Source organism: Pseudomonas cichorii, assembly GCF_015471405.1.
GTDB classification, from domain to species: domain Bacteria; phylum Pseudomonadota; class Gammaproteobacteria; order Pseudomonadales; family Pseudomonadaceae; genus Aquipseudomonas; species Aquipseudomonas serbiensis.
This window is the reverse complement of record NZ_BLVZ01000010.1, coordinates 56,460-114,130: the sequence shown is the minus strand read 5'-3', so window position 1 is coordinate 114,130 and position 57,671 is coordinate 56,460. Positions and strand designations below refer to the sequence as shown.

Genomic DNA, 57,671 nt, shown 5'->3' with positions numbered 1-57,671 from the left:
CAGCGTCTTGAGGTCTGTGTCCGCTGCCATGGCCGAGGTGCTCAAGGCAATGGCGGAACCGAGGAGTGATGCCAACAATAGGTGTTTCATTCAAATCTCCTTTTGCACTTCCTTTCGGAAGCGTTCTTTGCGGATAGTTTGGTCTAGATCAGCAATACCTGAGCCAAGTTAGGCTTCTTGCATGACATTTTTGTGTCGAGAGTTGTTTTCTGTTCTATGGTCAGAGCATGTGTGCTGCGTTGCGAGCTAAGCGTAGACCATCTTGAATAGCTTGCTTCCCAAGGGATTTCAGGGTGTTCAAGCGACCATTGGCATGGATCGTGATGCGATTTGTCACATGATGGTCATATAGGCGACCTAGGCTTGAAAACACTTTCAATGGGGGGCTCAAGTCTTGAATCGTGCCCTTTAATGGAGCTGGTCTAGTCCAGGCAGGTATCTCAATGCGCGAAGATGTACCACGAGCGGTAACAACTATTTGCAACGCCTTGCAGGAGCAGATCGAGCACGGTTTGTTACCGTCCGGTAGCAAGCTGCCTGCCGAGCGCAAGCTCAGTGAGGTATTTGATACGACTCGTATCACCCTGCGTGAAGCCCTGGTGCAACTGGAGGCTCAGGGGCTGATCTATCGCGAGGAGCGACGCGGCTGGTTTGTCTCGCCTCCGCGTCTGGCCTATGACCTGATCCGTCGCAGCCACTTTCATGCGATGGTCCAGGCACAAGGGCGCGTGGCTGAAACCCAGATCATTTCAGCGCGATTGCAACCGGCTTCAGCGAAAATCTGTGAAAAACTCCAGTTGCCAGCGCTTTCCAGCGTGATCCAGATCTGCCGGGCGCGGCGCATCGACCAGCGTCTGGTGCTGTATGTCGAGCATTACCTGAACCCTGAGTATTTCCCCGGCATCCTCGATTGCGATCTCAGCCAGTCGCTTACCGAGTTGTACGCCAGCCGTTATGACCTGTGCTATGGCCAGGTGCATTTCGAGATTGTGCCTACGGCGCTGCATGCCGATGCCTGCGCGGCGCTCAAGGTTTCAGTGGGCAGCCCGGGTTTGTGCATTGCGCGGGTCAACTACGATCAGCGCGGTCGCCTGATCGATTGCGACCTGGAATATTGGCGGCACGACGCGATTCATGTCAGTGCGGTGGCGGGGGATTTTCTGTCAAGCCTGCCCACTCTCGGCGAGGCTCAAGTGAGTGCCTAGCCTCATGATCAGGTCAGCTTTTCGAGAATCTTGAAGCCGACCGTGCCGATCACGAAGACCATGCCGATCCAGATCATGAACACGCCAGCACCCCGATCCCGGTAACTGAAGCCGACGCTGAGCAACAGCATCCCGATCACGGTAATCATCAGCATTGAATGGAACGGATCCATGGCCCTGTACCTCACTGACTCGGCACCTATGAGTCTAGATGGGTTTGGGGCTGGCGTTTTGATGTAGCGCAATGCGCGAGTGAACGGGCCGGGCTGCGAACCGCTCACTCGCGAAGACGGGGAGTTACGGCAACTCGTGGCTGGCGTAAAACGCACTGAGCACTTTCACCAGATGCGACAGGTCATGACTGCCGGCCAGTTCGCGGATCGAATGCATGGCAAAGGTCGGCAAACCGATATCCACGGTGCGAATGCCCAGATGGCTGGCTGTGATCGGGCCGATGGTCGAGCCGCAGGCCATGTCGCTGCGCACCACAAAGCTTTGCACCGGTACTTCTTCGGCCATGCACAGGTGGCGGAAGAACCCTGCGGTTTCGCTGTTGGTGGCGTAGCGCTGGTTGCTGTTGACCTTGATGACCGGCCCGGCATTGAGTTTCGGGCCATGGTTGGCGTCGTGCTTTTCGGCGTAGTTGGGGTGAACGCCATGGGCGTTGTCCGCCGAGATCAGCAGCGACTTCTGGATGGTGCGCACATAGTCTTCGCCGTTGGGCAGCAGACGCTGGATGATCTGCTCCAGCATCGGGCCGTCTGCGCCGCAGGTCGATGAAGAACCGACTTCTTCGTGATCGGTACACACCAGCAGAGCGGTTTCATCGGTGTCGCTGTTGAGCAGCGCTTGCAAGCCTGCGAAGCAGGACAGCAGATTGTCCAGACGGGCACCGGCAATGAAGTCGCCATTGAGGCCGACCACGGCTGCGCTCTGGGTGTCGTAGAAACTCAACTCGTAATCGAGCACCACATCGGCGTTCAGGTCGTGCTCGCGGGCCAGTTGCTCGGTGAGCAGGGCGCGGAAGTCGGCGCGTTCGTCACCGGCTACTTGGGCCAGGATCGGCGGCAGTTCGTTCTGGGCATTGATCGCCCAGCCTTCATTGGCCGTACGATTGAGGTGGATGGCCAGGTTGGGAATGATCGCGATGGGCAACTTGAAATCGATCAACTGGCTTTCGACCTTGCCGTCGCGACGGAAGGTGACACGCCCGGCCAGCGACAGGTCACGGTCGAACCAGGGCGCCAGCAGCGCGCCGCCGTAGACTTCCACGCCCAGTTGCCAGAAACCCTGACGCTGTAGTTCCGGCTGCGGTTTGACCCGCAGGCACGGGCTGTCGGTATGGGCGCCGACCATGCGAATCCCGCCGGTCAGTGGCGAATGACGGCCCATTCTGAAGGCGACGATAGAGGAGTCGTTGCGGGTGACGTAATAACGCCCGCCGGTTTCGACAGCCCAGGTTTCACGCTCGTCCAGACGCTGGAAACCGGCCGCTTCGAGGTGATTTACAAGGGTTGCAGTGGCGTGGAACGGGGTGGGGGAGGCCTTGAGAAAGTCGATCAGGCCTTTGTTCAGCTCTTCGCGCATAAGTAGCTCCAGACAGCAGTGGCGCGAGTTTACCGTATTGGCCTCAGTCGTGCTTTTTCGCGAATGCATTCGCTACGCGGGCGTAGCAGCGAATTCATTCGCGAACACATCAAAACGGTGCCGCACACTCGAACTTCAACCGCTCACCACTGACCGGATGGGTGAAGCTCAGCATGCTGGCGTGCAGGCACAGGCGTGGATAGGCCGCCAATGCCTCGGGATGGGCATACAAGCCATCACCCAGCAGTGGATGCCCGATGGACAGCATATGCACCCGCAATTGATGCGAGCGTCCGGTGATCGGGGTGAGTTCCACGCGGCAGTGAGTGTCGTAGCGCTCCACGATCTTCCAGAAGGTCAGCGCATGCTTCCCGGACTCATGATCCACCACATGCCGGGGTTTGGTCGGCGGGTCGTAGCGCAGAGGCAGGTCAATGCTGCCGCTGTCCAGCGTCGGCTGACCCCAGCACAGGGCGGTGTAGGCCTTTTCTGTTTCGCGGTCATGGAACTGGCGAGACAGTTCGCGATGGGTATCGGCGTCGCGGGCAAGCAGGATGATGCCGGAGGTTTCCCAGTCCAGTCGGTGAACGATACGGGCTTCGGGATAGCCGTTTTCCTGCAGGCGGGTAATCAGGCAGTCCTTGTTGTCGTCGGCGCGACCTGGGACTGAAAGCAGCAATGTGGGTTTATCGATGACCAGAACGGCGGCGTCCTGATGGATGATGCGGATGTTCGACAACGGCATGCAACGGCCTCGAAACGCTGTAAACGCCAACGGCGGCATGGACGGCACTCCGAGGAAAGTGTCGCTCATGCCGCCGTGGGCAACCGCCGGATCAGCGATCTGGCAGGGTGATGTTGAGTTCCAGAATCGAACAGCTGCCCTGGTTTTCCAGAGCGACCTGTACCTGATCGGACTCGATGTTGACGTATTTGCGGATCACTTCCACCAGTTCTTTCTGCAGGGCAGGAAGATAGTCAGGCGTAGGAGTGCTTCGCTGGCCGCGTTCGTGCGCCACGATGATCTGTAGACGCTCTTTCGCTACCGAGGCCGTGCTTTCTTTTTTGCGGTCACGAAAGAAGTCAAAAATATTCATTTAGCGGCCTCCAAAAAGACGCTCAAACCATCCTTTCTTCTGCACATCGACGAAACGATGAGCAACGTCCTTGCCCAGCAAACGATCGACCGCATCGCTGTACGCCTGACCGGCGTCGCTCTGGTCGTCGAGAATGACCGGGATACCCTGGTTGGAAGCCTTCAGGACTGCCTGAGACTCTGGAATCACGCCCAGCAGGCGGATCGAGAGGATTTCCTCGACGTCTTCGACGCCCAGCATTTCACCCTTGGTGACGCGCTCCGGATTGTAGCGGGTCAGCAGCAGGTGTTCCTTGATCGGGTCTTCGTTGCGCTCTGCGCGACGGGACTTGCTGGCCAGCAGGCCCAGCATGCGGTCCGAGTCACGTACCGAAGACACTTCCGGGTTGGTCACGACAATCGCTTCATCAGCGAAGTACATGGCCAGGTGAGCACCTTTTTCGATACCGGCCGGGGAGTCGCAGATCACGAACTCGAAGTTTTCCTTGAGTTCGTCGAGGATCTTCTCGACGCCTTCGACGGTCAGCGCATCCTTGTCGCGGGTCTGGCTTGCCGCAAGCACGTAGAGGTTTTCAAGGCGCTTGTCTTTGATCAGGGCCTGGGTGAGTGTCGCTTCGTTGTTGACGACGTTGACGAAGTCGTACACCACGCGGCGCTCGCAACCCATGATCAGGTCCAGGTTACGCAAGCCGACGTCGAAATCGACGATCACTGTTTTATGGCCACGCAGAGCGAGGCCTGTGCCGATGGCGGCGCTGGTGGTGGTCTTGCCCACACCACCCTTGCCGGATGTAACCACGAGAATCTTGGCCAAGGTGTATCACCCCTAGAGGAAAAGGACAGTTAGTCCCTGAAGAGCATCCCTTGAAGCGACGTTAATCGAAGAATGATGGAAATCACGGAAGCTCGGCCATGAAAGATAGCTCTACGCTACTGCTTTCGGTTGATGCAACAGTCGAGAAACAGGTGTTTCTCAGGATTTCCTACAACCTTTACTACGTTTTCGCGACGAGTCAGAGATGCTTTGAAAATTGCGGCAGTATCCGTTAAAGACGAATGATGTTCAACACGTCGCCGGACAGGCTGACTTGTACCGGAGCCCCCCAGAGAGGGTCCCTGCGCAAGTCCTCGGAAACCTTGTATTGCCCGGCGATTGAAATCAGTTCGGCGCCCAGTTGCTGGCAAAAGATCCGTGCCTTGGTGTCGCCCTTGATGCCTGCCAGTGCCCTGCCGCGCATCGGGCCGTAAACATGGATGTTGCCATCGGCCAGAAGTTCCGCACCGGGGCTGACCGGAGCCACGACAACCAGATCGCCACCCTGGGCATAAATCTGCTGTCCGCCGCGCACTGGAGCGGTTATCACGCGCGTTGGCTTGACGGTTGGCTCGGGCGGTTTCTCGGGAATCTTTTTCGGTGCCTCTGCTTCGACAGGCTCCAGCACACGTTCCCGGGCGCCGGATGGCGGCAGCACGGGAAGATCGACGGCGATGGCGGCGGCAATGTCTTCGATGCGGTTGGCCCGTATCGCCAGGGTGCGCAGGCCATGCTGACGGCAGACGCGCATCAGACCGGGCAGATCCACGTTCCCTTCATTGGGCGAGAGTTTGTCCAGTGCCAGGATCAGCGGTGTATTGCTGAAAAAGTTGGGGGCCTGGGCAACCTTGGCCGCCAATTGACGGTCCAGGGCGTCGAGGTTGTTCCGGGCCAGCTCCATGACGGTGATGGCAAGCATGCTGCCTTTGAGCTGAAACACTGGGTCCGGGTTTTGCGATTCGATCTGGCTCATGGTCGGGATACACAACAGCTTGTCGCTAAAAGTGCCGAGACTTATAACGAGAACGCCCTCGGGCCGCAAGCCGGGTCGAACCGATGTAGAATGCGCAGCCTTTGTCCTGACGGAAGCTTAAATGGATCGCCCGCGTTTTAAAGCCAGTTTTCTTCACCCCCGTTTCTGGCCGTTATGGCTGGGGTTGGGGCTCTTGTGGCTGATTGTCCAGTTACCGTTTCGAGTACTGCTGGTGATCGGTCGGCTGCTGGGCGCGGCGATGTATTGCGTGGCCACTGATCGAAAATATATCGCCTCGCGTAATCTGGAGCTGTGTTTCCCGCATTTGTCTGCTGCCCAGCGCAAGCAGTTGCTCAAGGAAAACTTCGCTTCGACCGGCATTGCCTTCTTCGAGATGGCCATGAGCTGGTGGTGGTCCAGGCGTCGCCTGGCCGGGCTTGCCCGCATCGAAGGGCTGGAGCATTTGCAGCGTGCGCAACAGCAGGGGGAAGGGGTGATTCTCATGGCCCTGCACTTCACCACCCTGGAGGTTGGTGCAGCGTTATTGGGCCAGCAGCACACCATCGATGGCATGTACCGCGAGCACAAGAACCCGTTGTTCGATTTCGTCCAGCGTCGCGGTCGTGAGCGGCATAACCTCGACTCCCTGGCTGTCGAGCGCGAAGACGTGCGTGGCATGCTCAAGCTGCTGCGTGCCGGCCGTGCGATCTGGTATGCACCGGATCAGGATTATGGCGCCAAGCAGAGCGTATTCGTGCCGCTGTTCGGCATTCAGGCTGCGACAGTGACGGCGACCAGCAAGTTTGCCAAGCTGGGCCGTGCTCAGGTCGTGCCCTTCACCCAGCAGCGGCTGGCGGACGGTAGCGGTTACAGGCTGGTGATTCATCCGCCGCTGCAGGATTTCCCCGGTCAGAGCGATGAAGAGGATTGCCTGCGAATAAATCAGTGGATTGAAATTGCCATCACTGAATGTCCGGAGCAATATCTCTGGGCGCACCGACGTTTTAAAAGTCGACCGGAGGGCGAACCGAAGCTATACAAAAAAACATAAATAAAAAGAATGGTTGTTCACTGAGGTTCGTTGTAGATGCCAGAACGTGCAGTAGTGACAAATGCAGTGAACGAGAAAGAGTCGGTTACCGGTTTGATTCTGTCTGGAGGTGGCGCCCGTGCCGCCTATCAGGTCGGTGTACTGGCGGGGATTGCCGACCTCCTGCCCGCAGGGGCGGCCAACCCGTTTCCCGTGATTGTCGGCACCTCGGCCGGCGCTATCAATGCGGTGAAACTGGCCAGTGGCGCGCTGCACTTTCGCATCGCCATCCGCCAGTTGACCGAGTTCTGGCAGGCGTTTCGCAGCCATCAGGTACTGCGCAGCGACTGGCCCGGCGTCATTCGTCAGGCGGGGCGTTTTTTCGGACGCAGCCTGACCGGGCTGGGCCGCGACATTCCTGTCGCGCTGCTCAACAGTTCTCCCTTGCGTGACTTGCTCAGTGACCGGCTGGACCTGTCAGGTATCGATGCGGCCATCGACAGCAATCATCTGCGGGCTGTGGCGGTCACGGCCTTTGGCTACGAGTCCGGGCAAGCGGTGACCTTCTATCAGGGCGGAGGCACCATCGAGCCCTGGTTGCGCCATCGGCGCATTGGCCTGCCGACTCAATTGACCGTGGATCATTTGCTGGCAAGCTCGGCGATTCCGCTGCTGTTCGAGCCCGTAAAGATCGATCATGAATATTTCGGCGATGGCGCGGTGCGGCAGTCGGCACCCATCAGCCCGGCATTGCATCTGGGGGCCAACCGGGTGCTGGTGGTGGGCGTCAGTGGCAATCCTCGCGGTGTACAGCCCAATAAACAGATCCATCGGGCTACCAGTGGTATTCAGCCGAGTCTGGCGCAAATCAGTGGCCATATGCTCAACAGCACCTTCATCGACAATCTGGAAAGCGATATTGAATTGCTTGAACGTTTGAACCTGATGAGTTCGTTGCTGGCCGATGAACAGGCCAGACGGCAACCTGGCATGGCTCCCGTGGAGGTGCTGGTGATTTCCCCGAGCCAGCCACTGGATGAAATCGCTGCCCGCCACCGCCACGAACTGCCACCGGCCCTGCGCACTTTCCTGCGCGGCCCTGGTGCGACCAAGACCAGCGGTGCCAGCGTATTGAGCTATCTGCTGTTCGAGGCGGGGTATTGCAGCGAACTGATCGACCTCGGTCGTCGCGATGCCATGGCCCAGCGGGACGAGTTGAAACGGTTCTTGCGGTTGGAGTAATCGTTTTTAAGGCATACCAGTCACTTGTGGGAGGGGCCTTGGCCGCGACGACTTGCTTACAGGCAACACATTTTCAGCGCCTGAATGAAGTCGCGGCCAAGGCCCCTCCCACGGAGCATGACCTGACTGATCGGAATTACCATCTAAGCGAATTCATTCGCGATGCTTCTTGCTGTCAGGCCGTCAAGCCGTCAAGCGGTCATCCCTGAAATCCCGCAAGGCCTGTTCGATCTCTTCGCGGGTATTCATCACGAATGGCCCGTATTGCACCACAGGCTCACGCAACGGCTTGCCGGCAATCAACAGCACTCGCGCACCGCTTGAGCTGTTGATCTGCAACTCACCTTCATCGGCCAGCCGCACCAGACGGCTTGCACCAACGGCCTGCGGGCAACCTTCAACTTCGATACTGCCTTCATACACATAGAGCAACGCCCGATGTCCTTCGGGAATGCGCGGGCTGATGCTGCTGCCTGCGGGCAGATGAAAGTCGAAGTACTGCGGCTCGGTATCCGGCCGCTGTACGGCGCCATCCTGTTGAACCTGCCCATCGTCAAACCGGCCTGCAATGACCACCACCTCAACACCGGCTTCGGTGGTCAGGCGGGGAATGTCTTGCGGCTGGATGTCCTGATAACTGGCGTCCATCAACTTGTTCTTGCCCGGCAGATTCAGCCACAACTGAAAGCCGCGCATCACACCTTCTTCCTGCTCCGGCATCTCACTGTGAATGATGCCGCGTGCCGCCGTCATCCACTGCACGCCGCCGCTCTGCAACAGGCCGACATTGCCCATGTGATCTTCATGGCGCATGCGGCCTTCGAGCATATAAGTCACGGTTTCAAAGCCGCGATGCGGATGAGGCGGAAACCCGGCGATATAGTCGTCCGGCTTGTCCGAACCAAACTCATCGAGCATCAGGAACGGATCGAACTGCTCGACACCCTGGCCGCCAAACACCCGCGTCAGGCGCACACCGGCCCCGTCTGAAGTCGGCTGGCCAGCTTGGATCGACAGCACTTTACGAAATTGAGCCATGAAAAGGGCACTCCTGGTCAGTTGGCAATGGCGACCATGGTATGCCTGTTTGATCGATGGATGGGTTTGAATTTCCCAGCTTAACTATCGGTTTTGTTGATTGGTCTGACGAATATTTGTATCGGCTATTTTAAAGCTTTGTATCAAACCGCCGACAACGCCGCGTAGGACTCTGACTCGCCAAACGATCGGAGTGCGACACGCATTCACGGTGGAATGCAAGCTGAGCAGGGCTGCTGCTGAAGTAAATCGACGGACCACAGGCTTTGAACCGGAATTTTCAGAAAACGCTATTGGCACTGATCGTGAGTGCCTGTGCTTGCCAGACTTTTGCGCTGGATTACGACGTCAGTCAGGGGCGTAATGCGCTGAACAATCAGACCTTGAGTGGCGGGTTCAACCTGATTGGTCAGGTTTCGCTGCAATCGTCCGCGAATGAAAGCGTCTTTCAGTTCAGGCGCTCTGCACTGAGCGGTTCGTTCATCAACGCCGCGGACATTACCATCGATACAGGTGGTTTTGCTGTCAGGGCGCTGGAGTTCGGCGCAATGTTCGATCCTGTCACCGCTGGCGTCAATAACGGTCCCGGTGGCGGCGGTTCGATTGACGGTGATCTGCGCAACGAGGGCTCTATCACGCTCCAGCGAGCCGATAGGGGCGCAGGCATCGATATCAGTAACATCAGTGTCACAGGTTCTGTCGTCAATGCCGGCAAGGTCCTGGTCGTTGAAGACAGCGCATCAAGCCTGTTCCGCGGAGCAGAAGGCATTTACCTGCATGGCTCACAAATCGCCGGTGACTTTATCAACTCGGGCTCCATTGAAATGCACGGTGAGGATGCTATTGGCCTGATCTTTGATTGGCATGGTTCTGCAATGTTGAGCGTGGGAGGGAAACTGCTTAACTCGGGTTCCATCCTGGCCGTGGGTGACAACTCCATCGGTATGGATCTAGAGGCCCCATCAACGCCGCTGCACGTCGAAAACAGCGGTTCGATCATTGCTCGGGGTAATGCTTCCGAAGGTGTCGCCTTGTGGGATGGCACGCTCGATGTCCTGCACAACAGCGGTCGTATCAGCGCCTCCGGGGACAATAATGCACACGCCATCATGGTCCAAGGTACCGATTTCACGACCACCAATGCTTCCGGTTCAAGAGGCATCGTAAACACCGGAACCATTACCTCCCAAGGTGATGCGATTGTGGTGACGAGAGATGCCTTGCCCGTCGGTTTTGAAATCAATCAGAAAGCAGGGCTGATCGCCAGTGATTCCGGTGCTGCTATCCGTGGGCGTAACCTGGCCACGCTGAACTGGAGCGGCGGCGAGATTCGCGGTGACCTGCTTAGAATGGCGGCGGTGAATGTTCAGGGCCAGGCGGCTTTCACGGGGACGACCATCGACAGCGATGTTGTTGTCCAGCGGGGCGGCTCCCTGAACCTGGATCGTGCCGGCAGCGCCATTACCGGCAATCTGCAACTTGCCAATCAGGGCGCGCTGGATATGCGGCTGTCCGATAGCACTGTAAATACCACGCCTTATCTGAGCGTTGCAGGTGCCGCGAGTTTTGCATCGGGTTCGCGTATCACCCTGAGTGCCAACCCCGGTGATTTCAACCCGACCGCTGAGGGCAAGACTTACGCCTTGCTGTCCGCGGCCAGTGTGCAGAACAGCGGTTTGACCGTGAGTAGCGTATCCACCTTGCTCGATGTTGCCAGCTATAGCGTTGATGCCGATTCGGTTGAGGCCGTGGTCAGGCTCAAGTCCGACCAGCAAGTGAGTCAGGAGTTGGGCAGCGCAGGCAGCGATCAACGTACACAAGGCCTGATCAACCGCTTCAAGAACAACGTGATTGGCCAGCTCGACAGTAATGACCGGGTATTCCAGTCGTTCGCCAACGCCAGCACCGCTCAAGAACTGGATGAGCTTGGCAAGCGGTTATCACCCGATGTCAGTCGTGGTGGAGTGGACGCAGCTTTGGCCGGGCAGGGAGCCAGCAGTTCGGCAATCGATACCCGTATGACGGGCTTGCGCAGTGGGCTTTCCTCAGGCGATGAAGTGGCTGAGAACGGCGTGTGGATGCAGGTGTTGAACAGCAATATGGATCAGGACAGCCGTGGCGGTGTGGAAGGCTACTCGGCCAATGCCAGCGGTGTGGCTGTGGGGATTGATGGTCGTCTTGCTTCCGGTGCTACTCTGGGTTTTGCCTATTCCTATGTGAATGCCAACTCGACCTCCGACATTGGTTACAAGACCGATGTGCAGGGCAATGCGCTGTCGCTGTACGGAAGCTGGGAGAAGGGCAACTGGTTTACTCAAGGCAGCGTTTCCTATGGCCGCAATGATAACGACAGCCGCCGCAATGTGGCGGGCACGCTGGCCAAAGGCAACTTCGACAGTGACGTACTGAGCATCAATACGCTTGTTGGCTATGGCTTGCGGTTCAGCGACCAACTGTTGATCGAACCGCGTGTGGCGGCTCGTTATTCCAAGGTGCAGGTCGACGGGTACACCGAGCGAGGCTCATCCGCAGCGTTGCGCAACAGTGACCAGCGCTTTGAAACCGGAGAGATCGGGGCCGGTTTACGGGTTGCCAGCGAAGCACCTTTGCTTGGTGGCACGCTCACGCCTGAACTGACACTGATGACCTATCACAACCTGATCGGTGACCGTATCAGCCAGACGTCGGCATTTGCTCAGGGCGGTTCGAGTTTCGTGGTCACGGGGGCAAAATCGGCTCGCGACAGTTACGAAGGTTCTGTTGGCGTGAGTTATGCCATCAGCGCACTGACTCTGGGTACCAGCTACACCTATCAGGGCCGCTCGGGCTACGACGCTGAAACCCTGATGTTCAAGGCGCGCTATGCATTCTGATATTCGCGTTCGGGTAGGAGCAGAGCAGCCTTTGCGGTGTGTTGAAGGCTGCTCTGCTCAATCCGGTCTTACGGACTAATGCTGGTCAGTCAGGCCATAAATCACTTTGTTGGAGTCAGCTTGCTGGCGAATTCAGCGTACAAACGCAGAATATCTGCCGTTTTTCAGGCCTTTGTCGCCAGCAAGCTGCCTCCCACAAGTTTTGTTGTGCCTTGACTGATCGGCATCAGCCTTACTGACACTGAATCGGGCGGGAAAGCATTTGTCCATCAACGGCCTCCATGAGCGTTGCATGGGAACCTGGCAGGCTGATGACTTCACTGCAATCAGGCCGGGTTCTGGCGAGAAAGCCTGTCAGCAGTACGGGCGGCACAACGGTATCGGTTGTTCCAGTGAAGTGCCGTTGCGCAATCTTTTTGAGTCGCAGGCTGTTTTCCAGCGGATCCAGCGAGCCCTTCAAAGGCGAAAGCTGATGCAGTGCGACCCAGGCGTGAGGATCGACATTTCCGGCGATGGTCTGGATCTGCGAAATGTCGTCTCGCTCCTCAGCGATCAGCAACGCGACCGCAGCCCCTCCCGAATAGCCTATCAACTCGATTGACGAGGCGTTGTAGCGAGTTTTCAGGCGGTCGATCACATCGTTGAACGCTTCAATGACGCGACGGCTGAACCTTGCATCTGTCCACACCTCACTGACACACGCCTTGGACATCACGAACTGGCAGGGCCTGGCAACGTAGACGCCGGCGTGATCCGGGTCCAGAGCCAGGCGAGCCATGTCCGGTTGCCGTGGCGAAGGGTCAAGGCTTGGCTGGCTGCCCGTTGCCCAGGCGCGGCCATCCCCTTCAATGAAAATGCTCAATCGGCCACCTTTGGGTAGAGATCGAGGTGTAACGATTTGCAGCGCAAAGGTGCGGGTTTCAACCACGCTGGCTTCTGCGTCCTTGGCTTGAGCCCATGAATAGAGGTTTTCCTGTTGGCTGGCGCAGCCTGACAAGGTCAAGCTGATTGCCAGAGCCGTTACCCTGATTAACTGCTGCATGGCGCTTCAACGCAAAAGAAAAGGAAGCGATCCTGCGCCTGAATGGAGGCGAAGTCGAGGGCGGTTCTTGCCTGGCTTTTGACCCGCAATTTTCAACCCGGACAGGTTGAACTGGTGGGAGCTGGCTATGGAACATTGCTTATGACCGCACGCTGTCGGGGCTTAACCCCCTGATCTTCTTCCTGCTCCGGCACCGTCCGAAGAATGGAGCATCTTGGTTCTGTTGATTTTTCCTACGGATGTTTCGGAGGGTGACTGCATCCCTATTTTTTTAAATCGCTAGATTGGTCGCCGCCAGGAAGGGGCGTGCTCAGTCATTGACTGGGTATGCCAATACAGCCATCAAGAAGAGAAGCAGGAATGAATCATCTGTATAACGTGTTTGCAAAAACATTCGATTTCAGTGGCCGGGCGTCAAGGATGGAGTTATTCGTCTTCGCCCTGCTTTGTAGCGTGCTGCTCGCGGTGGCATTGGTGATTGATCACAGTACCGACTGGCTTTATCCGGAGACAGGTATAGGGGGCACGACCGTTCTCCTGTCATTGGCCATGTTCATGACCAATCTCTCTTTGACCGTCAGAAGGCTGCACGACATCAATCTCAGCGGCTGGTGCGTGCTGGTTGGCCTTATTCCAATCCTGGGCCCGCTGGCCCAGATATCCTTGCTGTTTTTGCCAGGCACCGACGGTGCGAACGACTACGGTCCGGCACCTCGTTGAAGTTTGACGGTGTCATGAAAAACGCCCGACCCGGTAACCCGGGCCGGGCGTTTTTGATTGCCGCATTCGTTACTCGGCAATCTGCAACTTGCGCGATTCGGTGTAGACGTAACGCACCTTTTCGTACTCGAACGGTGAGTTCAGCTGTCCGTAACGGAAACTGGTGACATAGCGGCGGTCAATGGCGCGCAGCAGGGTGATTTCCGGGTGGTCGCTGCTGACTTCGGCCACGTTCAGGAAGTTGATCTGGGTTTCTGCGGCGTAGTCGAATACCAGGCCGCCGGTGTCACGCAGGTTCGACGGGCCGAACAGCGGCAGCACCAGATAAGGACCAGAAGGCACACCATAGAAGCCCAGTGTCTGGCCGAAGTCTTCGGTCTGGCGCGGCAGGCCCATCATGGTGGCCGGGTCCCACAGGCCGGCGATGCCGATTGTGGTATTGAGCAGCAGACGCCCCGTGGTTTGCATGGAACGCTGGCCCTTGAACTGCAACAGGCTGTTCAGCAGGTTGGACACATCGCCCAGGTTGCTGAAGAAGTTACTTACGCCGCTGCGCACGAAGCCCGGTGTGATGTAGCGGTAACCGTTGACCGTCGGCAGGAAGACCCACTCATCGAAACGGTAGTTGAAGTGGTAGACCCTGCGGTTCCAGGATTCCAGCGGGTCGTAGACTTCCAGGGCATTGATGGAGGCGCGCTCGAATTCGCGCTGGTCCAGGCCGGGGTTGAACTGCAGCGATTTCAACGGCTGGGTAAAACCATCGGCATCGAGCTGGCGTGTCACGGTGGCCGGATGCTGTGCTTTATTGCTGGTGCCCACGTCAGCGGCCTGGGCAGTACCTGCACACAACACGGCAGCAAGGAGTAAAAGACGTTTAGCCACGGAAGAACTCCAGCATGGCGTCACTGTTGACGCGGTAATTGATGTTGCCGCAATGGCCGCCGTATGGATAAACGGTCAGGCGATCACCGAAAGTCTTGCGCAGGAAGCCCAGGTCACCCGAGCCCAGAATCACGTCGTCGGCGTTATGCATGACCGATATCTTGGTGCTGCTGTGCAGGTAATCCTTGAGTGCATACAGGCTGACTTGATCCACGAGCTGCAACAGGCTGCCACCATCGGTACGGGCACGCCACATGGGGATGACCTGTTCGGTGAGGTAGCAGTCGAAGTCGCATTGCATGGCGCGCTTGAGGAATGGCGTCAGGCTGGTGCCTTCGGTAATCGGAAACTTGGGCGGTGTGATCAGACCGCGACGGTTGATCAGGTCGGAGGTGAATGCAATGTCGGCCGACGAAAAGCGGAACGAGGTGCCGATCAGCATTGCCATCTGTTCATTGGTCAGGTGCTGCTTGGACTGCTGGAAGTCATAGAGCAGTGCATCGTTGAGATCGATATAGCCTTTCTGCCGGAAGTAGCGCGTCAGTTTGGCCAGCACCAGCTCATAGAACGTGGTGGTGTCGTTGATGCCCTTGACGTTGGTCTGTACCAGCTTGTCCAGATTGGTGATGGACGTATAAAGGTTGACTGGCGGGTTGAGCAGCAGGACTTTCTTGAAGTTGAAGCTGCGGCGGGTTTCGTCCAGTTGGCTGACGAAAGCGGCATTGAGTGCTCCAAGGCTGTAACCGGTCAGGTAATACTCGGTCACCGGCAGTTGCGCCTGTTGGGCGCGGATGGCTTGCATCACCCGGTACAGGTCTTCGGCATCCTCTTTGGATATCCCCGGCGTGGCAAAACGCGAAGCGGAACTCATGAAGTCGTAGCTGGTAGGCGAGGACAACTGTACGACGTGATAGCCCGCGCCGTAATACAGCTTTTTCAGGAACTCATTGAGCGTGCTGTTATAGGGCGCGCCGGTACCGGCAATCAGGAAGATCAACGGTGCTGCATGGTCTTGCCTGGCCAGGCGATAGCTCAGCTTTTTTACGGCCCAGAAATTGTCCGGCAGCGTGAACTCGCGTTCCGGGTGCAGATTGAGCGTGTAGACGTCCTGATCGATATCTTCGTCGTCAGGCAGGTCGGGACGCATGTCCGGTGGCGTGGTCGCAATCGTTGCTTCAAACGGATTAGTCAGCGGGTAGCCATAGGTGGCGGGATCAATGTTGGTCGCCAGAGCGGACGCACTCAAACATAAGCCACCAAGAACGGTAGCAAAGCGCAGAAAACGGAGCATGACTAAATCCCTTGGGAAAGAAGTGCTGGTGAGATACGCAGGCTATGACCACCGGTGTAGTGCCAAAGTGCCGTATAAACATGCGAACCTTTGTAAACCCTGCGAAACAATACACGTTCTATGGAGCCTGGAATGTGCGTCCGTGCTTTTTTGTTATTTTTATGTCGGAAAGGGGGGAATGGCGTGTGTCTGTCTTGCAGCTTGCAGCTGAGAAGCCAAAAACACGAAAGGAGAGCCTAAGCTCTCCTCCAATGTATTTTTGCCTGCTCTTTTTATTTTTATAGGGCGGCCTGTTCTTGTTTTTGGCGACCTGTCCCTTTACTGCGTTCTTGTGTGATCCCCATCCGGGATCAAGAGCAAACGTATTTTTTTGAGCGCTGATTTGCTTTAACCATGGGTCTGCACAACGTCATGGTCCATCCGGTACGGGAAGCTACCTGAAGGTAGTTTTATTGTTCTCTGTCCGGTTGCGAGGCCTCTCGTTCAAGAGGTCCCTGTAAAGCCGATCCACTCCAAAAAAATCTGTTAGCTGCGCCTCTGTCCGTGTTGTTCTTGTTATGTCAGAGCCGTTTCGTCTTGTTCTTGTTGGTTTGCTACTTGTTTTTATTCTTGTTGTACCGAAGAGATAGCAGAAGCTGTGCCAACTTTTTAAAATCCTTTAAAAACAAAGGCTTGAAAAAATCAGTCACGAGGGGAAGGCGAGAAGGGCAGTGCGGTTGTTTCCGTGTTACCCGTCTTGAGCAATGTGCGGTAACACATCCTGTTTCCTTGTTCGCAGTGAACCAGAACAGGGCAGTGGCAGGTTGATGGCTTGCGGTCCTGCAACAGGACGATGGGCGTTGCATTTTCTGTTTCATGCAAAAACCGGACGGCTTTTCAGGTTTTTTTCGTGGGCATTGTCGCTGATGGCTGGGTGATGTCGTTTCCCGGTTCCTCCGTGTCGCTGACAGAGCATGTCTGATCATTGAGCCGGTTGATTATCGAGAGGTCGATGTGATGCCTGTCATGGCGGGCGAGCACGACTTAAACGTGTAGGGCGCAGCTTGCCCCAAAGCCGGGCATGAAGGGCGATCCTGAAAAACAACGTTAATGCAGCCCGACACCCGTCGGTGCGCAACTTCCGGGGAAGTGATGATGAATATGCGAAAAATTCTGGGGGCAGGTGCCGCTCTGGTACTGGCCGTCAGCTCCACGCTGGCCATTGCTGAAACCAAGACATTGACCATCGGCTACGTCGAAGGCTGGTCCGACAGTGTCGCTACGACTCATGTAGCCGCCGAAGTGCTCAAGGCAAAACTGGGGTATGACGTCAAGTTGCAATCCGTTGCGGCCGGGATCATGTGGCAGGCGGTTGCCACCGACAAACTGGACATGATGCTGTCGGCCTGGTTGCCTGGCACCCATGGTGAGTACTACACCAAATACAAGGATCAGGTCGTGAACTACGGCCCGAACTTCAAGGACGCCAAGATCGGCCTGATCGTGCCGGAGTACGTCAAGGCCAAGACCATCGAAGACCTCAAGACCGATGAGTCCTTCAAGAAAAAGATCACCGGTATCGATGCTGGCTCAGGTGTGATGCTCAAGACCGATCAAGCCATCAAGGACTATGGCCTGGAGGGTTACAAGCTGCAGGCCAGTTCGGGAGCCGGGATGATTGCCGAACTGACCCGTGCCGAGAAACGCAAGGATTCTATCGCCGTGACCGGTTGGGTACCGCACTGGATGTTTGCCAAATGGAAGCTGCGCTTTCTTGAAGACCCTAAAGGCGTATACGGCGCGGCAGAAACGGTCGACAACGTTGCCAGCCTGAACCTGGAGAAGAAAGCACCTGACGTCGTTGCCTTCCTGAAAAAATTCCAGTGGGAATCCAAGGATGAGATCGGTGAAGTGATGCTGGCGATTCAGGATGGTGCCAAACCTGATGCTGCGGCGAAGGAGTGGGTGGCCAAGCACCCTGAGCGTGTGGCTGCATGGACCGCTAAATAACGCCAAAGCGTCTGTATCAGGTCTATCAAGGCCATCTGTCGTTCTCGGCAGATGGCCTTTTGTTTGTCCGGGGTTGATTGGCTCCTGCGAAAGTCTCTTGAAGTGCTTCAATGATTAATGTCGTTCTAATACTAAGGTCGTCTGGAGTACGTGCCGGACCTGACTAAAGTTGATGGCGTGACAACTCATCTGTGCTGCGAGGACAAAAACAATGAACGACAGCATTTACCTCTCGATTCAAAACAGCCCGCGCTTCAAGGAGCTGGTTTCCAAAAGAGAGCGTTTCGCCTGGATTCTCTCGGCGATCATGCTCGGGCTCTATGCCGCATTCATTCTCATGATTGCGTATGGGCCTCATATTCTGGGAGCCAAGATCAGCGCGACTTCGACCATTACGTGGGGCATGCCGATAGGGGTCGGCCTGATCATCTCGGCTTTCATTCTGACGGGAATCTACGTACGCCGCGCCAACGGTGAGTTCGACGAACTGAACAATGCAATTCTCAAGGAGATTCAGCAATGATCCGTCGTCTCTCCGCGGCTCTAGGCCTTGCAGCATTCGCACCCGCTCTCATGGCAGCAGACGCCCTTACCGGGGCGGTGCAGAAGCAGCCTTTGAACGTACCGGCGATCATCATGTTCGTCATGTTCGTGGCGTTCACCCTCTACATCACCTACTGGGCATCCAAGAAAAACAACTCGGCGTCCGACTACTACGCGGCAGGCGGCAAGATCACCGGTTTCCAGAACGGTCTTGCGATTGCAGGCGACTACATGTCGGCGGCGTCCTTCCTGGGTATTTCCGCACTGGTTTACACCTCCGGCTACGATGGCCTGATCTACTCGATCGGCTTCCTGGTGGGCTGGCCGATCATTCTGTTCCTGATCGCCGAACGCCTGCGTAACCTGGGCAAGTACACCTTCGCCGACGTAGCGTCCTATCGCCTGAAGCAAAAAGAGATTCGCACCCTGTCCGCCTGCGGTTCGCTGGTGGTGGTGGCGTTCTACCTGATTGCCCAGATGGTGGGTGCCGGTAAACTGATCCAGCTGTTGTTCGGTCTGGATTACACCGTGGCGGTGATTCTGGTCGGTATCCTGATGTGCCTGTATGTGCTGTTCGGCGGCATGCTGGCGACCACCTGGGTACAGATCATCAAGGCAGTGATGCTGCTGTCGGGTGCCTCGTTCATGGCGCTGATGGTCATGAAGCACGTCAACTTCGACTTCAACCAACTGTTCGCCCAGGCGGTCGCCGTTCACCCTAAAGGTGAAGCGATCATGAGCCCTGGCGGTCTGGTGAAAGACCCGATCTCGGCGTTCTCCCTCGGTCTGGCACTGATGTTCGGTACTGCTGGTCTGCCACACATCCTGATGCGCTTCTTCACCGTGAGCGATGCCAAGGAAGCCCGCAAGTCGGTGTTCTACGCCACCGGTTTCATCGGCTACTTCTACATCCTGACTTTCATCATCGGTTTCGGCGCTATCTTGCTGGTCAGCACCAACCCTGCGTTCAAGGATGCAGCAGGTGCCTTGATCGGTGGTAACAACATGGCGGCGGTGCATCTGTCCAACGCGGTAGGTGGCAGTCTGTTCCTGGGCTTCATCTCGGCGGTGGCGTTCGCCACAATCCTGGCTGTGGTTGCAGGCTTGACCCTGGCCGGTGCGTCGGCAGTGTCCCATGACCTGTATGCCAGCGTGATCAAGAAAGGCAAGGCCAACGAGAAGGATGAGATCCGCGTTTCCAAGATGACGACTATCGCCCTGGCGGTCGTGGCCATCCTGTTGGGTATCGCCTTTGAAAGCCAGAACATCGCGTTCATGGTAGGCCTGGCGTTCTCCATCGCCGCAAGCTGCAACTTCCCGGTCCTGCTGCTCTCCATGTACTGGAAGAACCTGACCACCCGTGGCGCTATGATTGGCGGCTGGATGGGCCTTGTCAGCGCTGTGGTGCTGATGGTGCTGGGTCCGACCATCTGGGTGCAGATCCTGCACAACCCGAAAGCCATTTTCCCGTACGAGTACCCGGCGCTGTTCTCCATCATCATCGCCTTCGTCGGTATCTGGTTCTTCTCCATCACCGACAAGTCCAAGGCAGCAGACGACGAACGTGCCCTGTTCTATCCGCAATTCGTCCGCTCGCAGACTGGCCTGGGCGCCAGCGGTGCGTCGTCACACTAAGCCCACGTTTCATCGGCAATAAAAAAAGCAGCCCGTTCGGGCTGCTTTTTCATTGGGTGACCGATAAGGTCATATCCTGCCAAGCAATACCAGAACCAGCAGAATGATCAGGATCGTACCGACAACACCCGACGGGCCATAACCCCAGTTACGGGAGTGCGGGAAGACCGGCAGACCACCGATCAGTATCAGAATCAGAACGATGATAAGAATCGTGCTTATGCCCATGATGAGTTCCTTCTTTCCGTGAGTGTTGAATGACGTGTGCAGTTAAAACGCTTACCAGTCGGTATGAAATTTTCACTGCTTGAATTATCCGACTGTTGCGATTCTTGAAAGGTTCTGAATATTTCAAGGAATTTTGAATTATTAAAAAATGCTATGTATTTCAATGTCTTGAGTGTTTTTATCGAAGGTGTTTTACCCTGTTTAAAGGGGTGATTATTATTGAACTTTTCAGGTTTTATATGACGCACGTCCTGTTTTATGGATAAATGGTCAGCCTGAAAATAATTGAACTTTTATACGGTACGATTCTCATGCTTTATCGATTCGCGGCCGATGCCGTTGTCGTTTTTCATCTGTTGTTCATTGTCTTCGTTCTGTTTGGCGGCCTGCTCGTATTGCGCAGGCCCTGGATAGGGTTTCTTCATGTCCCGGCCATGGTGTGGGGAGCTTCGGTGGAGTTCTTTCACCTGTATTGCCCGTTGACGCCTCTGGAAAACGCCCTGCGTCAAAAGGCCGGTATGCAGGGGTATGACGGCGGCTTTATCGAGCATTATCTGATTCCTCTCATCTACCCGGCGGCGCTGACGCCGCAGATCCAGTTGTGGCTGGGCGCCGTTGTGGTGTCGATCAATGCCGCGATCTATGGCTGGCTGCTGATCCGCTTCGTGCGTCGTAGCAGGCAGACATAAGCCCCGGGTTTGCCTTGGGCATTCAGCACCTTGATGGTGGCATTACCGACTGTCAGCTGTGATTACACTCCAGCCAACGTCCTGCAAACCACAAGGCACTCTTTATGCAAAATCGCATCATGATTACTGGCGCAGGCTCAGGCCTGGGCCGTGAAATTGCACTGCGCTGGGCTCGCGAAGGCTGGCGTCTGGCATTGTCCGACGTCAACGACAGCGGTTTGCAGGAAACCCTGGCGTTGGTACGCGAAGCCGGTGGCAATGGATTTACCCAGCGCTGCGATGTGCGCGACTACAGCCAGCTCATGGCGTTGGCGCAAGCCTGCGAAGAACGCTTCGACGGCATCGATATCATCGTCAACAACGCCGGTGTCGCGTCGGGCGGTTTCTTCAGTGAGTTGTCCCTGGAGGACTGGGACTGGCAGATCGCGATCAACCTCATGGGCGTGGTCAAGGGCTGCAAGGCCTTCCTGCCGATGCTGGAGGCCAGCAAGGGCAAGATCATCAATATCGCCTCCATGGCGGCCTTGATGCAGGGGCCGGCCATGAGCAATTACAACGTCGCCAAGGCGGGCGTGGTGGCGCTGTCGGAAAGCCTGCTGGTGGAATTGAAGGAACAGGAAGTCGGCGTGCATGTGGTGTGCCCGTCGTTCTTTCAGACCAACCTGCTGGACTCCTTCCGTGGCCCGACACCTGCGATGAAAGCCCAGGTTGGCAAACTGCTGGAAAGCTCGCCGATCACCGCCAGCGATATTGCCGATTACATCTTCGAGGAAGTGGCCAAGGGCGAGTTCATGATCCTGCCCCATGAACAGGGCCGTGATGCCTGGACACTGAAGCGCAAGCATCCCCAGGCGCTCTATGACGAGATGACGACCATGTGCGCCAAGATGCGCGCCAAGGCCCGACAGACGAAAGCCTGATTCGTTGTCAGGCAGGGCTTCATGGCCGATCAGGAATGCCTTTTTCTGATAGGGTGCCGCCATTCAAGCCCTGACTGACGAGACTTCACGTGCTCAATTACTTCTGGTTTTTCCTTGCGGCCCTGTTCGAGATCTTCGGTTGTTATGCGTTCTGGATGTGGTTGCGCCAGGGCAAGACGGCCTTGTGGGTGATACCGGCCCTGATCAGCCTGACGGTGTTCGCGCTGTTGCTGACCCGGATTGAAGCGGCCTATGCCGGACGTGCCTATGCGGCTTATGGCGGGATCTACATCATTGCTTCCATAGCGTGGCTGGGAGTGGTCGAGCGGATTCGGCCCTTGAGTACCGACTGGTTTGGTGCTGCGTTGTGCGTCATCGGTGCGACGATCATCCTGCTGGGGCCACGCTGGTCGGCGTCCTGAGCGTCTGCAACCAGCATTTTTCCTACTCGTCAGGTCTGCAAGTAAGACGTTTCCGACAGCGTGATCTGTTGGCATTGAAGGACGTTACTGATTTACCGCAGCCTCATTGAAGCGGCCTTTTCAGGGGCGCACTCTGCACTCTTTGCAATAACAAGAGAGTCGGAAAAATGCTGGTATTGACGCGGGAAATTGGCGAGTCATTCTCCATCGGTGACAACATCACCGTGCAAATCCTCGGTGTGAACGGCAATCAGGTCAGGCTCGGAATCGACGCCCCCAAAGACATCAAGATCCACCGTGCCGAAGTGTTTCGACGCATAGCCAGAAAGCTCTCGCAGCAGGAGGCCGCTCCCGAGTCGCCAGCGGCCTGAGCCTCAGTCGAAGTAGTCTTTGGGCACATCATGCCTGGGCATTAGCTGGCACTGCTGGCTTTCGAGGTCGAAGAAAATCACCGCCTGACCTTTGCTCAAGGCATGACGTACGCGCAGCACGCGGGTTTGCAGAGGCGTTTCATCGCCATTGTCCGTGCCGTCGCGGGTCACGAAGTCTTCTATCAGGCGGGTGAGGGTGTCGGGTTCAAGTTGGTCGTAAGGGATCAGCATGCTGGTTCTCGTATCGGTAGCCCGCGATGATAGGCCTCTTCGCGACAGAAGTCGCTCCTACGCATACCGTGGTAGGAGCGACTTCAGTCGCGAAAGGCCAGAACCTCAAACCTCTTCGCGATTCTGCCCGATCAGGCTATCCACCGGTGGCACACGGGTGTCGGATTCCATCTGTGCGTCGTGTTCGATCTGATGACTGAAACGCTCCAGTGAAGTCTGTGCCGGTTTGGCGTCGCTGGCGAATACCGGTGGGCTGAGCATGTAGGCACCCAGCAGTTTGCTCAGGGCCGCGAGGCTGTCGATATGCGTGCGCTCGTAACCGTGGGTGGCATCGCAGCCAAAAGCCAGCAACGCGGTACGAATGTCATGCCCCGAAGTCACGGCCGAATGGGCATCGCTGTAGTAATAGCGAAACAGGTCGCGGCGCACAGGCAATTCGTTCTCCACGCCCAGATGCAGCAGATGCCGCGACAGGTGATAGTCGTAAGGCCCGCCCGAATCCTGCATCGCCACGCTCACGGCATGTTCGCTGGAGTGCTGGCCGGGTGCGACCGGCGCGATATCGATGCCGACAAACTCGCTGACATCCCAGGGCAGGACGCCCGCTGCACCGGTACCGGTTTCCTCGGTAATGGTGAACAGTGGGTGGCAATCGATCAGTGGTTCCTCACCGCTGTCGACAATCGACTTGAGTGCCGCCAGCAATGCGGCCACGCCTGCCTTGTCGTCCAGGTGGCGGGCACTGATATGGCCGCTTTCGGTGAATTCCGGCAGCGGATCGAAGGCCACGAAGTCACCGATATTGATCCCCAGCGATTCGCAGTCGGCGCGGGTCGTGCAATAGGCATCCAGGCGCAGCTCGATATGTTCCCAACTGATGGGCATTTCATCCACGGCGGTATTGAACGCATGACCGGACGCCATCAGCGGCAATACGCTGCCACGGATCACGCCGGTATCGGTGAACACGCTGACCCGGCTGCCTTCGGCAAAGCGGCTTGACCAGCAGCCGACCGCCGCCAGTGCCAGACGTCCGTTGTCCTTGACCTCGCGAACGGTCGCACCAATGGTGTCCAGATGCGCAGAAACCGCGCGGTCGGGGCTGTTCTGCTTACCTTTGAGCGTGGCGCGGATGGTGCCGCGCCGTGTCAGTTCAAACGGGATGCCCAGTTCTTCCAGGCGTTCGGCGACATAGCGCACGATAGTGTCGGTAAAACCCGTAGGGCTCGGAATGGCGAGCATTTCCAGCAGTACTTTCTGCAGGTAGTTCAGATCCGGATCGGGGATTTTCTCAACAGGCATGGAGGGAGCTCCTTAAAGCAGTTGCAAGCTTCAAGATGCAAGCTGCAAGTGGGGTAGCTGCCCTTACTTGTAGCTTGACGCTTGAAACTTGCAGCTATGGTTCAACCATGCACAGGCAGGCTGTGCGGAAACAATAGGTCGACAAAACGTTCGGCGGTGGGTTGTGGTTCGTGGTTGGCGAGTCCGACGCGCTCGTTGGCTTCAATGAAAACGTATTCGGGCTGGTCGGCGGCAGGCACCATCAGGTCCAGGCCCACTACCGGGATGTCCAGCGCCCGTGCGGCACGCACTGCGGCGTCGCTCAGCACCGGATGCAGGATTGCAGTGACATCCTCAAGGCAGCCGCCGGTGTGAAGGTTGGCGGTGCGCCGTACGGCCAGGCGCTGGTCCATTGGCAGGATGCTGGAGTAGTCATGGCCTGCGTCGCGTACCGTGCGTTCGGTTTCTTCATCCATCGGGATCTTGCTTTCGCCACTGGTTGCGGCAGAGCGACGGCGGCTTTGAGCTTCGATCAATTGCTTGATGGTGTCGCGACCGTTGCCAATGATTTCCGCAGGACGGCGAATCGCAGCGGCCACCACTTCAAAACCGATGACCACGATGCGCAAGTCCAGACCTTCATGGAAGCTTTCCAGAATCACGCGGGTGTCGAACTGACGGGCGCGCTCGATGGCTTCCTGCACTTCATCGAAGGTGCGCAGGTCCACGGCAACCCCTTGACCTTGCTCGCCATCCAGCGGCTTGACCACGATCCGCCCGTGTTCTTCAAGGAACGCCAGATTGTCATCGGCGCTGTCTGCCCGCTGTTGAGCAGGCAGGCGCAGGCCGGCTGCCTTGAGGGCCCGGTGGGTCAGGCTCTTGTCCTGACACAGCGTCATGCTGACCGCGCTGGTCAGATCGCTCAGCGATTCACGGCATCGAATGCGGCGTCCGCCGTAACTCAAGGTAAACAGCCCGGCATCGGCATCATCGACCTGCACATCGATACCGCGCCGGTGCGCCTCTTCGACGATGATCCGTGCGTAGGGATTGAAATCCGCCTGAGGGCCAGGGCCCAGGAACAGCGATTCGTTGATGCCGTTCTTGCGCTTGATGGCAAAGGTCGGCAGGTTGCGAAACCCCAGCTTGGCATACAGCGCCTTGGCCTGATTGTTGTCGTGCAGTACCGACAGATCGAGATAGCTCAAGCCACGGCTCATGAAATGCTCGATCAGATGACGCACCAGCACTTCGCCCACGCCGGGACGTGTGCATTGCGGATCGACTGCCAGGCACCACAGGCTGCTGCCGTTTTCCGGGTCGTTGAATGCCTTCTGATGATTCAGGCCCATGACACTGCCGATCACCGAGTTGCTGCTTTCATCCTCGGCCAGCCAGTAGACGGGGCCGCCCAGGTGGCGTGGCGTCAGCAGGGCAGGATCGATGGGCAGCATGCCGCGCGCGATGTACAGGTTATTGATGGCCTGCCAGTCGGCCTCGTTCTGCGCCCGACGGATGCGAAAGCCCCGAAAGACACGCTGCGCCGGGCGATAGTCACTGAACCACAGCCGCAATGTATCGGACGGGTCGAGGAACAACTGCTGCGGCGACTGTGCCAGCACTTGCTGGGGCGCCGCCACGTACAGCGCGATATCGCGTTCGCCGGGTTTTTCGTTGAGCAGTTCCTGGGCCAGCGCGGTCGCGTCGGGGTAGGTATGGCCAATCAACAAGCGGCCCCAGCCGCAGTGCAGCGCCAGTGGTTCGTTATCCGGCTGGCTGCCGTCTTCGGCGAAGCGTGCTTGCAGGCGTTCATAGGAGGGCGACTGTGTGCGCAACAATCGTTGGCTGTAAGCCGTCGCATTGTGTTTCATCGATCAGAGTCCTTGTTCGCTGAGCCACAGATTCAGCGCAGCCAATTGCCACAGCTTGGAGCCGCGTAACGGCGTGAGTTGGCCCTGAGGGTTGGTCAACAGCGTGTCGATCATCGCCGGGTTGAACAGGCCTCGATCCTGGCTGGAGTCCAGCAGCAGCTCGCGCACCCAGTTGAGGGTGTCGCCCTGCAAATGCTTGAGGCCCGGCACCGGGAAGTAACCTTTCTTGCGATCGATCACCTCGGAAGGGATGACCAGTCGCGCCGCTTCCTTCAGGACATGTTTGCCGCCATCCGGCAGTTTGAACTTGCCGGGGATGCGTGCAGACAGCTCAACCAGACGATAGTCGAGAAACGGTGTCCGTGCTTCCAGGCCCCAGGCCATGGTCATGTTGTCCACCCGTTTGACCGGGTCTTCAACCAGCATCACGGTGCTGTCCAGACGCAGAGCCTTGTCCACGGCAGCCGTTGCGCCAGGCTGGGCAAAGTGATCGCGTACGAAATCACCTGCCGCGTCAGTGGCGGTCAGCCATTTGGCTTGTACGGTGGCGGTGTATTCGTCGTAGCTGCGGTCCACGAACGCTGCACGATAAGCGGCCACCGGGTCGCTCGCGCCATCGACCTGCGGATACCAGTGATAACCGGCAAACAGCTCGTCCGCGCCCTGACCGCTCTGCACAACCTTGCAGTGCTTGGCCACTTCCCGTGACAACAGATAGAACGCGATGCAGTCGTGACTCACCATCGGCTCGCTCATGGCCCGGAAGGCCGCAGGCAATTGCTCGATGATCTCGCTTTCCTGAATACGCAACTGATGGTGACGAGTGCCATAGTGTCTGGCGATCAGGTCCGAATACTGGAACTCATCCCCGCGCTCGCCACCGGCATCCTGGAAACCGATGGAAAAGGTCGACAGGTCTTCGACGCCGACTTCACGCAACAGACCCACCAGCATGCTTGAATCGACGCCGCCGGAAAGCAGCACGCCCACATCCACCGCCGCACGCTGACGAATCGCTACCGCTTCGCGGGTGCTGTCCAGTACGCGGTCGCGCCAGTCTTCCAGGGTCAGATTCTGCTCGTCGTCATGGGGGCCGTAAGGCAGACGCCACCAGGTTTGCTGCTCGATCTTGCCGTTGGCCTGAATGCGCATCCAGCTGGCTGGGGGCAGTTTCTCGACGCCGGCCAGCAGCGTGCGTGGTGCAGGCACCACGGCATGGAAATTCAGATAGTGATTGAGGGCGATCGGGTCGAGCATCGGGCTGATATCGCCACCCTTGAGCAGGGCCGGCAGCGTCGATGCAAAACGCAGGCGCTTGTCGGTATGCGACAGATACAGCGGCTTGACGCCCAGACGGTCGCGGGCAATGAACAACTGCTGGGTGTCGCGCTCCCAAATGGCGAACGCAAACATGCCATTGAGCTTGGGCAGCATATCAACGCCCCAGGCGTGATAGCCCTTGAGCAACACCTCGGTGTCGCCACCGGAATGGAACTGATAACCCAGCCCTTCCAGCTCGTCCCGCAGTTCGGGGAAGTTGTAGATGGCGCCGTTGAAGGCCATGGACAGGCCCAACTGACTATCGATCATGGGCTGTGCCGAACCGTCGGACAGGTCCATGATCTTCAGCCGCCGATGGCCCAGGGCAATCGGCCCCTGACTATGAAAGCCCCAGGCATCCGGGCCGCGTGGCGCCAGATCATGGGTAATGCGTTCAACAGCGGCAAGATCCGCTGGTTGTTGGTCGAAACGTAATTCACCTGCTAATCCGCACATAATTCCTTACCGGGTTTCCGTTGGGGAGGTGACCGAAAAGTGCAGTCACCCAGAAACTGACCCGTAGGCGTTGTGGGAGTTTTAGATCAATAGGTTATAAGCAGGCCGTGTAGGAGCGGATTTATCCGCGAGACATCATTGAAGTCGATGCATTTCCTCAATGGGTTTCTCGCGAAGAAATTCGCTTCGGCAAAAAGAAAACGCCTAATACCCCGTCATCTCCAGATAGCCGACCCCGCTCTGACTCCCGCTGACTTTCACCGGCCCTTCCCAGTAAGGAATGCTCAACCCCATCCATGACCCGGGGTTCAGGGCATCGGTGGTGATATCCAGATTCCTGCCGGGGATCCTGATCGACCAGCGAGTCGGCAAGCGTCGCCCGGCGACTTCGGTTTCGTTCAGGGGCTTCATGTCGATGTCTCGGGCATGCAGGCTTTGGGTCTTGCCGTCTGCGCTGATCCAGGTGCCGCTCAGGTAAGGCTCGCCGTTTTTGTGGCGCATGCGATACAGCATTACGTGTTCGTCGCCGTCCAGATGCAGGGATAGCCAGTCCCAGCCGGACTGGTTGGCGGTCAAGGGCTGGCTGCTCCATTCCCGGTCAAGCCAGGCGTGACCGCTGACCTGATAGGTCTTGCCATCCATCGTCAGGCTGCCGCTGGCCTCGAAAAAGGGCTGGCTGTAATAGTACGAGCCCTGGCCCTGATCGGACTTCTGGCTATATCCCTGTTCCCCCTGCAGCACCAGGGGTTTGCTGGAGGTGAGTTGCAGGTCGTATTGAAAGTCCTTCCCGGCTGCCTGCAATTGCATCTTCGCCAGCGGGTCTTGCGCCTGCGATTCGCTGTTCAGCGACCAGTCGTCGATCCAGGCCGAGAAGGGCGTGAGCTTGACGCCTGCCTGCCCGACGCCGCCGCGGGCGTAGCGCTCGGCCACATGATGCTGGCTGGCAGAGGTTGCGGCGGCATGGCCCAGCCAGATCGTGTTGTCATTCCAGCCGGTGCCGGTTGGTTCAGGGCGCAGGGCGTTGCGGAACAGCGTCCATTGCACGCCGAAGTCCTGGCCCTTTTCGTCCTTGAGGGTGGCGGTGATGTACCACCACTCGATACGAAATCCGGGATGCGGGCCGTGATCTTCAGGGAATGAAAACACCCGGCCTGGCTTGACCTGAGCATATTCGTCGGCCTGGTTGCCCATCCCGGCGAAGCCGGTTTCTGGAGGTGGTTGCTGGTCGCATGCGGTGAGCAACAGCGTTAAGCATGCCAGCCGCAGCCAGTCAGTTTTCATTGGCGAATGTCCTGAGCAGGTCGGCTGGCCGGGTGAGGTGCAGCTTCAGCAGTGGCCAGGCCGATGCCAGCAAGGTGGCCAGTAACGCCAGCCCCATCAATTGCAGCAGTTGCAGGGGGAAAACCTGTAAAGGCAAGCGCCAGCCGAATGCCTGGACATTGATCACGGTATTCAGGCACCAGGTCAGCATGAGCCCAAGAGGGAGGGCGAGCAGGAGTGTCAGCACAGCCAATAACCAGGTTTGGCCCAGATTGAGCAACATCAACTGGCGACGGGTAACGCCCAGCGCCCAGAGCGGGGCCAGTTGTCCGAGTCGGCTTTGGCTTTGCGTCAGCAGACCAATGAACAGCGCCACACCCGCCACAGCCAGCGTCAGGCTGTTGAGTGCGGCAGTGGCGGCGAAAGTGCGCTCGAACACCTGATTCGACCAGTACTTGAGCTGGCTTTGATCGATGATGCGATTGTCGTCGAGTGCAAACCGGGTTTGCAGTTCACTCACCAGTGGCGGTGTGGCAGCATGATCGATTCGCAGGTTGAAACGAATGGGCGCCAGGTGCGGCCAGTGCTCAAGCAGGTGCCTGGCATTGACCAGCAGGTGGCCTTTGGGATTACCGTAGTCGGCGTAGATAGCCACGATACGTGGCGACCACTTACCGGCAGGGACAGGAATGTTCAGGGTATCGCCCAGCCCGAGCTTGAGCCGCCTGGCCAGTTGCTCGCTGAGCATCAGGGTGTCCTGATGGGCGAGTTGGTTCCAGGGATCTTCTGTCGTCGACTCCAGTAATACCCAGTGCTGGCGATAAGTCTCATGCTCGATGATGCCGAACAGGTCCGCAGGCCAGCCTTGCAACTGGATCGGCACCTGCCAGTTGGGCAGCACTGCCGTGATGGCGGGCTGCTTGCCCAGCCAGGCCTGCATCTCTCTGGATTGATCCGGGGTTTGCGGCGTGACGTAAAGCTCTGCGCTCAGGCGTTGCTCCAGCCAGTGACTGAAGGTCTGGCGAAAGCCTGAAGTCATGCTGCCGGCCCCGACATTGGCTGCCATTGCCAGAAGCAGGGCCATCAACGCCAGGCTCAAGGCGGGCAGTTGCTGTCTGCAATCGGCCAGAAACCACTGCCCCAGGACCGAACGGCTGCGCTTCAGCAATCCGTTCAGCAGCGCATCCAGCAATACCGGCAACCCCAGCGCCGCACTCAACAGCAAGGCAGATATCAATACAAAGCCCCAGCCCAGGCTGTTGCCGAAAAGCCAGGCCGCCAGAGCCCCGCTTGCACTGGCAGCGGCAACCCAGGCCTGACGCCGCAACCAGCGTGCATGGGCCTGTTGCCAGGCTTGTGCATTGGCCAAAGCCAGCAGTGGCAGGCGTGCGGCGCGCAACAAACTGTTGGCCCCGGCCAGAAATGCGCCGAGCAGGCTCAAGGCAATGCCGCTGAGCCACCACCCGATATTCAGGTTCAACTGTCCGTCCACCTCGGCCCCGTACAGGCCACGCAGGCTGGCCGCGACATCCGGTAACAACAGACTGGCCAGCCAGTAACCACTGACGACGCCCAGCAGCCCGCCGAGCAAAGCCATTGCCCCAAGCTCCAGAGCCAGCGCAGCGATCAGCAGGCGAGCACTGACGCCTGACGCCCGCAGGTTGCGCAGCAGACCCCGACGTTGTTCCAGTGCCAGACCAATCGCGGCATGAACAATAAACAGCCCGACCACAAAGGACAGCACCCCCAGCGCATTCAGGTTCAGGTGAAAGCTTTCGGTCAGGCGTTGCAGATTATTTTCTTCGCCGCTCTTTTTGATCACCAATTGTTCGCTGAGGGCTGGCGGCAGAGCCGGATTGTCAGCGGCAAACTCCTTGGGCAGCAGCAGGCGGGTCAATTGATCGGGCAGGTGCAGCAGCGGTTGAGCAAAGCCGATATCGGTCAGCAAGACTCCCGGTGCCATATCTTTCTTGATGTGCAGAGGCGGCAGGGCCAGACCGTCATGGGTTTCCGGGCGCTGCCCCTCTTGCAGGCCAAGTGCCTGAAGGGTCTGAGGAGCAATCCAGGTCGCGCCCGGCGGAGCGAGAAAGTCGAGGACTTGCCGGGTATCCAGCGTCTGCCCGGCCACTGCTGAACCACTGGGCAACGTCACCGGTTCGATCCCGATCAGTTGCAGGCGTTGATCCTCCAGCCCCTTCAGTGTGATGCGACTCTGCACCATCGGCGATACCGGCCAACCGGCTCGCCGCAGCTCGATGAATAGATCCTGCGAGAAAGCCGCGCCGTTTGGCGCTGTCAGGCTGGTTTGCGGTTCGCCACCAATCATCTGACTGGCCCGCTGATAGCTTTCCCGTGCCTGGCTGTTCAAGGCCTGAACACCGGTCAACAGGCTGGTAGCCAGCCATAGCCCGGTGAGCAGACTGAAAAACTGCACCGGATGGCGACGCCAATGGCTGAGCAGGGCGCGCACTGTCCAATAAAACACTCGCATATCAGCCTTCGCCCGTTACGACCAGGCGCCCCCTGTGCAATGTGACCTTGTGTGCCAGTCGTTCTGCGACACGGGAGCTGTGAGTGACCATCAGCAGGCTGGTGCTGCTGTCATTCAGCAGGTCCAGCAGCAATTGCAGCACTTCATCGCTGGTGGCTTCGTCGAGGTTGCCGGTGGGCTCGTCGGCCAGCAGCAGGGCAGGGCGCGAAGCGAGTGCGCGTCCGATGGCAACCCGCTGCTGTTGACCGCCGGACAATTGCTCTGGATAGCGATGGAGCAGATCACCCAGGCCGAGGCGTTCAATCAGTTGCGCCTGCCAGAGCGGGTCATGGCGTCCGGCCAGGCGTGCCTGGAACGCCAGATTGTCTTCGGTCTTGAGGCTTTCGATCAGGTTGAACTGCTGGAACACCAGACCGATTTCGGTTCGCCGCCAGTTGGCCAGCCGGGCTTCGCTCATGCTGTTCAGTTGTTGATTGGCGACGGTGATGGTGCCGCTGTCGATCTGATCCAGCCCCGCCACCAGATGCAGCAAGGTGCTTTTGCCACTGCCCGACTCGCCCATCAGCGCCAGACTGCTACCACGTTCCAGATGCAAATCGACGCCACGCAAGACCTCTACCGGGCCTTGGGCCGAGGGATAGCTCTTGAACACGTTTTGCACATTCAACATCGGGGTGCCCGGTTGGAAGTGGTCATACCTTGAGGATAACGGCTATCGCCTATGGGTGTGTGAATGAATTCATTCGTGAAGGCGGCGTTTCATACGATGCATTTCTATTGGGTGTAGCAGAAACTTGTGTGAGGCAGCTTGCTGGCGAAAAGGGTCTGAAAACTGGCAGATATTCTGCGTCTGTACGAGAAGTCGCCAGCAAGCTGCCTCCCAAAAAGTGAAAAACCAGGTCATTTCCCCTGTCTGCGAATCAACCCCCGCAAGGCAAACCGGTTGGGATGGCAGGCCTCTGCCACGCTGCGGGGCAGCGGCAGCGGTTCGTTATCCAGCCAGGCGGCGATCAGCTCGGCGGACAAGGGCGCAGTAATCAGGCCGCGTGAACCATGGCCACTGTTGACGTACAGCCCGTCCAGCCAAGGGCAGGCAATGTCCGGCACCTGTCGGGCATCTTTGCCAAGCGCCGCATAAGCCTGAATAAACGATTCCCTGTCTGCCAGCGGCCCGACGATTGGCAGGTAATCCGGGCTGGTGCAACGGAAGGCGGCACGTCCCTGTAACTGCTCCGGCAACAACTCCGACGCGCCGAGACGCTCGGTCAGGTCTTCGGATATTTCCTGCAACAATTGCAGATTGCTCAGGTGATCGGCGGTATTGGTATTCAGGTCGTCACTGTTGAAATCGAAGCTGGCACCCAAGGTGTGCTCACCCAGTCGTGTCGGCGCGACATAACCTTCCGCGCAGACCACCGTGCGCAATACCTGGCTGTTGTCGGTCTGCGGCAGGCGGGTGATCTGCCCGCGAATGCGTTTGAGCGGCAGGTCGGCGCTTTGCGCAAAGTGTTTGATATCCGCAGCACCTGCGAGCACCACCACCGGCGCACTGTCGATCAGTTGCTCCTGATTCCAGGCCTGCCATTGCCCATCGACGCGACGCAATTCCAGTGCTTCGTGATGCGCAATCAGTTTGATATTCGGGTGCGCAACCTGCGAATGACACAGCGCTGGCGGATGAACCCAGCCGCCTTCAGGGAAAAACAGCCCGCCCCAACGCAGGTTTATACCGCTGCGCGCCTCGGCAGAAGGCTGATCCAGCCGATGCAGCAGCTCTTCGGGGAAGGCGTCGGCCAGTTGCTGCTGGCGCTGGGCTTCCTTGTCGTCGAAAGCCAGTTGCAGTACGCCGCAGTTGTCCCAGTCGACCCCCCTTTGCAGGCGCTCAAGCAGCCGTCGCGTGTGGCCGAAACCACTGAGGATCAACTGCGACAAGGCCGTGCCGTGTGCCGACAGCTTCAAATAAAGCACGCCCTGCGGATTGCCCGAGGCCTCTTGCGCCGGTTGGGCGTGACGCTCCAGCAGGCTTACCTGCCAGCCGCGCTTCGCCAGGCTGTCTGCCGTGGCACAACCCGCCAGCCCGGCACCGATCACCAGCGCCTTGCGTTCACCCTGAAGGGCAGCGGGTCGGGCAAACCATGGCTTGATGGGCGAGGGCAGTGGAGCCTCTTCAGGCCAGGCGATGAACTTGCCGCGCAGCACTTCCCATTTATGGCCGATGCCCGGTACACGCTTCATCTTGAAGCCCGCCGCGTTCAGGGCGCGTCGAACCCAGCCGGTGCTGGTAAAGGTGCCAATACTCGCCTCGGGCGCCGACAGTCGCGCCAGTTCGGCGAACAGCTCCGGTGTCCACATTTCCGGATTCTTGGCCGGTGCAAAACCGTCGAGAAACCAGGCATCGATCTGCCCGTCCAGTTGCGGCAGCATCTCCAGAGCATCGCCGATCAGCAGCGTCAGGGTGATTCGCCCGTCGTCGAAGACCAGCCGCTGAAAGCCTTCATGCACAGCGATGTATTGATCGAGCAATGGCTCGGCAAAAGCTGCCAGTTCCGGCCACAAGGCCAGGGCGCGTTGCAGGTCTACGCGGTTGAGAGGGAATTTCTCGACGCTGACAAAATGCAGCCGTGCCTCGGGGTGAGCGCACTCCTGAAACAACTGCCAGGCGCAGAGAAAGTTCAGACCGGTGCCGAAACCTGTTTCACCGATGACCAGCCGTTCACCCGCAGGCAAGGCCGTGAAACGCACGCGCAGATCGTTCTGTACCAGAAACACATGGCGGGTTTCTTCCAGGCCGGATTCGGTGGAGAAATAGACATCGGAAAAGGCGCGGGAATGAGGATTGCCTTGTTCATCCCAGTCGATCTGGGCGTGGCGGGTAATGGTCATGTTCGGCTCGGCGGTGGCAGAGGCGGCATTTTACCCGTGTATGCAGACAAAAGCGGTTCAGATTGACCCACGGTGAGGATTACAGCCGGACAAGCCCTGTGCAGGACCTGTCCGGCAGGTTTTTCAGTGCTGGGCGACCGGGCTGCTCACATTGTCCGGTTGCTTGCGTGGCCACAGAGTCAGGCCGTAGTACAAGACGCCGCCCAGGAAGCAGCCGGTGAACCAGGCGAAGTTGGCAATCGGCTTGAACCATGGGATGAAGGTAAAGCACAGGCCCACCAGTGCGCTCAGCAGCAGGGCGGTGACCGCGACACGGTTCACGCCGTTGGTGTACCAGTAACGACCGCTGGGTGTGTCATTGAACAGGGCATCGACATCGATCTGTTGTTTCTTCACCAGGTAGTAGTCCACCAGCAGGATGCCGAACAGCGGGCCGATGCAGGCGGCCAGGATATCCAGGGTGTAGTGAATCACTTCCGGGTTATTGAACAGGTTCCATGGGGTGATGAAGATGGAAGCGACTGCCGCGATCATCCCGCCTGCACGCCAGCTGATACGGCTGGGTGCCACGTTGGCGAAATCGAAGGCCGGCGAAACGAAGTTGGCGACAATGTTGATGCCGATGGTGGCGGTGACAAAAGTGAACGCGCCCAGCAGCACGGCAGTGGTGTTGTCGATACGGGCGACGGTCGCAATCGGGTCATGGATCATTTCCCCGAAAATTGGCAGCGTGCCGGAAACGATCACCACCGTTACCAGGGAAAACGCCAGGAAGTTCACCGGCAGGCCCCAGAAGTTGCCGCGTCGTACGTCTTCCATGCTCCGGCAGTAACGGCTGAAATCGCCGAAGTTCAGGGTCGGGCCTGAGAAATACGACACCACCAGCGCGATGGCCATGATCACCTGACCAAAGGCCGCCCAGCCGGACAGCTCCTTTTCAGCCAGAGTGAAACTGATGTTGTCCCAGCCCGCACGCCAGACGATCCAGCCCGCGAGAACGAACATGACGGCATAGACCGCAGGGCCAGCCCAGTCGATGAAGCGACGGATCGACTCCATGCCTGACCAGAACACAATCGCCTGCACCACCCAGAGCGTCAGGAAGCCGAACCAGCCCAGGTATGAAAGCCCCAGGAAACTCACGTCTTGATAAGCGGCCAGTTCCGGGAAGAAACGCAGCACCACAATCACCAGCGCGCTGGACGCCAGATAAGTCTGAATGCCATACCAGGCCACCGCGATCAGGCCACGGATGATGGCTGGAATATTGGCCCCGAAGACCCCGAAGGCGAGGCGACAGATGACCGGGTAGGGCACCGCAGCCTGCTGGCTGGGCTTGGCCACCAGATTGGCAATCACCTGAATGATGCAAATGCCCACCAACAGCGCGATCAGCACCTGCCAGCTCGCCAGCCCGAGAGCGAACAGGCTGGCGGCGAATACATAACCGCCGACGCTGTGAACATCGCTCATCCAGAAGGCAAAAATGTTGTACCAGGTCCACTTCTGGGGGATCGGCCCCAGATCATGATTGTGCAGGCGCGGGCTGTATTCGGCCGGGCGTTGGTCTGTCATGGCATTCCCTCCCTCGTTGGGCCATCGCTGTAGCTGGGTACGAGTGATGGCGTTTTTGTATACGATCTTGTACGCAAGACGTATGCCATGGCCCGGATTCTCAGGGAAAAAGCCTCCAGAGTATTGCCGGGCGGGAGTTCAAGGAGGGAACACCGGTGCGTGGGATCATCCACAAATGGTGCTTTCAGTGCGCGAAAACAGGGCGGTTTTGCTCGATAGAAGTGCATTCATGCCCTGAGGAAGCTGCTTGCCTGCGCAAATGGGATGGGGTGCGGGCTATCTGAGCGATAACCCAACATGGCACTATTTCTGTATACAATCGTGAGTGCCAATAACTTTCATGGCATTTTCAAGCAGCGCTGAAGGAGGCCCTGTGCGTATTCAAGTGATCAACCCCAACACCAGCGATGCCATGACCCACAAGATCGGGCTGGCCGCCCAGGCGATAGCGCGACCGGGCACGCAAATCATCGCGTGCAGCCCCGAGGACGGGCCGGTGTCCATCGAAGGGCATTTTGACGAAGCCATTGCCACGCTGGGCGTGCTGGAGGAAATACGCAAAGGACGAGATCAACAGGTCGATGCCCACATCATCGCCTGCTTCGGCGACCCAGGCCTGCTGGCCGCCCGCGAGTACGCCACTGCACCGGTCATCGGTATCGCCGAAGCCGCCTTTCACATGGCAGGCCTGATTGCCACACGCTTTGCCGTTGTCACCACCCTGAGCCGCACCCGGATCATTGCCGAGCACCTGCTGCAACGTTATGGCTTCAGCGAACTCTGCACTTCGGTGCGTTGTATAGATTTGCCAGTCCTGGCCCTGGAAGAAGGCGGCCCGGAACTGATCGAACGCATGGTCGAACAGGCCCGCCGCGCCCGTGACGAGGAGGGCGCCGGTGCCATCGTGCTGGGTTGCGGCGGCATGGCTGACCTGCCTCGACAACTGAGCGAAGCCATCGGCCTGCCCGTAGTGGAAGGCGTCAGCGCCGCCGTGAAACTGGCCGAATCGCTGGTGGACCTGGGCCTGACCACCAGCAAGCATGGTGATCTGGCCGACCCGATCGGCAAACCGTTCAAGGGGCGTTTTGCGTATTTGAGTCGCTGAAAGGCAGCGCTCAATACTTGCCAAATGCAGCCAGGTTATACAGCGTCCACATCCGGTCATAGCCGTTGTCTACGGCGATGAAATCGTTACTCAATTGCTCGGGTTCTGCCCGAGCGGTCCAGTGTTGTTGCAGGGTAGCCAAGGCGTCGATCCAGGTCTTGGCCGGCTCGCTGATCTCGCGCCACACAGGTTTGCCGCCTCCGGCTGAGGTCAGACGTGGCAAGGTCTTGAAGTAGTCTTCAGCATCGGTCCAGGCTGCCAGCAATGAGCGGTGCAAGGCCTGAACCTGCTCGGGAGTCAGGCGCTGACTGCCCGCCTGCTCATCCAGTTGATTGATTGCCAGGCGCGCCATCAGCATGAAATTGAGCGTGTGCCAGTGCTGATCGCGTCCGAGGCGTTGTTCGATTTGCTTGAGTTGTTTGCTGCGCAATTGCAGCATTGGCTGTTCGAGCGCCTGATTGAAGGCGGGCGCACGTTCGTACAACTCGTCCATTCTTTGGGTGAGCAACTCATTGAGCTGGCGCGCAACCGGTATCTCGGGGTATCGCTCAACGTACAGTTGTTCGACCTTACGGGCTTCAGGGCGCAGATTGTCATAGGCCTGGATGTAATCATAAGCGGCAATGTCCAGAAGGCTGTTCCATTTGTGCCCGCCGCTCACATGAAAGGAGCAGGGACTTGTAGAGTCCTTCTCGGCAGAGCCCATGCCGAAGCCGCTGAACGTCCGGCTTGGAGAGGGATTGCGAGCGATCACATCGTCAAAACGGGTCTGGTAAAAGTGATAACGAATGCGCAGCAACGTATCGCTGTAAGCCAGGCATTTGTTCATCTTCAGCAACTGGGTTGATACAGACTCTGGTTTTTCGCGAGACGGCACGAGTATCTGGTGCAACCAGGCAATCCCCAGAAACACGCATACGGCGACAACAAAGGCGCGACTACTGATCATGGTCGGCCTCCTTGCGTGGAAGGTGCGTACCATTGCTGACGTGTCACCTGTACCTGACAGGGCGGTGAAGTGTCGTCCAGGGTTGCGCACAGGCGCAGTGGCCAGGGGTGCATGCCCTGATCTTCGCCCAGCGGGCGATAGTTGATGATGGCGACGGCTACCCAGAGCGAAGACGCCAGCAGTCCGAAGGCTATGCCGATTCTCATTTCCCGTAGCCATGAGCCGGGCGGTGATTCTGTAAATGCCTGCTTACGACGGTCTGGCCTGGACGTGCGGCTCAGCAGGGCCAGGCCCAGCAGGACTGCCGTGTAGACCAGCAGTGCGCCAATGCCACCTGCCAGAAAGGCCGGTATCGCAAGCAACCACCCCGGCAGACTTTCATGTAGCGGCAATGGCGTGGGACGTCGCAGGCTCAGCCAGTGACCGCAGCGTTCTCTCAGAGCCTTGTCCGTGCGCCAGGCATTCAGGGCAACGGCTCGACACACCCAGCTCACGCACCACGCCAACAAGCCGAACAGTGCGGCCATCTCCAGCATTGTGCTCAGTGTTTCAAGCAGGCTGCTGCCCAGACGAAAATAATCGTTGAAGGCTATTTCCCCGGTTGAACCGAGGATTGCAAGGGGCAGTGCCCATACTGCTGGGCTGCGCTGCAGCGGACGCCAGAAGTAAGGGTCCATGCCCGGCATTTCGCTTGCCAGTTGTGGATAGCGGTGCTGTACGGTATTGGCCAGGTGTTCGCACATCTGCCAGTCGGCCTTGTTGAATGCAGCCGTGAGCTGCACTCGGGCATCCTCTTGCATGGGCTGAAACAACAGGCGGGCTGCTCTGGAATCAGGACTTTCGCTTTTCTGGGCTGCGAGACGCTGTTGCTCCTCAAGAAAAGCGGTGCTGTGGCTGCGCTGCAGCAGCTCGCTCCAATAGCGCCAAGGCGTAAGGTTTCCTGTCTGTTTCCAGCCTTGGCTTGCGCATAGCGCGTCGAACAACGGGTTGGACCAGAACGTGGCGTTGAGCAGCAGCCGGGCCAGACACTCATTGAGCCACTGGCGACGGTCGAGTGTCTGTAGCCAGGCTTTTTGTTCAAGGTTGCGGCACAGATCCAGCAAGCGCTGGATGTTTCCTGTGTCCAGCGCGCTATGCAGCTGGTGTTCGGTATGGCTCAGCAGATAGTTCAATACGGGTTCGGTGGCCGCATAAGAAATATCCTGACGCTGCCATGGAGTCAGCCAGTAAAGGTGCTGCACGACAGGCTCTGCCATCTCCTTCATGACTTCAGGGCTCGATAGACAGAGGAGCAGCAAGCGCCCTTCAAACTCCGCTTCGCAATAACTCGTGCGAGCCTGTTCCATGCGCTCGACCAGGTTATCTGCCGTGATGCCTTCAAGCAGTTGCTCCGCCAGCTTCCAGGCTGGGGTCGAACCGTCGTTCAGCGGCAGGACATCAAGCGGGGCAAATGTCGGGGCCGGATCGAAGGCCTGCACCTCTTGCCATTCGGCAGACCAGTTCAGAGCCTGTTCATAGGCATCGCGCAGACGTTGAAACCCCTCAGGATCCTCGTCTGGTCGGTGTTGTTTGAGCAGGGCTGCGTATTGACGCTTGATACTGCGGGTATCGGCATCGGGTTCCAGCCCCAGCACAGACCAGCAATTCATTCCTGCACATCCAGCACAAGCAGTAGGCTGAGGGGTATGCCGACAGTCATGGGGTGTGGGACTCCTGGGACACAGTACGAATCTTGAAGGTGACTCGCTGTATCGGCAGGTATTGCACAAACTTGCGTGTACTCAGGTGGTGCGCATCAATGCATTCCGTAGGAGCGAATTCATTCGCGAAGGTATTTCAAACGACCTATCTCTGTCGGATGTACTGACCTCTCGCGAATGAATTCGCTCCTACTGCCGGCGGCTTTACCCCTTGCTATGCTCCGACGACGTAGGCCCTTCAACCACGCCGCGTGGGCCGGCGACTCCCCAGATACCGGCACCGATCACTGGCAGGACCACCACCAGAGCACTCCAGCCTGCCTTGGTCGCCAGGCTTTTGCGTGAGCGCCAGACGCTGTTGATGACCCAGGCGTCGAGCAGCATGACCATGACCGCCACGGCGATCCAGAACACGGTGGACATTTCCATTCCGGCACCTCCGTACCTGTCATGTTGCAGGAAGCACGATCGTGGAGTCGGGTTCCGGCACGCTGATGGAGTTGTTGCCTGGCGTCAGGATCACCTTGCGACAATCCTCCTGGCCCTTGTCGAAAATCTTGTAACCCGTGGCGGCATCTTCCAGTGACATCCGGTGGGTGATGATCGCTTCAGGGGCCAGTCGACCGGTTTCGATATGCTCCAGCAGTTCGGGCATGAAGCGTTGGGCATGGGTCTGGCCCATCTTGAAGGTCAGGCCCTTGTCGAACGCATCGCCAAACATGAAACCGTGAATAAAACCGGAATAAACCCCCGGCACACTCACCACGCCGCCGCGCCGCACAGTGGCGATGCACTGGCGCAAGGCTTTGCCGCTGCTGCCTTCCAGCTTGAGGGTCGCGAGCACGGTTTCCGTGGTGCTGCCCTTGGCCTCGAAACCGACCGCATCCACCACGGCATCGACACCGCGCATGCCGGGTGTCTGGCGAATGATGGTGTCGGCCGGGTCATCGTCTTCATCGAAATTGATCGGGATGGCGCCGTAGGTCTTTTGTGCATAGGCCAGCCGATAAGGGTAATGATCGACGATGAAAATCCGTTCGGCCCCCAGCATTCGCGCGCACGCGGCGCAGAGCAGGCCGACCGGGCCAGCGCCGTAAATGGCGATGCTTGAACCCTTGCCGATGCCTGCATTGAGCACCGCCTGCCAGGCGGTGGGCAGGATGTCGGAGAGAAACAGAACCTTCTCGTCCGCCAGAGTGCCCGGCACCTTGAACGGGCCGACATTGGCTTTCGGCACCCGCACATACTCGGCCTGCCCGCCGGGAATGCCGCCATACAAATGGCTGTAGCCGAACAGCGCGGCGCCGGGCGGAATGGATTTCTTGTTGAGGATCGCGCCGCGTCCGGTATTGGTCGTTTCACAGGCGGAAAACAGATCCAGCTGGCAGAAAAAACATTCCCCGCAGGCAATCACGAATGGAATGACAACCCTGTCGCCCCGCTGTACAGCGGTCACCGCAGGCCCGGCTTCTTCGACGATCCCCATGAACTCATGGCCCAGGATATCGCCATGCTCCGTGGCCGGGATCTTGCCGTGATAGAGGTGCAGGTCAGAGCCACAGATGGCGGTGGCCGTGACCCGCAGGATGATGTCGTCGGCTTCCTGTATCTGCGGGTCGGGCACGGTATCGACTTTTACATTGTGCGCCCCGTGATAGGTCAGTGCTCTCATGGTCAGCCCTCGGCTTTGCCAGAAGGAGTCTGGACTTGCCTTAGATGAACGAGGGTTGTCGTGTTTGGTTCATGGCAATGGACTAACGGTTGCTGGCCATTGATAAGCCACCGTGACTGCTCGTCGGCTTATTTCTCATCGGCCTGAACGGCTGTTATTCCCCCTCAGTCGACTCCAGTGACGGGTAAGCAGTCGGAACCCTTCAAGGCAGTCAACCTGAAGCAGGACTCACTCCACGAGGTTCCCGATGAACAAAGCATCAAGCAAGAGCAGAACAACGATTGAGGATCTGTTCATTCACGAGCTTTCCGATATCTACAGCGCTGAAAAACAGATCACCAAAGCCCTGCCAAAACTGGCCCGGGCCTCCACCAATCCCAAACTGGCCGAAGCGTTCAATGCGCATCTGGAAGAAACCCAAGGCCAGATCCAGCGTATCGATCAACTGGTCGAGCAGTTCGAGATCAAACTCAAGCGCGTCAAGTGCATCGCCATGGAAGGGTTGATCGAAGAAAGCAAGGAACTGCTGGAGGAAATCGAAAAGGGTCCGGTACTCGATGCGGGCCTTATCGCTGCTTGTCAGAAGATCGAGCACTATGAAATATCCGGCTACGGAACGCTGATTGCCATGGCCAAACACCTGGGCCTGGACAATGCCGCGAGTGTGCTGGGCGAAACCCTGGCAGAGGAAAAGTCCGCCGATGAAAAACTCACAGCGATTGCCGAAGAGGGCGGTACCCAGGCCGCCACGCTGGATCTGGAGGAAGGACAAGAGGTAGAGGACGATCAAGAGGAAGAAAAACAACCCCGCAAGAAAAGACAGGCCTGAGTGGTTAAGGCATACACGTGAGAGGGGTCTTGGCTCCTCTCAAACCACAACCTCATGAATTAAATGGAATTTCTGTAGGAGCGAATTCATTCGCGAAGAGCCAGTACACCCGACAGAGTAATGTCGTTAGCCTGATGTGTTGCCATGTGAGAAAGCCGGGTTTTGTGACTGACGCCAGCGCACAAGGTTTTCTCACCCCTTTTATTGATCCTGGAGGATAGCTGAATGATATGAGTGGTCTACATTAGCCGCAGATCATTTGAAGAGTGCCGCTAATGTTTGAGTCCGCTGAAATAGGTCATGCCATCTCCAATGAAATCTACGAGGCTGAAGTGCCTGCGCTGCGCGAAGCCTTGCTGGAAGCCCAGTACGACTTGCACGAGCAGGCCGGACGCCAGATCATCGTATTGATCAACGGCATCGAAGGTGCGGGCAAAGGCGAAACCGTCAAACTGCTCAGCGAGTGGATGGATCCGCGCCTGATCGAAGTCCGCACCTTCGACCGACAGACCGACGAAGAACTGGCTCACCCCACGGCCTGGCGCTACTGGCGGCAATTGCCCGCCAAGGGCCGCATGGGGATCTTCTTCGGCAACTGGTACAGCCAGATGCTGCAAGGCCGTGTGCATGGCCTGTTCAAGGATGCGGTACTCGACCAGGCCATCAGCGGTGCCGAACGCCTGGAAAAAATGCTCTGTGACGAAGGCGCACTCATCTTCAAATTCTGGTTTCACCTGTCCCGCAAACAGATGAAATTACGCCTCAAAACCCTCAAGGACGACCCGCTGCACAGCTGGCGCATCAGCCCGCTGGACTGGCAGCAATCGAAAACCTACGGCAAGTTCGTGCGCTTCGGCGAACGAGTACTGCGCCGCACCAGCCGCGAATACGCGCCTTGGCATGTGATCGAAGGCGTGGATGCCAACTACCGCAGCCTCACCGTGGGCCGCCTGCTGCTCGAAGGCATGCAGGCCGCATTGAACACACCCAAGGCCGAGCCCAAGCCATTGACCTTCGGCCCCTTGCCCGCCAACCACGGCGAACTGACCCTGCTCGACAGCCTCGACCTGAGCCGCAGCCTGAGCAAGGACGAATACCAGGAAGCACTGATTGCCGAACAGGCGCGCCTGTCCGTCAACCTGCGCGACAAACGCATGAAAAAACACGCCCTGGTGGCCGTCTTCGAAGGCAACGATGCCGCAGGCAAAGGCGGCGCCATCCGCCGCGTCGCCGCCGCACTCGACCCACGCCAATACAGCATCGTCCCCATCGCCGCCCCCACCCAGGACGAACGCGCCCAACCCTACCTCTGGCGCTTCTGGCGACAGATCCCCGCACGCGGCAAATTCACCATCTTCGACCGCTCCTGGTATGGCCGGGTACTGGTGGAACGAGTCGAAGGCTTCTGCAGCGACTCCGACTGGGCCAGAGCCTACGGCGAAATCAACGACTTCGAAGAACAACTCACCGACGCCGGCATCGTCGTCGTGAAATTCTGGCTCGCCATCGACGAACAGACCCAACTGGAACGCTTCCAGGAACGAGAAAAAATCCCCTTCAAACGCTACAAAATCACCGAAGACGACTGGCGCAACCGCGAAAAATGGCCGCAGTATCGCCAGGCGGTGGGGGATATGGTGGATCGCACGAGTACCGAGATTGCGCCGTGGACGTTGGTTGAGGCGAATGACAAGCGGTGGGCGCGGGTTAAGGTTTTGCGGGTGATTAATGAGGCGTTGGAGGGGGGAGGGATAAGAAGTAAAGGGGAATAGGTGAGACTTGTGGCTGGTCGAAATCAATTTGAAGTGATTGATTAATAATGGCAGAGAACGACCCATCGGCAGGTGGCTAGGGCAGGAATCTGCACCCAAGCAGTTCTTCAATCCGGTCAACTTGGCATTACGCCTAACCAATGTACTGCAAGCATATTCGTAGAGCCAGATGTTGGGTTGAGAGCGACGGCAAGTTTAGAGAGGATTCAGGCTTATTTTATCGAGTGCTCGTTTCCTCAGCGGCTTCTGTTCGCGCACCAAGATAAACTGCACAGACCAGTCCCAATTTCGATAACTTTCTAGTAAGCCTATCCTGCCACAGCAGGGTTAGCCGGACCTCCTAGTTTTTAGTGAGGCACTCCATAAAAAGTTCGCTCTCCAATGGATGATTCACTGCTGTCTGGAAGCTGCTTGTCGGTGAATGAGGTCGTGTTCAGTGCAACCATCCGATACTGACACTCGACAGTACTCAAAAAACTTGAAAGCGATGGTTGCCCTTAGCTTGACTTATGTGCGAAATTGATGGCGTACTGCTACTCTGGCAGAGTGAGTATTAGCGGGATGGTAGACCCTATATATCAAAAAAATTATTCTGCACCTTGGTGTATTATCTATGCTTGGGCACCGAATGGTCTGGCGGAGTTTGTTCTCCCTGTAACTTTGGCATCATTAAATTGGATTTGAATCTCGCCTATAAAACAGGCCTTATCTAGTGATGGCTAGGATGTTATTTTATACGATTTGCTCATGAACAAGGATGCGTTATGATTTTACTAAAGGCGGTAAAGGTTCACAAATATAAAAGCATACAGGCCACTCAAGAGGTTGATATTGACGAAAAAGTGACAACAGTGGTTGGTATGAATGAGTCAGGGAAAACTTCATTTCTTACCTGCTTGGCTAAAACCAATTATTTTTCAGAAGATAAAGATTTTGTATTTGATGCTGTGCATGACTATCCACGAAGCGAATATATTGATTATCAACACACAGGGGAGCCAGGGCAGGCCGTCACTTGCACATATGTTGTTAGTGATGAATTGGCAGGAATGATAGCTGATGATGTTGGTGTAAAGTCTTTTACGGAAAAAGAATTTAAGGTTACCTATAATTATGATGGGGCCGTTAATCTCTATGAGGGTGTAAGTGGAGATATTTCAGAGTTTATAAGTCACTCGGTAGAGGCGTTGGAACTAAGCTCTGAAACATTAGGCGCAATAAAAAAAATCAAGAAATTGACAGAGCTGTCCGATATTCAAGGTGGCGATCAGGACGCTGGATTAGAAACTCTGAAGGCAAGGATAAAGCTTATACTTGACAGCTCATTCAATTCATCATGGAGGGGGGAGCTTGGCGCATACATTGCGTGTCATTGGTTAAAGCCTAGACTTCCAAAATACTGGTATTTTGATGAGTATTACCCGTTGTCCGGAGAAATAAATATTTCTCAGTTAGAGACAACTCCTAAGGGTGAGCAGCAAAAGACAGCTCTGGCTCTCTTTGAAATGGCTAGAATTAAGCCCGCTGAAGTGCTAAAAAGCAGCACTCAAGATTATGAGCGATATGTTGCAATGCTTGAAGCATCTTCAAACAAGGTTTCAAAAGAGATGTTCAAGTACTGGTCAACCAATGCAAATTTGGATTTTGATTTTAAGATTAAGGATGTGCCGATTCAAAATGGGGGGGCTCAAAAATATCTTGATGTTCGCGTAAAAAGTCAGCGTCATAAAATTTCACTTCCACTGGATCGTCGTAGCAAAGGTTTTAATTGGTTCTTTTCCTTCATAGTATGGTTCAGCAAAATACAGTCAGATAAAAACTCTAACTATGTATTACTTCTCGATGAGCCAGGTTTAAACCTGCATGCCTCAGCACAGGCTGATCTGCTACGTTTTATCGAAGACCTTTCTGAAACTTATCAAGTTATTTATACGACTCACTCCCCGTTTATGATTAACACCAAGTCGCTGAATCGAGTTAGAACTTGTTTTGAAACCGACGAAGGGACTGTTATTTCGGATTCAATACAGGAAAAGGATCCAAAGACCCTGTTCCCACTTCAAGCTGCATTGGGATATGATATCGCTCAAAACTTGTTTGTCTCAAGCAGTAATTTACTTGTCGAGGGGCCTGCGGACCTGATTTATCTGACAGTTCTATCCAGTCATCTTGAATCTAAGGGGCGCAAATACCTAAATCCAGAGATAACTATTGTCCCAGTCGGTGGGCTTGATAAAGTCAGCACTTTTATATCCCTTTTGAGAGGGTCAAAGTTAAAGGTTGCCTGCCTTCTTGATACTTTCACCGATCAGCGCGGTAAGAGAAAAGTCGACGATCTAATTGCAGATAAAATTATTAAAAAAACGCACGTACGTTTCTTTGATGAATTTTCACCAGCATCTCTCACCGTGTCAGATATCGAAGATTTGTTTGACGTGACGGAATACCTAAATTTTTTCAATACAGCTTTCACAGGAGAGATTGATGCACTCACTGACGCAATGTTGCCGCAGGAAGGAGGCCCTATCCTGAAACGCATTAATAAAGCTATTTCCCGCGATCGGTTTAATCACTATCGACCCGCTAATGCGCTAAACTCAATGAAAATTAGCGATACCACTTTCTCAGCAGAAACGCTGGGTCGGTTTGAAAAAGTTTTTGAGGAGATTAATAAACTCTTCCAATAGAAGCAGCTGGCAACAACCTTGCGCATATTTCTGATGTGCAAGGTTGGGAATGTAAAGTTTTTCATGACTTAATTGTATACTACCCATAAACCCCATCTGCCCAAGCGGGTTAACGGTTTGCCGTGGCATCTCTGGCGAGCTGCTCCACGGCATCAAGGTTTCATAAATATTCTTACTTTGTATTGCTGCAGATTTTGTAGATATATTCAAATGTCACTTGAAATCTATTAGATTTTATCCAACCCTGTCTAATTATTGCCAGTAGCGATTTAGCAACGACTGAGAACTATCGGCCAGTAGTGGCCATTCAAAGGAGTCTACGATTCACGGAGCGATTCAGATACTGGTTTCTGGCAGACCGATTCAAGGACGAGCTTTAGGAGAAAGACTGCTAGTAGTAAGCTAAAAAACGGCACTATGCAATGTCATGTAAGTGCCGGAATTTATCAACCTTTAACCCACTTAAGAGCTAGGAAACGAGGGAATTCCCATTTTTTGGGATATAAGGATTGGATTTTTCTATCGGGTATAGGCTCCGACATACTAAGTAAATGGAAGCCAAATTTTGAAAATGTCGAGATGTATTTTTCTATCGGTCGATGGATGTGCGTAGTTTTAAACTCTGAGTCCGATAAGGATATTTTGAACGGAGCCTTAATCATGAGTTCTTTTTTGTATGAAAACCATGTCTCTTTCTCGTAACCCCAGTACCTAGGCCAAAAGCACGGATGAGGTATAGTTGCAACAAATTCATCACCTTTATGCGCTACTTGAGATAAGGTCTTGGCGAATTTATCAAGCTGGGGGGCTGCCGACAACATCATTGCTGCTAAGAATATACTTTTCCCTTCAGTTTTGTGAAGTAATTGTTCCTCGCAATCTTCAAAGTCAGAATTAATAAAATAAATATTAGAGAACATCGAGAGAATGGATCTGGCAATGCTTAAACTTTCAATTGATGGCTCTATACATATGATCTTCTTAAACTGCGCAGCAAGTCGCCCCGTAAGCTCTCCTGTGCCTGAGCCAATGTCAATTAACGTTGCATAAGGATCTTGACCAACTAACGACTCAATTAAAGGTGCCATTACATGAGTGAATGTGATATCTAGGCCTGCATAAATTTGCTTATGCCTTTCAGACGCTAAACAGTCCCACTCCATGGCCAGTTCTTGAGAGGAAATACTCTCAACGTGAGAAAACTTTGACTTCATTACTTATCTCCATTCTTTTTTTGGGAGACGCTCTTGGCGATTTGTACAAGCTCGTACGCTAAATGAAAGGCCGGATGAGAGCCAGAGCTAAACTCCTCGACTACATGCTCGTCTGCTCTGGCCCTACCAATGGCTACCTTGCTCCCTTCTCTGCCATAGTAGGCTATGGTAAAGCGTGCGCTTGGATCACTGAGCAACTCTGCCCCATATTCATAGACGTCTGCGCCTTCTTTTTCAAGTTCTTGAGAAAGGGGCGTGTGCGCTGGCAAACATATAATTAATTCACCGCTTCTTGCCTTCTCTCGAAGAAGATTTTTGGATTTATCATCTTTAGCCCAACTCATGTCGCGAGTCCAGATTGCTACCCGACCGCCGTAAAATATCCAGTGAAGCATGTAGTTCATAATTGAGTCAGGGTCAGTTTGCTTAAATACGCGCTTCCCTTCCAGAGTGTAAATTTCAAAGAAGATCAGGAATCCATAGAGAAAAAACAGGATTACCCCTACTATAGATATTCCCGAGGCAGTGGCAAGTGTCATCTTGCCCGTATCTATCAGAGGGTAAAGTGTGGCGAGTAGTGCAACCATACTCAAAAAAATAAGAACTAGCTTTACAATTAGCGCCATTCCACCGCGGGAGCATTTCGGGCGAGGCCATTCCGAGTCACTCATAAAAATCCCTGTTAGCTTGTTTTTTATCCATTGGAGAAAATTTTTCATGTCTAACTCAATCTGAGGGGCACTCTTACGAGCTTATCAGTTCGCTGATAGAATACCGTAAACAGACTGCCGTTAGTCTACCGTTTTTAAAACTGCTTGTGTGGTACGCGGCTATGGGGCTATAGATAAAGGAAATCCCGCTATCATGCGAGGTGAGTGAGTTGTCCTTTGCTTTCTAGATTCATCCGACTGACAGCTTTTGGCCGAGTTTGAGCGTGGTGTATTTGTCTAGTTTTTGCCCATCAGGCGGTCCATATTTGACAAGGTAAAGCAGACCTGTACGTTTGTCATGACTTCGCTGGCAAGTCAGATGTTCCCCAATCGTTGCGTATGTAATTTAGCTGCGAGCATTGAAAGGAGATGAAGGTGATTCGTATTGATTGCAAACACTTACACAGGTCCCTTTGGTTTTGGCCGTGGACCTGCCAGCATTTATCACTCACCCAGCCGCCAACGCCTCTTCATATTCACTTATAAATCGCGGCAGCTCATACCCCAGCACCGCACACAAATCCCGCAGTTGCACGATATCCAAGCGTCGCGAGCCCTTTTCTACATCGCTCATAAATGACTGTGGGCGACCCAGCGCCGTAGAGCATTCTGTTTGAGTGAGGCTGGCATTCTCTCGGATCGTTCTCAATAGCTTGATGAGGACCTGATGTTCTCTTCGATAAATTGCTTTTGTCATGACGCCGTTCTCGTTGAACCGCTTCACACGCTATAACTGATTCCCAGATATCTGATATTCGGATATTCTTAGCCAAGACCCCGAGCAGAGCCACCGCTTTGCCCGGCCCCCAAGAAATCCGGAAGCCCTATCTGAAAGGACACAACCTATGAAAACCCGAACCCACCCCCGCAACCCCTGGCAATCATCCCGCAATACCCGACCGCGCTTCCCCAGCCGCGCAGGATCTACCCCGAAGCCTCCAGCGACTCAACTGCAAATCGTCAGCTCCATGTACGCCTACCTGATGACGAGCTGGGAGGAGTTGCCCGAGGAGAACAAGCGTGCCTTGGGTTTCGATTTTGTAGCGGGCAGTGAAGGGGAGGAGAAGGCGCTCAATCATCTGGCGCGGCTTTTTCTGGATTATGCTGATTTGTCATTTCGTCGGGCGTTGGTTGCTCGGCGCAGGCGGCTTGGGATTGATGAGACGAGCCGGGCTGTTGAGTGAGTGATGCCGCGCAGGCTCAAGCGCATGGCTGAAGTCGAGGCGCGTTTATGGCCGGAGCTGCCCTGAGTGAGGGCAGCCATCGGCCTGTGGTGTTGAAACGTCATGTCATGCAGCGCAGTGCTGCCTGCACATCAATGACTGGCGACGATTTGGCCGGACTGCCTTTCACCGCTTGCAAAACCATGCACTCGCGCGCTCGATGCAATGGCTAGGTTTAGCAGTAACAGCACCAATAAGGCTCAGGGAAAAGAACTCACCCTCCATTGACCGAGCAAGAGCAGGTAGGAGCGGATTTATCCGCGAGACGTCATTAAAAGCGATACATTTTCTTCGGATGTACGGGCCTCTCGCGAATAAATTCGCTCCTACGGAAACTTCATTTAATTCATGATGTTGCGTTTTTTGATGAGGCTGGTAAAGAGTCTGAAGTGGCTTGCTCGTTTTCAAACAGAGTCTATGTGGTATTTAAATATGGGTCCAAAAACCGAAGAGCTGATCTGATTCTTGGGCAGAGTTCTAAAGATGGCGTTTTCTGCTGGAAAGCCGGGTATTTCGAGTTGAACGAAAAGCTTGAAGAACTCAGAGGCGATGCTTTTCGGCTTGCGAATGAGATCAAGCGGTCACAGTGATTTCCCTTACCTCTCCCTCAACGCCTCACTCCCCCCCTTCAACACAGGCTTCAACAAATAATCCATCACACTCTTCTCCCCGGTAATAATATCCACCGTCGCCACCATCCCCGGAATAATCAGCAGCGGCCTGTCATCGCCACCCAGATGATTTCTATCCGTCCGTACCTGTATCAGATAAAAACTGTTCCCCTTGTCATCCGTAACCGTATCCGCGCCGATCATCTCCAACCGCGCAGGCAACCCCCCATAAATCGTGTAGTCATATGCGCTGAATTTGACCATCGCTTTCTGCCCTGGATGCAGGAAGGCGACGTCCTGCGGACGGACTCTGGCTTCGATCAGCAGGTTGTCTTCCAGTGGCACGATTTCCAGAAGGTCGCTGCCGGGTTGGACGACGCCGCCGATGGTGTTGACCTTGAGGGTCTTGACGATGCCGCGTACCGGGGAGGTGACGGTGGTGCGGGTCATGCGGTCGTCGATGGCGATGCGGTTGGCGCTGATTTTGGCGAGGTCGGAGCGTTTTTCGTTGAGTTCGCGGGAGGCTTCGCTGCGGAAGGTCAGTTCCGATTCCTGGGTTCTGCTTTTGATCTCGTTGATGGCGGCTTCGGCGCGGGGGATGGCGAGGGTGTTGGCGTTCATCGAGCCGCGCATTTCCACGGCGTTGCGTTTGAGGCGCAGGATTTCCACGGGTGAAACGGCGCCTGAGCCCACCAGTGGCACTGACATGTCGAGTTCCTGCTGCACCAGCGCAAGGCTGTTGCGGAACTGTTCCTGACGGGAGCGAAACTCGGCCAGTTCCTGGGTCTTTTGCCTGAGTTGTTCGTTGAGGGTGCGTTGTTCCCCGTTCAGCCGTCGCTGGCGGGACTCATAAAATGCACGCTCATCGGCGGCGACTTGCGGGGCTTTGTCGATCACTTCTTGTGGCAGGAGCAAGGGCCGTCCTTCGGCTTCGGCGGCCAGGCGTTCGACCTGGGCAGTGAGGGTCAGGCGGTCGACTTCGCTTTCGCCACGGTTGGACAGAAAGCGCGTGTCGTCCAGGCGCAGCAGCGTATCGCCTTTGTTCACGACCTGGCCTTCGCGGACGAAAATCTCGGTGACGATGCCGCCTTCCAGGTTCTGGATCACCTGTACCTTGCTGGACGGAATGGCTTTGCCTTCCCCTGTGGTGACTTCCTGGAGCACGGCATATTTCGCCCAGATCAGCGCGGTCAGGATCAGCGCCGTGGCCACCCAGACCGTGAGGCGTTGCGAGTCTGACGAGTCTTGCTGCATGGCGCTGTTGCGTTCGTTCATGAACCCTGCCTCGGGTTTCAAGCGGCGGCGCAGCCCGTAAGTGACTGACATGGTGATGCTCCTCAAACAGGTGGCGGGCCGACCTGGCCCTTGCGCAGCGCTTCGATCACGACAGCCTTCGGGCCGTCGGCTACCAGTTTGCCGTTGTCCAGAACCAGCAGGCGGTCCACCAGGTTCAGCATCGACATGCGGTGGGTGACCAGCAGCAAGGTTTTGCCGGGTATCAACTGATGCAGGTGCTGGCGCAGAGTGTCTTCGCTGGCGTTGTCCATGTGGCTGGTGGGTTCGTCCAGCAGCATGATCGGCGGATCACGCAGCAGTGCCCGTGCCAGCAACACGGCCTGACGCTGACCACCGGACAGCAACTGGCCGCGCTCGCCCACAGGCCGGTCGAACCCTTGGGGATGTTTGAGGGCCAGTTCATCGACGCCGGTAATTCGGGCGACTTCCAGCATGCGGGCATCGCTGGTGTGGCGGGCACCGAGGGTCAGGTTGTCGCGCAGGCTACCGGCCAGCAGCGGCAAGTCATGGGCGACGTAGCCGATCTGTTGGCGCAGTGCGGTGATTTCCAGTTGCCGCAGGTCGAGGTTATCCAGCAACAACTGGCCTTCGTCGGGTGTGTAGAAGCCCATCAGCAACCGCGCCAGGGTGCTTTTGCCTGAGCCGCTGCGACCAATGATGCCGATCCGCTCGCCCGGTTCGACGCTGAAGCTGATGTTGTTCAGTGCAGGTGCGCTTTGCTGGCCATATGCAAAGCTGACATTGCTGGCGCTCAATGCGCCCTTGAGGGGCGGGCATTGCAGCGGACGCTGGCGGGTGTCTCGCTCCTGAGGCAAGGCCATCAGGGTGTCGGTGCTTTTCATGGTCAGTTGCGCTTGTTGATAGCGGGTGATCAGCCCGGCGATCTGGCCCAATGGTGCGAGCACGCGGCTGCCCAGCATGTAAGTGGCCACCAGCGCGCCGACGCTCAGGTTGCCCGCGATGATGCTGTAGACCCCGGCAACGATGGTTGCCATGCCGCAGAACTGCTGGATGAATAACGTGCTGTTGCTGGCCAGTGCGGCCAGATGCCGGGCGTGGTTGTCCAGGCGGGTGAGGGCGCCGTGGGTGTTTTCCCATTGGTGCTGACGCTCGCCTTCGGCATTGCAGGCCTTGAGGGTTTCCAGGCCGCCGAGGGTTTCGACCAGCAAGGCTTGTCGTGCTGCGCCCAGGCTCAGGCTCTTTTGTACGGTATCGCGCAGCAGCACCTGAATCGTCCAGGCAAAGGCCACGGTCAGGGGGAAGGCGATAATCGGGATCAACACCAGCCAGCCGCCCAGCAAACCGATAACGCCCAGCATCAGCAAGGCGAATGGCAGGTCGATCAGGCTGGTCAGGGTGACGGCGGTCAGAAACTCCCGGAGCCCCTGAAAGTCATGAATGCTCTGGGCAAAACCGCCCACCGTGGCGGGGCGGTTCTTCATGTGCATGCCGATGATGCGTTCAAAGAGGGTGGCCGAGAGAATCAGGTCGGTCTTGCTGCCGGCCTGATCCAGCAAGCGGGCGCGAATCAGGCGTAATCCCAGCTCGAACAGGGTGCCGATCAGCAGTCCGATAGCCAGCACCCACAAGGTCGCGGTTGCCTGATTGGGCACTACGCGGTCGTAGGTCTGCATGACGAACAAGGGCACCATCAGGCCCAGCAGGTTGATCAACAGGCTGGCGAGGATGGCATCGCTGTAGAGCCCGCGAGACAGTTTCAACGTGTCACGAAACCATGTCTTGACCCTCGGCAGCAACGGGGCGCGCAGCTGTTCCAGTTCATGTTGCGGACGGGCGAACAAGGCCTGGCCGGTGTAGCGACGGGCCAGTTCCTCGCGGCTGATCCATTGCTCGCCACCTTCGTTTTCACTGGGCAGGATCAGCGCCCGACCGTCTTTGCCCCAGCGACTCAGGACGGCACAGCTCTGCTGGTCGAGCAACAGCAAGACCGGCAGATTCAGGCTGTCGATGGCGTTCAGGTCTCGGCGCAGCCAACGGGCCTGCAATCCGGCACTGGCGGCGGCCCGTGGCAGCAGCTCACTGCTCAAGCGCTGTCGGTCCAGCGGCAGACCGGCACTCAGGCTGGCGCGACTGGTGTTGCAGCCGTGCAGATTGCAGAGGATCAGCAGGCCATCTAGCAAGGGATCGTCGTCGTTCGGCACAGGGGCGAGGGCGGCGGACAGTTCCATACGATTCACAGGTGGACTCCCATAGAACAGATGATTCAACGTGTGGGAGGCAGCTTGCTGGCGAAAGCGCCAGTAAAACCGGCACATATGTAGTGCCTGCACATTGGCGTCGCCAGCAAGCTGCCTCCCACAAAACGGATCGGTTTTAATTCGGGGTGGTTTTATTTACTTCAGCAAAGGCAAACGGGCCTGGTTTTCAACCTCATTCAGCGCCACCGCTTCGGAAGGCAGCACCACGCGCTGTTTGCGCAGCAACTCTCCTTCGCTGGCCAGCACGCGATACATGGCCAGTTCTTCGGTGTAACGCACTTCTGTGTAACGTCGGCTGGCGTTGTACAGTTCGTTTTCGCTGTCCAGCAGGTCGAGCAGGGTGCGTTGGCCCAGACCGAACTGGTCCTGATACGCGGCGCGCACGCGGGTGGTGGAGGTCACGTAGTCACGGGCAATCGGGGTTTGCTGGCGGGCGTTATTCATGGCGTTCCAGGCCAGCGACATGTTTTCGTTGAGCATGCGCAAGGCGTTGTTGCGGATATCCAGAGCCTGGCCAGTCTTGTAGGCGTTGGAACTCAGGCGTGCCTTGTCCCGGTTGCCGTTGAACAGGTTGTAATTCATCACCACGGCGGCTCGCCATTCGTTGTCGTGGCCTTCCTCGCCTTGCAGGTTGTCATTGGCACCCACGGCCAGTTCGGCATCGAAGCGTGGATAAAAGGGCGACTTGGCAATTTCATATTGCTTCTCGGCGGCCTGCACATCGGCCTGAGCCGACTTCAGGTAGGGATTGTTGAGCAGCATGCTCTGCTGGGCATCCGACAGGCTCAGTGGAACCTCGCCCTTGATCGATGGCGGCGTCTCCAACTCGTCCGGCAGGCGACCTACTGCGCTGGCAAAGCTGGCTTCGGCGTCCGCCAGTTCCACTTGTGCGGTATAGAAGTTGTTCTGCGCCAGCGCACGACGAGCCAGGGACTGGTCGCGATCCGCTGTGCTGCCCACGCCGCGTTCGCTGCGCAGGGTGATCTGGTCATTGATGCGCAGGTGAGCTTGCAGGTTGTTGCGGGCCAGGGTCAGCAGCTCACGGCACTTGAGCACTTCCAGGTAAACCTCGATGGCGCGCAGGGCCAGGCTCTGGGAAGTGCCTTGCACGTAATAGGCGCGGGAGTTGACCACGGCCTGGGTGCGGCCCACTTCGTTGGGGGTATTGAAGCCATCGAACAGTAACTGGCGCAGGCGCAGTTCGGACTGGGTGTAGTTCAGGATTTGCGAGTCATGGCCGTAGAGGGCACGGGTGCTGGGGCTGTCGGTCTTTTGCCGACCGTAGGTGGCCACCAGATCCACTGTCGGCAGATAGCCGCCCCTGGCAACTTTCAGTTCTTCACCGGCAGACAGCCTTTCGTTCTTGCTGGCCTGGATTTCCGGGTGATGGTCGATGGTGTTCTGGATCGCTTCGGTCAATGTGATGGCTTGCGCTTGCGCACAGGCCACCGCAAGCACGACGGCGCTGTAAAGCGGTGTCAAATCGCGCATGAATACGTCTCCCTTCGTAATAGTGTTCTGCTGGTCAATAAAATGACTTTTTCGTGCGGTCAGCCGTGTCAGGCTTGTAACAACACAGCTAAGAACAACTTTTGGGAGAACTCAGACGTTTTTTTCATATGCCTTATGCCGAAAAAAACTTATGCCATTTTCGGAATACAGACGATGGTTGTTTTTATCAGGCTCATTTATTCAGCCACTTAAGTGAAGAGTTTTAGAGTTTATTGGCTTTCGACGGAATTATGTCAGCATGTGAAGGGCGTGAAATTACATGCAAAAACAACCTGTTGGTCAGGCGACGATATTTTGTCGTTAAAAGGTTGTCAGGGCTTTATCTGTTACGCAGGTGAGTCGGTTCAAGAACGGAGCCGAAGGTTTTCGGGTTCGATCATTACGAAAAATGGAGGGAATATGGCCAGGGTGATCGGTACGGTACGACAAGCGGTAGGCGATGTTGTAGCAGTGTCGAGCGGTGGAACTCAGCGTGTGTTGCTGGAGGGGGATCGGGTATTTGCAGGCGAGCAGCTACAGACAGGCGCAACCGGTGGAGTTGCCGTGCAGCTTGAGGGCGGTGGTGAACTGACGCTGGGCCGCGACAGCCGCTTGCTGCTGGATACATCGATTCTGGACGGCCAGCCTGTCCATGTGGAAACCCTCGACCCGCTGACCCCGACACTCGGGCTGTTGGTGAGCGTCGAGCAGGTCACAGGGCAGGACGCGGAGCCTGTGCAGAGCGCTGATGAAGCCGTTGGCTCAGAAGGCGGTGGGCATACCGCCGTGATCCTCAGTGAAACGGGAGCAGAGGTGACGCCTGTCATCGGCTTCCCGACTCAGGGCCTGACCATGGTGCCGCTGTTTCCCGAGGGGCAGGCCGAGTTCCTGCGCGGCCTGACGAGCGATCCTCCCGTCACGGTGGTGATACCGCCGCTGGTGGAGCCACCCGTCGTCGTTCCGCCCGTAGAACCACCGGTCGAGCCACCGATTGATCCGCCAGTCGAGCCTCCTGTCGATCACTGCGTCAAGGTGTCGTGCAGTGCGCTGACACTCAATGAAGCCAACCTGTGTGGCGGTTCGCAGCCCGATGCCGGGAAGCTGACCCAGTACGGCACTTTCACGGTCAGTGCGCCGGACGGGCTGCAATCCCTGACGGTCGGCGGTATCGAGGTGATTGTTGCCGGGGTCGTGGCGGGCTTTCCTTTGTCGACACTCACCGCGCTGGGAAACAGCTTGAGCATTACGGGGTACGACCCGCTGAGCGGGCAGGTCAGCTATAGCTATACCTTGCTCAATCCCCAGGGACATCCTGAAGGCGAGGGCACCAATAGCATCGGTGAGCAGATCGAAGTGATCGCCACCGATCTGGACGGTGACTCGGGCTCGGCCCATCTGGATATTTCGATCATTGACGATGTGCCGCTGGCCGCCGATATCGAGCTGGCAGTGCCGTGCCTGCCGCCAGGCTGCGATGACATGGATACCCGAGTGGCCAATGGAAGCCTGCTTGCGGGCGGTACCTTCGGCGCCGATGGCGGGTTCGTCAAATCCATCACTCTTGAGGGCGTGACTTATCTCTATGACCGCTGCGGTATCAGCGTCGTGGATGACACAGGCTGTGGCGGTTCCACTCTGCTCGGTTTCGATCCCGTTACTCACGAACTCACGCTGGTCAGCAGCACGGGCGGCACACTGCTGGTGAACATGGAGAGCGGCGCTTTCAGTTACACGCCGGGCGCTGTCGGGACCTCCATGACCGAACAGATCGGTTTTGTGCTCAGCGACAACGATGGCGATCTGGCCGGAGCCGACCTGCTGATCCATGTCCCGGTGCCCCAAGGGCCTGAGGCCGTGGCGGACAACATCATCACCAACATTCTGGCCCCTTGCATCGAGGTGCCCGGCGCAGTGTTGCTGGCCAATGATCGTTCACCCAATGGTGACCCGCTGAGCGCGACGCCAACGGTTTTCAATACAGGCTGGCGTGCGCCCGGTGCGGATTTCACGGCCTGCATGCCAGGCACTATCGAGTTCAAGGGGGCTCGGGACAAGGTCGAGAACCAGGTGCGGGACCTTGACCGCAGCGACTTTTATTCCAACAGCGCCGTGACCGCGATGGTGTTGCTCAACGGCTATCTGGGTACCTGGCAGATCGATACCTATAACCATCAGGACATCTTCAATATCGAGCTCAAGGCCGGTGAAACCCTGACGGTCGACACCCGTCATGTG

At 56.8% G+C, this 57,671-nt stretch carries 49 protein-coding genes (2 of these 49 cut by a window edge); 18 read left to right on the top strand and 31 right to left on the bottom strand.

The window, feature by feature from the left end:
* Positions 1-90 carry the start of an ABC transporter substrate-binding protein gene (locus tag JL015_RS17100; RefSeq protein WP_201019299.1) on the bottom strand. It extends 978 nt beyond the left edge of the window, so the window shows 90 of its 1,068 coding nt (coding positions 1-90); it begins with the start codon at positions 88-90; its stop codon lies beyond the left edge, outside the window.
* 353 nt (positions 91-443) lie between these two features.
* Here JL015_RS17100 and JL015_RS17095 point away from each other — a divergent pair, with 353 nt between their 5' ends.
* Positions 444-1,205: a UTRA domain-containing protein gene (locus JL015_RS17095; RefSeq protein WP_201019298.1), complete on the top strand. Its 762-nt coding sequence runs from the start codon at positions 444-446 to the stop codon at positions 1,203-1,205.
* Between the two features lie 8 nt (positions 1,206-1,213).
* Here the strand turns inward: JL015_RS17095 and JL015_RS17090 are convergent, their stop codons facing one another.
* The 6 genes from JL015_RS17090 to minC all read right to left on the bottom strand — a co-directional run bounded on the left by JL015_RS17090 (position 1,214) and on the right by minC (position 5,675).
* Positions 1,214-1,378 (bottom strand): hypothetical protein, encoded by a 165-nt coding sequence (locus JL015_RS17090; protein ID WP_200999802.1) that lies wholly within the window; start codon positions 1,376-1,378, stop codon positions 1,214-1,216.
* Between the two features lie 124 nt (positions 1,379-1,502).
* A complete protein-coding gene (locus tag JL015_RS17085; RefSeq protein ID WP_200999801.1) occupies positions 1,503-2,792 on the bottom strand; it encodes a M18 family aminopeptidase in 1,290 nt (429 codons plus the stop codon).
* Positions 2,793-2,901: 109 nt separating this feature from the next.
* A complete protein-coding gene (locus JL015_RS17080; protein ID WP_117164164.1) occupies positions 2,902-3,537 on the bottom strand; it encodes an RluA family pseudouridine synthase in 636 nt (211 codons plus the stop codon).
* Positions 3,538-3,628: 91 nt separating this feature from the next.
* Positions 3,629-3,889 carry a cell division topological specificity factor MinE gene (gene minE / locus JL015_RS17075; RefSeq protein ID WP_025261136.1) on the bottom strand — a complete coding sequence of 87 codons (261 nt, stop codon included), beginning with the start codon at positions 3,887-3,889 and terminating at the stop codon, positions 3,629-3,631.
* The gene (minD, locus tag JL015_RS17070) at positions 3,890-4,702 is read right to left on the bottom strand and encodes a septum site-determining protein MinD (RefSeq protein ID WP_200999800.1); all 813 of its coding nucleotides are present in this window, start codon (positions 4,700-4,702) and stop codon (positions 3,890-3,892) included. It abuts the gene before it with no gap.
* A gap of 232 nt (positions 4,703-4,934) precedes the next feature.
* Positions 4,935-5,675 carry a septum site-determining protein MinC gene (gene minC, locus JL015_RS17065; protein ID WP_201019297.1) on the bottom strand — a complete coding sequence of 247 codons (741 nt, stop codon included), beginning with the start codon at positions 5,673-5,675 and terminating at the stop codon, positions 4,935-4,937.
* A 121-nt stretch (positions 5,676-5,796) separates the two neighbouring features.
* Here minC and JL015_RS17060 point away from each other — a divergent pair, with 121 nt between their 5' ends.
* Both JL015_RS17060 and JL015_RS17055 read left to right on the top strand, forming a co-directional pair.
* Positions 5,797-6,726 carry a lipid A biosynthesis lauroyl acyltransferase gene (locus JL015_RS17060; RefSeq protein ID WP_200999798.1) on the top strand — a complete coding sequence of 310 codons (930 nt, stop codon included), beginning with the start codon at positions 5,797-5,799 and terminating at the stop codon, positions 6,724-6,726.
* A 36-nt stretch (positions 6,727-6,762) separates the two neighbouring features.
* Positions 6,763-7,947, top strand: a complete 1,185-nt coding sequence (locus JL015_RS17055) for a patatin-like phospholipase family protein (RefSeq protein ID WP_200999797.1) — start codon at positions 6,763-6,765, stop codon at positions 7,945-7,947.
* A gap of 183 nt (positions 7,948-8,130) precedes the next feature.
* Here the strand turns inward: JL015_RS17055 and JL015_RS17050 are convergent, their stop codons facing one another.
* Positions 8,131-8,985: a pirin family protein gene (locus JL015_RS17050; protein ID WP_201019296.1), complete on the bottom strand. Its 855-nt coding sequence runs from the start codon at positions 8,983-8,985 to the stop codon at positions 8,131-8,133.
* A 266-nt stretch (positions 8,986-9,251) separates the two neighbouring features.
* Between JL015_RS17050 and JL015_RS17045 the strand changes: the two genes are divergently transcribed.
* On the top strand, positions 9,252-11,858 hold the full coding sequence (locus tag JL015_RS17045; RefSeq protein ID WP_201019295.1) for an autotransporter family protein: 2,607 nt from the start codon (positions 9,252-9,254) through the stop codon (positions 11,856-11,858).
* 232 nt (positions 11,859-12,090) lie between these two features.
* Here the strand turns inward: JL015_RS17045 and JL015_RS17040 are convergent, their stop codons facing one another.
* Positions 12,091-12,900, bottom strand: coding sequence for an alpha/beta hydrolase (locus tag JL015_RS17040; protein WP_201019294.1), 810 nt, complete (start codon positions 12,898-12,900; stop codon positions 12,091-12,093).
* A gap of 360 nt (positions 12,901-13,260) precedes the next feature.
* On the opposite strand from JL015_RS17040, the gene JL015_RS17035 reads away from it, so the two are divergent.
* Positions 13,261-13,620 carry a DUF805 domain-containing protein gene (locus JL015_RS17035; protein ID WP_201019293.1) on the top strand — a complete coding sequence of 120 codons (360 nt, stop codon included), beginning with the start codon at positions 13,261-13,263 and terminating at the stop codon, positions 13,618-13,620.
* Between the two features lie 69 nt (positions 13,621-13,689).
* On the opposite strand, the gene JL015_RS17030 is transcribed toward JL015_RS17035, so the two are convergent.
* Together JL015_RS17030 and JL015_RS17025 are read right to left on the bottom strand one after the other, a co-directional pair.
* On the bottom strand, positions 13,690-14,502 hold the full coding sequence (locus JL015_RS17030) for an MlaA family lipoprotein (RefSeq protein ID WP_201019292.1): 813 nt from the start codon (positions 14,500-14,502) through the stop codon (positions 13,690-13,692).
* Complete coding sequence (locus JL015_RS17025; protein WP_200999790.1) at positions 14,495-15,793, bottom strand: serine/threonine protein kinase; 1,299 nt, start codon at positions 15,791-15,793, stop codon at positions 14,495-14,497. The genes JL015_RS17030 and JL015_RS17025 overlap by 8 nt, the downstream gene beginning before the upstream one ends.
* A 1,134-nt stretch (positions 15,794-16,927) precedes the next feature.
* Here JL015_RS17025 and JL015_RS17020 point away from each other — a divergent pair.
* The 3 genes from JL015_RS17020 (at position 16,928) to JL015_RS17010 (ending at position 19,960) form a co-directional block, all read left to right on the top strand.
* Entirely contained in the window at positions 16,928-17,782 is an 855-nt protein-coding gene (locus JL015_RS17020) for a glycine betaine ABC transporter substrate-binding protein (protein WP_201019291.1), read from the top strand.
* 211 nt (positions 17,783-17,993) lie between these two features.
* Entirely contained in the window at positions 17,994-18,305 is a 312-nt protein-coding gene (locus JL015_RS17015) for a DUF485 domain-containing protein (RefSeq protein WP_200999788.1), read from the top strand.
* The gene (locus JL015_RS17010; protein ID WP_201019290.1) at positions 18,302-19,960 is read left to right on the top strand and encodes a cation acetate symporter; all 1,659 of its coding nucleotides are present in this window, start codon (positions 18,302-18,304) and stop codon (positions 19,958-19,960) included. The genes JL015_RS17015 and JL015_RS17010 overlap by 4 nt, the downstream gene beginning before the upstream one ends.
* Before the next feature lie 69 nt (positions 19,961-20,029).
* Here JL015_RS17010 and JL015_RS17005 read toward each other — a convergent pair whose 3' ends face one another.
* Entirely contained in the window at positions 20,030-20,188 is a 159-nt protein-coding gene (locus JL015_RS17005) for a DUF3309 family protein (protein WP_122314699.1), read from the bottom strand.
* 311 nt (positions 20,189-20,499) lie between these two features.
* Between JL015_RS17005 and JL015_RS17000 the strand changes: the two genes are divergently transcribed.
* The 4 genes from JL015_RS17000 to csrA all read left to right on the top strand — a co-directional run bounded on the left by JL015_RS17000 (position 20,500) and on the right by csrA (position 22,590).
* Entirely contained in the window at positions 20,500-20,877 is a 378-nt protein-coding gene (locus tag JL015_RS17000) for a DUF2784 domain-containing protein (RefSeq protein WP_201019289.1), read from the top strand.
* Positions 20,878-20,981: 104 nt separating this feature from the next.
* The gene (locus JL015_RS16995) at positions 20,982-21,797 is read left to right on the top strand and encodes an SDR family oxidoreductase (RefSeq protein WP_201019288.1); all 816 of its coding nucleotides are present in this window, start codon (positions 20,982-20,984) and stop codon (positions 21,795-21,797) included.
* A gap of 89 nt (positions 21,798-21,886) precedes the next feature.
* Positions 21,887-22,219, top strand: coding sequence for a YnfA family protein (locus JL015_RS16990; protein WP_201019287.1), 333 nt, complete (start codon positions 21,887-21,889; stop codon positions 22,217-22,219).
* 167 nt (positions 22,220-22,386) lie between these two features.
* Positions 22,387-22,590, top strand: a complete 204-nt coding sequence (gene csrA, locus JL015_RS16985) for a carbon storage regulator CsrA (protein WP_201019286.1) — start codon at positions 22,387-22,389, stop codon at positions 22,588-22,590.
* Between the two features lie 3 nt (positions 22,591-22,593).
* Here the strand turns inward: csrA and JL015_RS16980 are convergent, their stop codons facing one another.
* The 9 genes from JL015_RS16980 to JL015_RS16940 form a co-directional block, all read right to left on the bottom strand.
* Entirely contained in the window at positions 22,594-22,821 is a 228-nt protein-coding gene (locus JL015_RS16980) for a YheU family protein (protein WP_201019285.1), read from the bottom strand.
* Positions 22,822-22,926: 105 nt separating this feature from the next.
* Entirely contained in the window at positions 22,927-24,123 is a 1,197-nt protein-coding gene (locus JL015_RS16975) for an osmoprotectant NAGGN system M42 family peptidase (RefSeq protein WP_201019284.1), read from the bottom strand.
* Between the two features lie 101 nt (positions 24,124-24,224).
* Positions 24,225-25,973 carry an N-acetylglutaminylglutamine synthetase gene (gene ngg / locus JL015_RS16970; protein WP_201019283.1) on the bottom strand — a complete coding sequence of 583 codons (1,749 nt, stop codon included), beginning with the start codon at positions 25,971-25,973 and terminating at the stop codon, positions 24,225-24,227.
* A 3-nt stretch (positions 25,974-25,976) separates the two neighbouring features.
* Positions 25,977-27,749, bottom strand: coding sequence for an N-acetylglutaminylglutamine amidotransferase (locus JL015_RS16965; protein ID WP_201019282.1), 1,773 nt, complete (start codon positions 27,747-27,749; stop codon positions 25,977-25,979).
* Positions 27,750-27,953: 204 nt separating this feature from the next.
* Entirely contained in the window at positions 27,954-29,030 is a 1,077-nt protein-coding gene (locus JL015_RS16960; protein ID WP_201019281.1) for a lipocalin-like domain-containing protein, read from the bottom strand.
* A complete protein-coding gene (locus tag JL015_RS16955) occupies positions 29,020-31,500 on the bottom strand; it encodes an ABC transporter permease (protein WP_201019280.1) in 2,481 nt (826 codons plus the stop codon). The genes JL015_RS16960 and JL015_RS16955 overlap by 11 nt, the downstream gene beginning before the upstream one ends.
* 1 nt (position 31,501) lies before the next feature.
* Entirely contained in the window at positions 31,502-32,170 is a 669-nt protein-coding gene (locus JL015_RS16950) for an ABC transporter ATP-binding protein (protein WP_201019279.1), read from the bottom strand.
* A 230-nt stretch (positions 32,171-32,400) separates the two neighbouring features.
* Positions 32,401-34,383 carry a bifunctional tRNA (5-methylaminomethyl-2-thiouridine)(34)-methyltransferase MnmD/FAD-dependent 5-carboxymethylaminomethyl-2-thiouridine(34) oxidoreductase MnmC gene (mnmC, locus tag JL015_RS16945; protein WP_201019278.1) on the bottom strand — a complete coding sequence of 661 codons (1,983 nt, stop codon included), beginning with the start codon at positions 34,381-34,383 and terminating at the stop codon, positions 32,401-32,403.
* A gap of 123 nt (positions 34,384-34,506) precedes the next feature.
* Entirely contained in the window at positions 34,507-35,958 is a 1,452-nt protein-coding gene (locus JL015_RS16940; RefSeq protein ID WP_201019277.1) for an NCS1 family nucleobase:cation symporter-1, read from the bottom strand.
* Between the two features lie 373 nt (positions 35,959-36,331).
* On the opposite strand from JL015_RS16940, the gene JL015_RS16935 reads away from it, so the two are divergent.
* Positions 36,332-37,063 (top strand): aspartate/glutamate racemase family protein, encoded by a 732-nt coding sequence (locus JL015_RS16935; protein WP_201019276.1) that lies wholly within the window; start codon positions 36,332-36,334, stop codon positions 37,061-37,063.
* Positions 37,064-37,073: 10 nt separating this feature from the next.
* Here JL015_RS16935 and JL015_RS16930 read toward each other — a convergent pair whose 3' ends face one another.
* The 4 genes from JL015_RS16930 to JL015_RS16915 all read right to left on the bottom strand — a co-directional run bounded on the left by JL015_RS16930 (position 37,074) and on the right by JL015_RS16915 (position 41,384).
* Positions 37,074-38,012, bottom strand: a complete 939-nt coding sequence (locus tag JL015_RS16930) for a DUF3829 domain-containing protein (RefSeq protein WP_201019275.1) — start codon at positions 38,010-38,012, stop codon at positions 37,074-37,076.
* Positions 38,009-39,661 (bottom strand): J domain-containing protein, encoded by a 1,653-nt coding sequence (locus tag JL015_RS16925; protein WP_236250233.1) that lies wholly within the window; start codon positions 39,659-39,661, stop codon positions 38,009-38,011. The genes JL015_RS16930 and JL015_RS16925 overlap by 4 nt, the downstream gene beginning before the upstream one ends.
* A 255-nt stretch (positions 39,662-39,916) precedes the next feature.
* Complete coding sequence (locus JL015_RS16920; protein ID WP_201019274.1) at positions 39,917-40,141, bottom strand: PLDc_N domain-containing protein; 225 nt, start codon at positions 40,139-40,141, stop codon at positions 39,917-39,919.
* A gap of 19 nt (positions 40,142-40,160) precedes the next feature.
* Complete coding sequence (locus tag JL015_RS16915; protein ID WP_201019273.1) at positions 40,161-41,384, bottom strand: zinc-dependent alcohol dehydrogenase; 1,224 nt, start codon at positions 41,382-41,384, stop codon at positions 40,161-40,163.
* A 247-nt stretch (positions 41,385-41,631) separates the two neighbouring features.
* On the opposite strand from JL015_RS16915, the gene JL015_RS16910 reads away from it, so the two are divergent.
* From JL015_RS16910 to JL015_RS16900, 3 genes are all read left to right on the top strand, one after another.
* A complete protein-coding gene (locus JL015_RS16910) occupies positions 41,632-42,213 on the top strand; it encodes a YciE/YciF ferroxidase family protein (RefSeq protein WP_201019272.1) in 582 nt (193 codons plus the stop codon).
* 275 nt (positions 42,214-42,488) lie between these two features.
* Positions 42,489-43,985 (top strand): polyphosphate:AMP phosphotransferase, encoded by a 1,497-nt coding sequence (gene pap / locus JL015_RS16905; RefSeq protein WP_201019271.1) that lies wholly within the window; start codon positions 42,489-42,491, stop codon positions 43,983-43,985.
* A 764-nt stretch (positions 43,986-44,749) separates the two neighbouring features.
* On the top strand, positions 44,750-46,672 hold the full coding sequence (locus JL015_RS16900) for an AAA family ATPase (RefSeq protein ID WP_201019270.1): 1,923 nt from the start codon (positions 44,750-44,752) through the stop codon (positions 46,670-46,672).
* 446 nt (positions 46,673-47,118) lie between these two features.
* On the opposite strand, the gene JL015_RS16895 is transcribed toward JL015_RS16900, so the two are convergent.
* The 3 genes from JL015_RS16895 to JL015_RS16885 form a co-directional block, all read right to left on the bottom strand.
* A complete protein-coding gene (locus tag JL015_RS16895) occupies positions 47,119-47,886 on the bottom strand; it encodes a class I SAM-dependent methyltransferase (RefSeq protein ID WP_201019269.1) in 768 nt (255 codons plus the stop codon).
* Entirely contained in the window at positions 47,886-48,605 is a 720-nt protein-coding gene (locus JL015_RS16890) for a hypothetical protein (protein ID WP_201019268.1), read from the bottom strand. The genes JL015_RS16895 and JL015_RS16890 overlap by 1 nt, the downstream gene beginning before the upstream one ends.
* A 439-nt stretch (positions 48,606-49,044) precedes the next feature.
* Positions 49,045-49,293 (bottom strand): helix-turn-helix domain-containing protein, encoded by a 249-nt coding sequence (locus JL015_RS16885; protein ID WP_201019267.1) that lies wholly within the window; start codon positions 49,291-49,293, stop codon positions 49,045-49,047.
* Positions 49,294-49,441: 148 nt separating this feature from the next.
* On the opposite strand from JL015_RS16885, the gene JL015_RS27740 reads away from it, so the two are divergent.
* The gene (locus JL015_RS27740; RefSeq protein ID WP_236250232.1) at positions 49,442-49,780 is read left to right on the top strand and encodes a hypothetical protein; all 339 of its coding nucleotides are present in this window, start codon (positions 49,442-49,444) and stop codon (positions 49,778-49,780) included.
* Positions 49,781-50,415: 635 nt separating this feature from the next.
* Here the strand turns inward: JL015_RS27740 and JL015_RS16875 are convergent.
* The 3 genes from JL015_RS16875 to JL015_RS16865 form a co-directional block, all read right to left on the bottom strand.
* The gene (locus tag JL015_RS16875; RefSeq protein WP_200999762.1) at positions 50,416-51,756 is read right to left on the bottom strand and encodes an HlyD family type I secretion periplasmic adaptor subunit; all 1,341 of its coding nucleotides are present in this window, start codon (positions 51,754-51,756) and stop codon (positions 50,416-50,418) included.
* An 11-nt stretch (positions 51,757-51,767) separates the two neighbouring features.
* Positions 51,768-53,915 (bottom strand): type I secretion system permease/ATPase, encoded by a 2,148-nt coding sequence (locus JL015_RS16870; protein WP_201019395.1) that lies wholly within the window; start codon positions 53,913-53,915, stop codon positions 51,768-51,770.
* Between the two features lie 165 nt (positions 53,916-54,080).
* A complete protein-coding gene (locus tag JL015_RS16865) occupies positions 54,081-55,436 on the bottom strand; it encodes a TolC family outer membrane protein (RefSeq protein WP_200999761.1) in 1,356 nt (451 codons plus the stop codon).
* A gap of 420 nt (positions 55,437-55,856) precedes the next feature.
* On the opposite strand from JL015_RS16865, the gene JL015_RS16860 reads away from it, so the two are divergent.
* Positions 55,857-57,671, top strand: partial view of a retention module-containing protein gene (locus JL015_RS16860; protein ID WP_201019266.1) — the 5' portion only. 771 nt of this gene lie beyond the right edge of the window; only the first 1,815 of its 2,586 coding nucleotides appear in the window; it begins with the start codon at positions 55,857-55,859; its stop codon lies beyond the right edge, outside the window.

What these genes read in the sequence shown, in the direction of transcription:
- JL015_RS17090 (WP_200999802.1), bottom strand. Translation starts at nt 1,378, where the DNA reads ATGGATCCGTTCCATTCAATGCTGATGATTACCGTGATCGGGATGCTG.
- JL015_RS17060 (WP_200999798.1), top strand. Translation starts at nt 5,797, where the DNA reads ATGGATCGCCCGCGTTTTAAAGCCAGTTTTCTTCACCCCCGTTTCTGG.
- JL015_RS17005 (WP_122314699.1), bottom strand. Translation starts at nt 20,188, where the DNA reads ATGGGCATAAGCACGATTCTTATCATCGTTCTGATTCTGATACTGATC.
- JL015_RS17035 (WP_201019293.1), top strand. Translation starts at nt 13,261, where the DNA reads ATGAATCATCTGTATAACGTGTTTGCAAAAACATTCGATTTCAGTGGC.
- csrA (WP_201019286.1), top strand. Translation starts at nt 22,387, where the DNA reads ATGCTGGTATTGACGCGGGAAATTGGCGAGTCATTCTCCATCGGTGAC.
- JL015_RS16955 (WP_201019280.1), bottom strand. Translation starts at nt 31,500, where the DNA reads ATGCGAGTGTTTTATTGGACAGTGCGCGCCCTGCTCAGCCATTGGCGT.
- JL015_RS16950 (WP_201019279.1), bottom strand. Translation starts at nt 32,170, where the DNA reads ATGTTGAATGTGCAAAACGTGTTCAAGAGCTATCCCTCGGCCCAAGGC.
- JL015_RS16960 (WP_201019281.1), bottom strand. Translation starts at nt 29,030, where the DNA reads ATGAAAACTGACTGGCTGCGGCTGGCATGCTTAACGCTGTTGCTCACC.
- pap (WP_201019271.1), top strand. Translation starts at nt 42,489, where the DNA reads ATGTTTGAGTCCGCTGAAATAGGTCATGCCATCTCCAATGAAATCTAC.
- JL015_RS17095 (WP_201019298.1), top strand. Translation starts at nt 444, where the DNA reads ATGCGCGAAGATGTACCACGAGCGGTAACAACTATTTGCAACGCCTTG.
- JL015_RS16980 (WP_201019285.1), bottom strand. Translation starts at nt 22,821, where the DNA reads ATGCTGATCCCTTACGACCAACTTGAACCCGACACCCTCACCCGCCTG.
- JL015_RS17080 (WP_117164164.1), bottom strand. Translation starts at nt 3,537, where the DNA reads ATGCCGTTGTCGAACATCCGCATCATCCATCAGGACGCCGCCGTTCTG.
- JL015_RS16965 (WP_201019282.1), bottom strand. Translation starts at nt 27,749, where the DNA reads ATGTGCGGATTAGCAGGTGAATTACGTTTCGACCAACAACCAGCGGAT.
- JL015_RS17010 (WP_201019290.1), top strand. Translation starts at nt 18,302, where the DNA reads ATGATCCGTCGTCTCTCCGCGGCTCTAGGCCTTGCAGCATTCGCACCC.
- JL015_RS17000 (WP_201019289.1), top strand. Translation starts at nt 20,500, where the DNA reads ATGCTTTATCGATTCGCGGCCGATGCCGTTGTCGTTTTTCATCTGTTG.
- JL015_RS17040 (WP_201019294.1), bottom strand. Translation starts at nt 12,900, where the DNA reads ATGCAGCAGTTAATCAGGGTAACGGCTCTGGCAATCAGCTTGACCTTG.
- JL015_RS16900 (WP_201019270.1), top strand. Translation starts at nt 44,750, where the DNA reads ATGATTTTACTAAAGGCGGTAAAGGTTCACAAATATAAAAGCATACAG.
- JL015_RS17055 (WP_200999797.1), top strand. Translation starts at nt 6,763, where the DNA reads ATGCCAGAACGTGCAGTAGTGACAAATGCAGTGAACGAGAAAGAGTCG.
- minE (WP_025261136.1), bottom strand. Translation starts at nt 3,889, where the DNA reads ATGAATATTTTTGACTTCTTTCGTGACCGCAAAAAAGAAAGCACGGCC.
- JL015_RS16930 (WP_201019275.1), bottom strand. Translation starts at nt 38,012, where the DNA reads ATGATCAGTAGTCGCGCCTTTGTTGTCGCCGTATGCGTGTTTCTGGGG.
- JL015_RS17085 (WP_200999801.1), bottom strand. Translation starts at nt 2,792, where the DNA reads ATGCGCGAAGAGCTGAACAAAGGCCTGATCGACTTTCTCAAGGCCTCC.
- JL015_RS16885 (WP_201019267.1), bottom strand. Translation starts at nt 49,293, where the DNA reads ATGACAAAAGCAATTTATCGAAGAGAACATCAGGTCCTCATCAAGCTA.
- ngg (WP_201019283.1), bottom strand. Translation starts at nt 25,973, where the DNA reads ATGAAACACAATGCGACGGCTTACAGCCAACGATTGTTGCGCACACAG.
- mnmC (WP_201019278.1), bottom strand. Translation starts at nt 34,383, where the DNA reads ATGACCATTACCCGCCACGCCCAGATCGACTGGGATGAACAAGGCAAT.
- JL015_RS16920 (WP_201019274.1), bottom strand. Translation starts at nt 40,141, where the DNA reads ATGGAAATGTCCACCGTGTTCTGGATCGCCGTGGCGGTCATGGTCATG.
- JL015_RS16975 (WP_201019284.1), bottom strand. Translation starts at nt 24,123, where the DNA reads ATGCCTGTTGAGAAAATCCCCGATCCGGATCTGAACTACCTGCAGAAA.
- JL015_RS16895 (WP_201019269.1), bottom strand. Translation starts at nt 47,886, where the DNA reads ATGAAGTCAAAGTTTTCTCACGTTGAGAGTATTTCCTCTCAAGAACTG.
- JL015_RS16875 (WP_200999762.1), bottom strand. Translation starts at nt 51,756, where the DNA reads ATGTCAGTCACTTACGGGCTGCGCCGCCGCTTGAAACCCGAGGCAGGG.
- JL015_RS16870 (WP_201019395.1), bottom strand. Translation starts at nt 53,915, where the DNA reads ATGGAACTGTCCGCCGCCCTCGCCCCTGTGCCGAACGACGACGATCCC.
- minC (WP_201019297.1), bottom strand. Translation starts at nt 5,675, where the DNA reads ATGAGCCAGATCGAATCGCAAAACCCGGACCCAGTGTTTCAGCTCAAA.
- JL015_RS17050 (WP_201019296.1), bottom strand. Translation starts at nt 8,985, where the DNA reads ATGGCTCAATTTCGTAAAGTGCTGTCGATCCAAGCTGGCCAGCCGACT.
- JL015_RS16995 (WP_201019288.1), top strand. Translation starts at nt 20,982, where the DNA reads ATGCAAAATCGCATCATGATTACTGGCGCAGGCTCAGGCCTGGGCCGT.
- JL015_RS16940 (WP_201019277.1), bottom strand. Translation starts at nt 35,958, where the DNA reads ATGACAGACCAACGCCCGGCCGAATACAGCCCGCGCCTGCACAATCAT.
- JL015_RS17020 (WP_201019291.1), top strand. Translation starts at nt 16,928, where the DNA reads ATGAATATGCGAAAAATTCTGGGGGCAGGTGCCGCTCTGGTACTGGCC.
- JL015_RS17025 (WP_200999790.1), bottom strand. Translation starts at nt 15,793, where the DNA reads ATGCTCCGTTTTCTGCGCTTTGCTACCGTTCTTGGTGGCTTATGTTTG.
- JL015_RS16890 (WP_201019268.1), bottom strand. Translation starts at nt 48,605, where the DNA reads ATGAAAAATTTTCTCCAATGGATAAAAAACAAGCTAACAGGGATTTTT.
- JL015_RS16925 (WP_236250233.1), bottom strand. Translation starts at nt 39,661, where the DNA reads ATGAATTGCTGGTCTGTGCTGGGGCTGGAACCCGATGCCGATACCCGC.
- JL015_RS16910 (WP_201019272.1), top strand. Translation starts at nt 41,632, where the DNA reads ATGAACAAAGCATCAAGCAAGAGCAGAACAACGATTGAGGATCTGTTC.
- JL015_RS16915 (WP_201019273.1), bottom strand. Translation starts at nt 41,384, where the DNA reads ATGAGAGCACTGACCTATCACGGGGCGCACAATGTAAAAGTCGATACC.
- JL015_RS27740 (WP_236250232.1), top strand. Translation starts at nt 49,442, where the DNA reads ATGAAAACCCGAACCCACCCCCGCAACCCCTGGCAATCATCCCGCAAT.
- JL015_RS17015 (WP_200999788.1), top strand. Translation starts at nt 17,994, where the DNA reads ATGAACGACAGCATTTACCTCTCGATTCAAAACAGCCCGCGCTTCAAG.
- JL015_RS16865 (WP_200999761.1), bottom strand. Translation starts at nt 55,436, where the DNA reads ATGCGCGATTTGACACCGCTTTACAGCGCCGTCGTGCTTGCGGTGGCC.